This is a genomic window from Brevundimonas albigilva, from assembly GCF_023573565.1.
Lineage (GTDB): Bacteria > Pseudomonadota > Alphaproteobacteria > Caulobacterales > Caulobacteraceae > Brevundimonas > Brevundimonas albigilva.
The window spans coordinates 2,971,045-3,026,393 of sequence record NZ_CP097649.1 but is presented as its reverse complement, the minus strand read 5'-3'; the positions used below and the strand labels follow the sequence as shown (position 1 = coordinate 3,026,393).

Sequence of the window (55,349 nt, the reverse complement as noted above, 5' to 3'; positions counted from 1 at the left end):
GAAAGGCTGCCGTGATAGAGCGGCTCTCCGCGCCACTCGCCGATGGTCTCGCCCTGTTCGGACCCGCTGGTGAACACGAGCACGCCGCCGGGCCGCAGGTGACGTGCGAAAACCGCGAGCATCGCCGGCTGCGCTTCGGGCGGCAGATGGATCAGGCTATGCCAGGCGATCACCCCGTCGAACGTCCGGCCCAGATCGACCCCGCGCATATCGGCCGTGATCCACGTCTGATCAGGGAACCGGCCGCGACACAGATCGATGAGGTCCGGTGAGACATCGACGCCCACGATCTCGCGGCCCTGTTCGACCAGATAGCGGGCGATCGGCTCTCCCGAGCCGCAGCCGAGGTCGAGAATCCGTCCGCCTTGCGGGACGTGGGCCAGAAAGGCGTCCAGCCACGATCGTTCGAAGAGGGTCTTGGTCCGATCCGCGTCGAAGTCGCAGGCCCGCCGGGCATAGAGGTCGGCGATCGCCTCCGCCGGGGGCTTCACCTCAGCCGCGCATCAGGCGTCGGCACAGGTCGTCCAGCTGCTCCAGCGAGCCGTAGCGGATGCTCAGTTCGCCCTTGCCGCCCTTGTCCGCCAGCTGGACCTTCAGTCCCAGGGCGTCGGCCAGATCCTGCTGCAGGGCCGCGACGTCGGCCGCCCCCTCCCCGCCTGCGCCGCCGGCCGCCGGCCGCGCCCTTGCCGGTTTCGGTCCCTCGACCGCCCGGCGGGCCAGGGCTTCGGTCTCGCGCACGCTCAGGCCGTTGACGAAGGCGATGTCGGCCAGTTCGGCCGGATCGGGCGTGTTGATCAGCGCCCGCGCGTGGCCGGCCGACAGCTTGCCCTCGCGCACATAGAACAGCACCCGTTCGGGCAGCTGCAGCAAACGCATGGTGTTGGCCACGTGGCTGCGGCTCTTGCCGACCACGCCCGCAACGGCGTCCTGGGTGCGGCCGAACCGCTCCATCAGCACGCGATAGGCCTCGGCCTCTTCCAGCGGGTTCAGGTCGGCGCGCTGGACGTTCTCGACGATGGCGACCTCGAACACCTCGACATCGTCCATCTGGGTGACGATGATCGGCACCTCGGTCAGGCGCGCGGCCTGGGAGGCGCGCCAGCGGCGTTCGCCGGCGATGATCTGCCAGACCCCCTCCTCGCCCGGCTGGGCCCGCACCAGGATCGGCTGCAGCACGCCCTTGTCCCGGATCGAGGCGGTCAGTTCCTCCAGATCCTCCTGGCGGAAGGTCTTGCGCGGCTGGTCCGGGTTCGGCTTCAGGCTCTCGATCGGCGCGCGCTGGACGCCCGCCGGCGCCGGCGTTCCGGCCGCGACCGGCGCCTCGACGTTTTCCCCCATGAGGGCCGACAGTCCGCGCCCCAGGCCTCTTTGTCGTTCAGCCAAGATACTGTTTCCGTTTCTTCTCTTGAGATCAGGCGGCCAGCTGGATGCGCTGGCGCTCGCGCCGCACCACCTCGCGCGCCAGCCGCAGATAGGCCTGGCTGCCGGCGCATTTCAGGTCGTAGATCAGCGCCGGCTTGCCGAAGGACGGCGCCTCGGCCACCCGCACATTGCGCGGGATGACGCTGTCGTAGACCTTGTCGCCGAAGTGGGCGCGCACGTCGTTGGCGACCTGTCCCGAAAGCGCGCTGCGGCGGTCGAACATGGTCAGGACCAGGCCCTGGATCTCCAGCGCCGGATTCAGGCTGTGGCGGACCATGTCGATGGTGCGCATCAGCTGGCTGAGGCCTTCCAGGGCGAAGAACTCGCACTGCAGCGGCACCAGAACCGCATCGGCTGCCGCCATGGCGTTCAGGGTCAGCAGGTTCAGCGACGGCGGGCAGTCGATCAGGACATAGTCATACCCGGTAGGGCCGTCATCGTGGGCGCGAAGGGCGTCGCGAAGCCGATACGACCGCCGATCCGCCTGGCTCAGCTCGATCTCCACGCCTGACATGTCGGCGTCGGCGGGCACGATCCAGAGGCCGGGCACCGAGGTCTGCACGGCCGCATCATCGATGGACCGCTGATCCACCACCACGTCATAGATGGTCACCCGCCGTGTTTCACGTGGAACACCCAGGCCGGTCGAGGCGTTGCCCTGCGGGTCCATGTCGACGATCAGCACCCGCTCGCCGATGGCGGCCAGCGCCGTGCCCAGGTTGATCGCCGTGGTCGTCTTGCCCACGCCGCCCTTCTGGTTCGACACGGCCAGGACGCGGGCGGGTTGTTTCTTACGGCCTAGGGCGGACACGTCGGACCCTCCGGATGCTCACGATACGCCCACGGGGGTCGCTCTGCGACGGGGCCAGTTCAGCTTCGAATTGCCAGGATTTCCGAGCCTCGATCAACTCGGATTCGGCCTTCTCCCCTTTCAGGAACAGACCTTGTGCACCCCTTTCAAAGTAGGGCTGTGCATAACCGAGCAGCTTGTCCAGCGGCGCCACGGCCCGGGCGGTGACGATGTCGCACGTCACGCTCTGCGCCTCCGCCCGCCCGTTCAGGACCGTGGCCGGAAGGTGCAGCTCGTCGACCACGGACTGAAGGAAGCGGCACCGCTTGCCCAGGCTGTCGACCAGCCAGACGTGGGCGCCCGGCCGCCCCTTCAGCAGGATGGTCAGGACCACGCCGGGAAACCCCGCCCCTGCCCCCAGGTCGGCCCAGGTCAAGGCGGTCGGCGCGTGGGCCAGCAGCTGGGCACTGTCCCAGGCGTGGCGGTTCCAGAAGTCGGGCAGGCTGTCAGGCCCCACCAGATTCATCACAGCGTTGGCCTCGACCAACCGCTCGCGGAAAATCTCCAGGTCGGCCATCTGGGCGGCCGTGGCCCCGGTCTTCTCTTGGAAGAGCCGCTTCTGCGTCTCCGGCATCAGGCGGCGACCGAGGGACGCGCGCCGCGCTTCACATGGGCCAGCAAGGCCGTCAGGGCGCCGGGCGTCATGCCTTCGATCCGGCCCGCCTGCCCCAGGGTCTGGGGCTGGATCCGCGTCAGCTTCTCGCGGACCTCGCTGGACAGGCCGCCGATGGCTCCATAGTCCAGATCGGCCGGAAGGCGCAGCGCCTCCTCGGTCCGCAACGCCTCGGCATCGATCGCCTGGCGGTCCAGATAGGCCGCATAGCCGGCGTCGATCTCGACCTGTTCGCGCACCGCGGCGGGCCAGTCCGCGATCGCCGGCAGGGCCGAACCGAAATGATCCAGCGTCACGCCGGGAAAGGCCAGAAGCTCGCGCATTGTGCGGCGCTTGCCGTCGGCGTTGACCGCAATGCCCAGAGCGACCGCCTCTCCGGGCGTGAACCGTGTTTCACGTGAAACGGCGGCGGCCTCGGCCAGAACCGCCGCCTTGGCCTGGAAGCGCTCGCGGCGGGCCGCCGACACGATGTCCAGGTCGATCGCCAGAGGGGTCAGCCGCTGGTCGGCGTTGTCCGCCCGCAGCGCCAGTCGATACTCGGCCCGGCTGGTGAACATCCGATAGGGCTCGGTCACCCCGCGCGTGACCAGGTCATCGATCATCACGCCGATATAGGCCTGGTCGCGGCCCAGAACGACGGGCGTCGACCCCGCCGCCGACCGCGCCGCATTGAGGCCGGCCATCAGCCCCTGCGCCGCCGCCTCCTCATAGCCGGTCGTGCCGTTGATCTGGCCGGCCAGATAGAGGCCCGGCCGCTTCTTGACCTCCAGCGCCGGGGTCAGTTCGCGCGGATCCACATAGTCGTATTCGATGGCGTAGCCGTAGCGAAACACCTCCACCGCCTCCAGGCCGGGGATGGTCCGCAGGAAGGCCAGCTGCGTCGCCTCGCCGACCGAGGTCGAGATGCCATTCGGATAGACGGTCGGATCGTCCAGCCCCTCCGGCTCCAGGAAGATTTGGTGGCTGGTCTTGTCCGCGAAGCGCACCACCTTGTCCTCGATAGAGGGACAATAGCGCGGCCCCCGCCCCGACAGCCGCCCGCCATAGACCGCGCTCTCGCCCAGGTTCTCGGCGATGATGCGATGGGTCTCTTCGGTCGTGTGGGTCACGCCGCAGGCGATCTGAGGAACCGCGATCCGGTCGGTCAAGAAGGAGAAGGCCGACGGCGTCTCGTCGGCCTGCTGCATCTCCAGCCGCTCCCAGGCGATGGTACGGCCATCCAGACGCGCCGGCGTGCCCGTCTTCAGCCGACCCATGCTCAGCTGCGCGCCGTGAAGGTCGGCGGCCAGGCCCGTCGACGGCGCCTCGCCGTGTCGCCCGGCGGGAATGCGCTCGTCGCCCCGATGGATCACCCCGTTCAGGAAGGTGCCGGTCGTCAGGACGACCGCACCCGCCCGCAGGGTCTCGCCGTCGCCGGTCGTCACGCCGATCACGCGCTCGCCGTCCAGGACCAAGCCCTCGGCGGTTCCGGCCATCAGGGTCAGGTTCGGCGTCGCGGCCAGTTCGGCCTGCATGGCCTCGCGATAGAGTCGCCGGTCGATCTGGCTGCGCGGCCCGCGTACGGCGGCGCCCTTGGAGCGGTTCAGCAGACGGAACTGGATGCCCGACACATCGGCCAGCCGTCCCATGATCCCGTCCAGGGCGTCGATCTCGCGCACCAGATGGCCCTTGCCCAAGCCGCCGATGGCCGGGTTGCACGACATCTCGCCGATGGTTTCCAGCTTCTGGGTCAACAGGACGGTGCGCGCCCCGGCCCGCGCGGAAGCGGCCGCGGCTTCGCAGCCGGCGTGGCCGCCGCCTATGACGATCACATCGAAGGCGGTTTCAGTGTCGACGAAAGAGCGGGAGGAAGACATGGCGCGCACATAGGGCAATTCCGCCCGTTTCGCCACCTTGTCGGCGCCGGCCACGCCGCGAGACATCCTGATGTTTCACGTGGAACATCGGTATGGCCAAGTCTCACTTGCCGATGCAGAAGGTGGCGAAAACTTCGCCCAGAACGTCTTCCACGCCGATTTCGCCGGTCACGCGCGACAGGGCCGACGCCGCACGCCGCAGATCCTCGCCCGCCATTTCCGGCGCCTGATCCAGGGCGACGCGCGCGGTCGCGACCGCCGCCAACGCCTCGGTCAGGCGAAGCCGATGCCGTTCCCGCGTCACGGCGGGGAAGTCCGCGCCCGCCAGGTCCTCCGCCAGGCGCCGCGCCAGCCAATCGTGGAGCGCCTCCAGGCCCTGACCCGTCGTCGTGCTGACAGCCAACCAGTCCAGCCCCGCGGCCTCGTCTTCCCGTCGACCCTCGGCGAGATCAGCCTTGGTCGCCACGATCAGGTCGCCGGGCCGGACATAGGCCGCAGCGACGCCGGCCGGATCGCCGGGCGCGCGCACCCACAGCCGCAGGTCCGCCGCCTCCGCCCGCGCGCGAGCCCGCCGCACGCCCTCGGCCTCGACCGGGTCGTCGCTGTCGCGCAGGCCCGCGGTGTCGGACAGGGTGACGGCGTAGCCGCCGATGACCAGGTCGGCGTCCAGCACGTCGCGGGTCGTGCCGGCGATCGGCGTGACGATGGCCGCCTCTCGCGCCGTGAGGGCGTTGAACAGCGAGGACTTGCCGGCGTTGGTCTCGCCGATCAGCACGATCCGATAGCCCTGGCGCACCCGCTCGCCCCGACGGCCGGTGTCGACGGCGCGGCGCAGATCGTTCGCCAGCCGGTCCAGCACCGGCCCGGCGGTCCGGGCCAGGTTGTCGGGCACCTCTTCGTCCGGAAAGTCGATCTCGGCCTCGACCAGGGCCAGGGCCTTCAGCAGATCGCGGCGGAAGCCGGCGTAGGTCTGGCTGAGTCGTCCATCCAGCTGTCCCAAAGCTTGTCGGGCCTGCGCCGTGGTCTCGGCGTCGATCAGGTCGGCGACGGCCTCGGCCTGGGCCAGGTCCATGCGGCCGTTCTGGAAGGCGCGGCGGGTGAACTCCCCCGGTTCCGCCGGGCGCAGCCCCAAGGCGATCAGGGCCCGGCTCGCCGCCTCGACCACCGCGCGGCCGCCATGCAGATGAAGCTCGGCGGCGTCCTCGCCGGTGTAGCTGTTGGGGGAGACGAAGCGCAGGACCAACGCGTGGTCGATATGTTCGCCGGCGCGCGACAGGCTGCGCACGGACGCTAGGCGCGGCTTGGGTCGCCCGGCGCCCAAGCCGTCCAGGGCCTGATCCACCCCCGGCCCGGACAGGCGGATGACCGCGATGGCGCCGCGACCGGGCGGCGTGGCGAGGGCGAAGATGGTGTCGGTCATCATGTCCGGCGGAGAAGACGCACGGTCTTACTTCACCGCCGCGTCCATCATACGGCGGAACTGGTCCTGGGCCTGCAGGCCGAAGCTGGTCCAGGCCTTCATCAGCTCTTCCGGCTGCATGGCGGCGACATTGGCCTTCATGCGCGCCTGCATCTCGGCGACCAAGGCGTCGTTCAGCGGCGTGACGTCAGGCAGGCCCAGGAAGGCGCGCGCCTCCGCCGGGCTGCAATCGATCTCGACATTGATCTTCATCGGCTCGCTCCGTTTCACGTGAAACAGACAACGCCTGGAGGCGAATGTCGCCTCAGGTGTTCATCGACTGGAAGAAGTCCGCGTTGTTCTTGGACTGGCGCAGCTTGTCGAGCAGGAATTCGATCGCGTCCTGCGGACCCATGGGATTCAGGATGCGGCGCAGGACATAGGTCTTGGCCAGCTGGTCCTTCGGCGTGATCAGGTCTTCCTTGCGGGTGCCGGACTTCAGCACGTCTATGGCCGGGAAGATGCGCTTGTCGGCGACCTTGCGGTCCAGCACGATTTCCGAGTTGCCGGTGCCCTTGAACTCTTCGAAGATCACCTCGTCCATGCGGCTGCCGGTGTCGATCAGGGCCGTGGCGATGATGGTCAGCGACCCGCCCTGCTCCACATTGCGCGCGGCGCCGAAGAAGCGCTTGGGCCGTTGCAGGGCGTTGGCGTCGACGCCGCCGGTCAGGACCTTGCCCGACGACGGGACGGTGGCGTTGTAGGCGCGGCCCAGGCGGGTGATGGAGTCCAGCAGGATCACCACGTCCTTCTTGTGCTCGACCAGGCGCTTGGCCTTTTCGATCACCATCTCGGCGACGGCGACGTGGCGGGTGGCCGGCTCGTCGAAGGTCGAGGCGACGACCTCGCCCTTCACCGTGCGCTGCATGTCGGTGACTTCCTCGGGGCGTTCGTCGATCAGCAGGACGATCAGCGACACCTCGGGATGGTTGGCCTCGATCGACTTGGCGATGTTCTGCAGCATCACCGTCTTGCCGACGCGCGGCGGGGCCACGATCAGGCAGCGCTGTCCCTTGCCCAGGGGGGCGACGATGTCGATGACCCGGCCGGACCGGTCCTTCAGGGTCGGATCCTGGATTTCCATGTGCAGCCGCTCCTCGGGATAGAGGGGCGTCAGGTTGTCGAACAGCACCTTGGTGCGGACCGCCTCGGGGTCCTCGAAGTTGATCGTGTCGACCTTGAGCAGGGCGAAGTAGCGCTCGCCCTCGCGCGGCGCGCGCACGGCGCCGTGGACCGTGTCGCCCGAGCGCAGGCCGAAGCGGCGGATCTGCGAGGGCGAGACATAGATATCGTCCGGCCCCGGAAGATAATTCGCGTCCGGGCTGCGCAGGAAGCCGAAGCCGTCGGGCAGGATTTCCAGCACGCCGTCGGCGATGATCTCGACCTCCTCCTCGGCCAGGGCCTTGAGGATGGCGAACAGCAGGTCCTGCTTGCGCAGGTTCGAGGCGTTCTCGACCTCCAGCTGTTCGGCGAAGGCGACCAGGTCGGCCGGCGTCTTCTCGTTCAGTTCCGCCAAGGTGATGCGGCCGGACGGGACGACGGGATCGCCCTCTTCCTCGTCATCGGCCGTGGTGTCCACGGCGTCGACGTCGCCGGCCTGGTCGGAGGTCAGGTCCAGGGCGGTCTCGTCGGACTCGGCCTCGGGGGAATCGGGAGTGGTGTCGCGGACGTCGGTCATGATGCAGGCTCGCGGTCGCGCGCGCACGAAGGGCCGTGCGGCGGCGGTCGTTCGGGAATGTCTGGCCGGAAGGCCGAAGGGGAGTGCGACGGGCTCCCAGGGCCTGTGGGCCGAGGGCGTCGCCGAAAGAGAGGGACCGCCCGGCGTCCGGACGGCTCGCCGCCAGCGGAACCACAGGCGGCGGCCAAGGTCAAGCGGGGCCTTGTCGTGCGGCGCGGGCGATCAGCCGAAGCGCCACTCGGTCGTGACCGACAGGACCATGACGATGGCCAGCAGGAACGGAATCTCGTTGGTCATGCGCCAGAACCTGCCGGAATATTTCGACGTCCCGGCCGCGATCTTGCGGCGCTGGCCGGCCAGGAAGCCGTGCCAGCCGCTGAGCAGGACCACGCCCGCCAGCTTGGTGATCATCCAAGGCTCGGCCAGGAAGCTCCAGCCGCGCGCCGTGACGTCGATGTGGATCAGCCACAGGCCGAAACCCCAGGCCAGGATCATCGCCGGATTGACGATGATGCGCAGCAGGCGGGTCTGCCAGACGCGCAGCAGGCCCTGCATCTCGCTGCGCAACGGCTCGGGCTTGGCGTTCTGCTCGGCGTCGTAGGCGTATAGGCGCGGCAGGAACAGCATCCCCGCCATCCAGGCGATGACGGCCAGGATATGCAGGCCTCGGGCGAGATCGTAGGCGGTCATGCGGCCCTCTGACGTCGGTGGGGACAGGCTTTCCAGTCGGCCTTGCAGCCGGGGCCGAACGGGGCAACGCCGGTGCGGTCCAGGGCGTCGACCACGGCCTGCGCCAGCGCCTGGATGAAAGGCGGGCGGGCGCCGACGGCCGGCGCCCGCAGATAGGGCGAGACCCCCTCGGCGTGGGCCAGTTCGGCGTATTCGATGTCCAGCTCCACCAGGGTCTCGACGTGTTCGGACACGAAGGCGATGGGGACCACCACCACGCCCCGGCCGTCGCGGCCCGCCTGGCTTATGGCCTCGGGCGTCGACGGCCCCAGCCACTTCATCGGCCCGACGCGGCTCTGATAGCAGACGGCGTGGTCGATCGGCCCGCGCTCGGCCTCGACGGCGGCGACCACGGCGGCGACGGTCGTCTCGACCTGTTCCTGATAGGGATCGCCCTTGGCGCTGACCAGCGTCTCGGGGATGCCGTGGGCCGAGAACAGGACGCGCACGGGCCGGTCCCCCGCCTGGTCCAGCGTCTCGGCCACCCCGCGGGCCTGGGCGGCGATCCAGCCGCCGGCCTGGGGATAGCAGCACACGGCCCGGCTGACGCCCGGCCCGACGTAGGTCTCGTTCCACAGCTTCAGAGACGACTGGGTCGTGGTCGTCGAATACTGCGGATAGAGCGGCAGCAGCACGATCTCGTCCGGGGCGAAGGCCGCGACCTGGGCCGCCGTCTCGGCCGTCATCGGGTTCCAATAGCGCATGGCGATGAAGACGCGCGCCTGGTCGCCCGCCAGCCGGTCGGACAGCACGGCCTGAAGCGCCTCGGCCTGGGCCCGGGTCTCGGGCAGCAGGGGCGAGCCGCCGCCCATCAGCCGATAGTTGGCCTGGGCCGTCGCCTCGCGCCGGCTGGAGATCAGCCGCGCCAGCGGCGTGCGCAGGAGGCCGGGCAGGCCGATGATCGCCGGATCGTTGAACAGGTTGAACAGAAAGGGTTTCACCGCGGCCTGATCGTCCGGCCCGCCCAGATTGAACAGCACCACCGCGACGCGGCGGCCCGGGTCCGCTTCCGTCATTGGGCGCCGATCCGCTTCAGCACCCGCTCGACGTGGTCGATCGGCACGTCCGGCAGGATGCCGTGGCCCAGGTTGAACACCCAGGGCCCCTGCCCCCAGGCCTCCATCAGCTGGTCCACGCGCCGGTCCAGCGCCTCCCCGCCGGCGCGCAGCAGCAGGGGGTCCAGCGCGCCCTGGATGGGCTTGATCGCCTGGACGCGCTTGCCGACCTCCAGCGGACAGGCGGTGTCCAAGGCGACGGCGTCCACCGCCACCTCGGCGGCGTAGCGTTCGGCCAGGGCCGCCGACCCGCGCGGAAAGCCGATCAGCGGAACCGTCACGCCCAGGTCGCGCACGCGCCGCACCAGGGCCTGGTGCGGCCTCAGCACCAGGCGTTCGAACAGGTCGTCGGGCAGGCCCTCGGCCCAGCTCTCGAAGATCTTCAGGACCTGGGCGCCGCTGTCGGCCTGCATCTTCAGGTACCGGGCGCTGGCCTCGACCAGGACCTCCAGCACCGCATCGACCTTTTGCGGCTCCGCATAGGCGTAGGTGCGGGCCTGGGCGCGTTCTCCCTTGCCGATGGTGCGGTGCTCGCCGTCCAGCATATAGGTCGCCACCGTCCAGGGCGCGCCGCAGAAGCCGATCAGGGCGCGTTCGGGCTCCAGCGCGTTGCGCACCAGGGCCAGGGTCTGGCCGACCGGGTGCAGATGCTCGCCCGCCTCGGGCGCCAGTTCGCGCATCCGCCCCACCACCGGCAGCTCGCCCAGACGCGGCCCCTCGCCCGTCTCGAACCAGACGTCCTGGCCCAGCGCGCGCGGGATCAGCAGGATGTCCGCGAAGACGATGGCCGCGTCGAAGCCGAACCGGCGCATCGGCTGCAGCGTCGCCTCGGCGGCCATCTCGGGGTTCAGGCAGAAGGCGATGAAGTCCGGCGCCTGGGCCCGAAGGCGGCGATACTCGGGCAGATACCGGCCCGCCTGGCGCATGAACCAGACCGGAGGCCGGTCCGACGTCTCTCCTCGGAGAGCCTTGATGAGGGCGGGCGTGGTCATGCCGGACGATTAAGGTCACAGCCCCCCGCTCTCAATCCCTAATCAGATTAAGAATTAAAAGATTCGTAGAGGCAGGTAGGGCGGTGGAAAGGCGGGGATGACCGGACCGTCGTCCCCGGAACAAAACCGGATATCCACGCCGCCGGGCGGCGGGCGCCGCAATCTTCCCGACGGGTGTCGATGCGGTGGACAATCCCTAACGAGACCTTAACGGACAAGGGTTCGCGGCCCTTTGCGCCTGTGAACGGGGTTAAGGGCGGTTAACCTCTCGTTAGGATTTTCCACAAGACGGGATGGATCGGTTTTCCGGCGCTGGACGACTCCGCGCCCGGCGCCGGGCGTCGCCCACCGTCATCCCCGCTCGCCCGCGCATCCGTCAGACGCTATGGAGAAGCGTCCCGCCGCGCCCACCGCCTGTCCACAGGGAGTGAACCGACCGCATGAGCCCCTCGCGCGCCCACCGTCTGGCGACCTATTTCCACGTCCACCTGGTGTCGGATTCGACCGGCGAGACGCTGAACGCCATGGCCAAGGCGGTTACGGCCCGCTTCGACGGGGTGATCCCGATCGAGCACATCTACGCCCTGGTCCGCTCGCCCAAACAGATGGACCGGGTGCTGGAAGAGATCGAGGCGGCGCCCGGCGTGGTCCTGCACACCCTGGTCGACCGCGACCTGCGCGAGCAGCTGGAAGAGGGCTGCCGGCGTCTGGACATGCCGCAGATCGGCGCGCTGGATCCGCTGGTGGGCGCCCTGTCGCGCTATCTGGGGGCCGCGCTGTCGACCCGCGTGGGCGCCCAGCACGCGCTGGACCACGACTATTTCAACCGCATCGCGGCGCTGGACTTCGCCATGGCCTATGACGACGGCCAGGGCACGCTGGACCAGCTGGAAGGCGCCGACGTGGTGCTGTGCGGGGTCAGCCGCACGTCCAAGACGCCGACCTGCATCTATCTGGCGCACCGGGGCATCCGCGCGGCCAATGTGCCCCTGGTGCCCGGCCAGGAGGACGGCGAGCGCCTGACGAAGCTGAAGAACCCGCTGGTGATCGGCCTGACCGTCTCGCCCGACCGGCTGGTGCAGATCCGGCGCAACCGCATCGACAGCCTGAACGCCAACCAGTCCTCCACCTACACCGACCAGGACGCCGTCCGCGACGAGACGATCAAGGCGCGACGCGCCTTCGAGCGGCGCGGCTGGCCGACCATCGACGTGACCCGCCGCTCGGTCGAGGAGACGGCGGCCGCCATCGTCAACCTGTTGAGCGAACGCCGGACTAGCCGCGTGGGAGCGGCCTGGTGAGCGGCGAACGCCTGATCCTGGCGTCCAGGAGCGCGGCGCGCCGGGCCATGCTGGAGAACGCCGGCGTGGCGTTCGAGGCGCGCGCGGCCGATGTGGACGAGGCCGCGATCAAGGCGGTCTCGACCGACCTGGACCCCGTCGCCCTGGCGGTTCGGCTGGCCGAGGCCAAGGCCCTGGCGGTGTCGCGCGACGATCCGGACGCCTGGGTGCTGGGCTCGGACCAGACGCTGGCCTTCGACGGCGGCCTGGTGTCCAAGGCGGCCTCTCTGGAGGCGGCGCGGGACCGGCTGAGGGCGATGCGCGGCCGGACCCATACGCTGCATTCGGGCGCGGCCCTGGCGACGAAGGGCCAGGTCGTCTGGTCCGGCGCCGACACCGCACGAATGAAGATGCGCGATGTCTCCGACGCCTTCCTGGAAACCTATCTGGCGGCCGAGGGCGCGGCCCTGCTGTCCTGCGTCGGCGCCTATCGGCTGGAGGGGATGGGATCGCAGCTGTTCGAGGCGGTGGAGGGCGACTTCTTCACCGTCCTGGGCCTGCCGCTGTGGCCGGTGCTGGCCGAGCTGCGTCGGGCCGGGGTGATCGCCTCGTGAGGGCGGGCCGCATCACCGGCGCGGCGGTGACGGGCGGGATCGCCGGCAATCCGGTGGCCCATTCGCTGAGCCCGATCATCCACAACGCCTGGCTGGAGGCCGGCGGGATCGACGCCGCCTATCTGCCGTTCGCGCCGCGCGACGCGGCCGGGTTCGAGGCCCTGGTCGCGGCCGGCCGGGCGGGGATGCTGGCCGGGCTGAACGTCACCGCCCCGTTCAAGGAGCAGGCCTTCGCCCTGGCCGATCAGGCGACGGCGGCGGCGCGGCTGACGCGCTCGGCCAACATCCTGCGCTTCGTCGAGGGGCAAGTGCTGGCCGACAGTTCGGATGGGATCGGCCTGATGCGGGGCCTGGCCGAGCAGGCGCCGGGTCTGGATGTCGCCGGCCGGCCGGTGGTGCTGCTGGGCGCGGGCGGCGCGGCGCGGGCCGGGGCGGGCGCCCTGGTCGAGGCGGGCGCCGAGGTCCGCATCGTCAATCGCTCGCCCGACCGGGCCGAGGCGCTGGCGGCCGACCTGGGACCGTCGGTGCGGGTCATGTCGGGCCAGGCCGCGGCCGACGGCGCGGCGCTGGTGGTCAATGCGCTGAGCGTCCCCCCGGACTTCGACCTGACGCGCCTGCCGGCCGAGGCGGCGGTCATGGACATGACCTACAAGCCCCTGGACACGGCCTTCCTGAAGGCGGCGCGGGCGCGGGGACTGGCCACGGTGGACGGGCTGTCGATGCTGATCGGCCAGGCCGCGCCGTCGTTCGAGGCCATCTTCGGCCGGGCGCCGCCGCCGCTGGATCTGCGCGCCCTGCTGACCGCGCATCTGGAGGCGCGGGCGTGATTCTGCTGGGCCTGACCGGCTCGATCGGCATGGGCAAGTCGACGACGACGGCCATGTTCGCGGATCTGGGCGCGGTGGTGTGGAACGCCGACGACGCCGTGCATCGTCTCTACGCCCCGGGCGGCGCCGCCGTCGGCCCGGTGGGCGAGGCCTTTCCCGGCGCGGTCGTGGACGGAACGGTCGACCGCGTCCGCCTGGCCGAGATCCTGGGTCGCGACGACCAGGCCTTTCGCCGGCTGGAGGCCATCGTCCATCCCCTGGTCGCCCGGGGGCGGATGGCGGACCTAGAGGCCGCACGCGCGGCCGGCGTCCGCCTGGCGGTGCTGGACATCCCCCTGCTGTTCGAGACCGGCGGCGACCGGGCCGTGGACGCGGTGGTGGTCGTGACCGCCGATCCGCAGGTCCAGGCCGAGCGCGTCCTGGCCCGGCCCGGCATGACCCGCGAGCGGTTCGAGGCCATCCTGGCGCGCCAGACGCCGGATGCCGAAAAGCGGGCCCGCGCGGACTTCGTCGTCGACACCGGCCGGGGGCTGGAGGCCGCGCGCGCCGAGGTCGCGGCCATCGTCGAAACCGTGCTGGATCCGGCGTGGATATCTCCGAGGCGCGGCGGCGGCGCCCTTTCGGAAGCGGGCGAAACGCCCCATTAAGGGCGCATGGCCCGCGAGATCGTTCTGGATACGGAAACCACCGGCTTCGACCCGAGGACCGGCGACCGGCTGATCGAGGTCGGCTGCATCGAACTGGTCGATCTGCTGCCGACCGGCCGGACCTTCCACCGCTTCGTCAATCCCGAACGGCTGATCCCGCCCGACGCGATCCGCGTCCACGGCATCACCGACGAGAAGGTCAGGGACGCCCCCAAGTTCCACGAGGTCGTCGACGACCTGATGGACTTCATCGGCGACGCCCAGATGATCGCCCACAATGCGGCCTTCGACCGGAACTTCATCGACTTCGAATACGATCGCTGCGGCCGGGCGATCACCGGCGAGGCGCGCTGGATCGACACGCTGCAGCTGGCCCAGAAGCGGTTTCCGGGGATGCCCAACTCGCTGGACGCCCTGTGCAAGCGCTTCAAGATCTCGCTGGTCGAACGCACCCTGCACGGCGCCCTGATCGACGCCCGTCTGCTGGCCGAGGTCTATCTGGAGCTGAAGGGCGGCAAGGAGCGGGTGCTGGACCTGACCTCGGCGCGGCCGGGATCGGTCGGTGCGGCGGTCGCGGCGGCGACCCATGCGCCGCGCCCCCGTCCGCTGGCGCCGCGCTCCACGCCCGAGGAACGCGCCGCGCACCTGGCCTTCCTGCAGGCCAATCTGAAGGACCACACGCTGTGGGCCGCCCAGGGCGTGACCGTGCCCCAGGACGAAGCGGCCTGAGGGTTGCGATCCTCTCCCTCCCCCGAAGGGGAGGGAGATTCTTTGCGGAGCCCGTCTTACGCCTGGCCGGTCTCGACCGGCTGCTGGGCGATCTGCTGCTGGCGGGCGACGTAGATGGCGGCGAAGTCGATCGGGTCCAGCATGAAGGGCGGATAGAAGCCGCCGTCGGCCGTGGCGCGGCTGATGATCTCGCGCGCATAGGGGAACAGGTAGCGCGGGCATTCGATCAGCAGCAGCGGCTCGATGTCGCGCTCCTGGACGTTGGCCAGCTGGAACAGGCCGCCATAGACCAGTTCGACGTGGAAGACCGGCTTGTCCTCGTGCGCGGCCTTGACCGACAGCTTCAGCTCCAGCTCGAACAGGCCGTCCGGGCGGCCCTGGGCGGCCATTTCGACGCCCAGGTCGATGCCCGGCTTGCCGTCGACGCGCAGGGACTCCGGCGCGCGCGGGTTCTCGAACGACAGGTCCTTGACGTATTGCGCCAGGATGCGGAAGCCGGGGCCGGCGGCCTGGCCCTGTTGCGGTTGCCCGTCCTGGGGCGCGGCGCCGGAGGAGGTGTCGGCGGGCGGAGCGGCGTCGGTCATGAAACGAAATCTTGGCAGGGGCGCCCGATTGGGCCGGGAATGAGGCGGGGCCGATACCACGCCGGGACGCTTGGCCGCAACGTCGGTCGGTCGCGAAGGGGCGCGCTTCGCCTTGCTTCGCCCTATATCACCCCGTAATCGTCACGGGCGCCCGTCGCCCGCCTACAGGAATCCCGCCTTGAACTTTCCGGTCCAGTTCCAGATCGTGGTCTTCGCCGTCATCGCGGCCATCGTCCTGTTCCAGCTCTACAACGTGCTGGGCAAGCGCGTCGGCCGCCAGCCGCAGGAGGACGCGCGCGCCAATCCCCCGGCCGGGCCGACGCCCGAACCGGCCAAGCTGTCGCCGGTCGACGCCGCCGTCATGGCCTCGATCGCCGGGCTGAAGGCGCGTGATCCGGGCTTCGACCCGACCCGCTTCGTCGAAGGCGCCCGCCAGGCCTATGAAACCATCGTCCAGGGCTACGCCTCGGGCGACCGCGCGGCGCTGAAGCCCCTGCTGACGCCCACGGTGATGCGCTCGTTCGAGGCCGGCATCGCGGCGCGCGAGCAGCGCGGCGAGACCGAGGCGGTGGAGTTCCTGTTCCCGCCCCGCGCCGACCTGGAAGGCGCCACCGCCGAGGGCGACAAGGCCGTGGCCAAGGTCCGCTTCCTGGCCGAGCTGCGCAGCCGCGTGACAAAGGCGGACGGCTCCACCGCCGATTCCGCCACCGGCGAGCCGCTGGTGGAGGAGCGCCGCACCGCCGAACACTGGACGTTCGAGCGCAGCCTGGGCGCCTCGGACCCGAACTGGGTCCTGGCGCGGGTCGAGCCGGCCACGGCCTGAGCCGATGACGGCCGCGACCGTCGCCCCGCCCGTCGCCTTGCCTGTCGCCCTGCCTCGCCTGGCCGTCGTCCTGGCCCTGGCCGGGCTGACCCTGGCGGCGTGCGCTACCCGGCCCGCGGCCGTTCCGACGCCGGGGACGTCGCCCGCGACGCCGGTGCGCCCCGGCCCGCCGACGCCGCCCGGCCCGCCCCTGCCGGTCGGCGCCAGCCCCGCCTCCCTGCCCGGCTGGGGCGACGAGGATCATCTGGCGGCGTTTCAGGCCTATGTCGCCGGCTGCGGCGCGGCGCGCGATCCCGCCGGCCGGTCGGTCTGCGCCGAGGCCCGCCGTATGGCCGAGCGCCGGGTCAGCCCATCGGACGCCCGGACCTTCTTCGAGACCCGCTTCTTCGTCTCTCCGGCCGAGACCTCGGACGGCGGGCCGGGGCTGCTGACCTCCTATTTCGCGCCGGAGTACGCCGCGCGCCACAGGCCCGACGGCGAGTTCGACGCCCCCGTCCTGGCCGCCCCGGCCCAGCCGCGATCCGCCGGAAGCCGCACGGCCATCGAGGCCGGCGCCCGGCCGGAGGAGGCCCTGGCGTGGATGCGGGCCGAGGACCTGTTCTTCCTGCAGATCCAGGGCTCGGGCTATCTGACGTTCGAGGACGGGACCAAGGCGCGCGCCGCCTACGCCGCCGACAACGGCCAGACCTTCGTCGGCATCGCCCGGCCGATGGCCGAGCGCGGCCTCCTGCCCCGCAACGGAACCTCGGGCGACGCCATCCGCGCCTGGCTGGCCGAACATCGCGGCGCCGAGGCGCGGGCGGTGATGGCGCTGAACCCGCGCTACATCTTCTTCCGGCTGGACCCCGACGACGGCGGCGACCCGGCCGGGGCGGCGGGCGTGCCGCTGACGGCGCGGCGCGCCATCGCCGTCGATCCGGCCAATTGGCGCTATGGAGAACTGGCCTGGGTCGAGGCCGACGGCGGAAACCTGCGCGGGGCCAGCGCCAGCTATCGCGGCCTGGTGATGGCCCTGGACACCGGATCGGCCATCAAGGGGCCGGTCAGGGCCGACCTCTACATGGGCCGGGGCGACGTCGCCGGCGCCGAGGCGGGCACGGTGCGCCATCCCTTGCGGATGTGGCGGCTGGTGCCGAGGGGCTGAGCCTCAGGCCAGGTCCTCGATCTCGGCTTCGGTCAGCTCGCCCGGAACGATGGTGACGGGCAGTTTGCGGCCGCCCAGCTGGGCGCCGTGCTTGATGATGGCCTGAACCAGCGGCCCCGGCCCGCGTGAACCGTTTCCGGCCGCCAGGACCAGGATCTTGATCTCGGGGTCGTCGCCGACGACCTTCTTGATGGCGGCCGGCGCCTCGCCGAATTCGATCAGGAAGACGGGCGCGGCGCCCGACCGTTCGGCCGCCTCCGCCGCGACGCGGTTCAGGAGGGCCTCCGCCTCCTCGCGCTGCTGACGCTCGATCTCCTCGCGCGCGCCGGACCAGTGGGCGTCGGTGTTGGGCGGGATGACGCGCAACAGGACCACGCGTCCGCCGGTCGAGCGGGCCCGGCGGCTGGCGAAGCGCAGGGCGGCGTCGAACTCGGGGCTGTCGTCGACGACGACCAGGAATTTTCTCGGCATCGGGGCCTCCCCTGCCCTTCTCAAGCCCACAAGAGCGACCGGACGCGGGCGCCGTCAAGACGCCCGCGCCCGCAGGCGCCGTCAGCGCGTCGCGACGGCGGCGCCGGCCAGGTCGCGGATGGTGGCGTTGGCGATGGTCAGCTTGGCGAAGGTCCAGCCCGAGCCGGACTGTTCGATCTCGTCCACCGAGGCGCGAACGCCCTCGACCACCGACAGGCGCGGCCCGATCCAGGCGTCGACGGCGGCCTCGGCCGTCTCCTCGCTGGCGCCGACCGAGGGGTCGGAGGCCCTGGCCACCGCGCGGGTCAGCACGGACTGCTCGTTCATCAGGTCCTCGATCAGGCGGCGCACCGCCAGGCGATCGAAATGGTCGGCCGACGGGATGGAGCCCGCCGCCGCGCGCAGCCGGTCGAAGTCGAAGGCGGCGCCGACCTGGTGATACAGGCGCGCCATCGCCGCCACGGGCCAGTTCGCCTCCGCCGCCAGGTCGCCGATGTCGGCGGCGGCCACCAGCGGGCGCATGATCGAGATGGAGCGGGTCAGCTCCTCCGGCGCGCCGTGGTCGGCGAAGCGGCGCACGCGGTCCTCCAGCCGGCCCTGTTCGAAGCGCGACAGCACGCCCTGGCCCTCGGTCTGCAGCGCGTCGGCCACGGGGCGATAGCGGTCGATCAGGGCCTGGACCGACTGGCCCGCCTTGGCCCGGCGCGCCAGCCAGAAGGTCTGGCGGCGCAGGACGACGGCGATCTCCTGATACAGGGCGGTCTGGGCCTCGGCCGAAATCTTCAGGTCCAGGGCCGAGACGGCGTCCCAGGCCTGGTCTAGGCGGAACACGCGCCGCGCCGCCTCGAAGGCGATGATCAGGGCGGTGGTGTCGCATTCCGCCGAGCCGCGCAGACGGTCGGGAAAGGTCGGGCCGCACATGTTGACGACCTCGTTCGACAGGACGGTGGCGATGATCTCGCGCCGCAGCCTGTGGCTCTTCATCTCCGGCTCGAACCGGGCCAGCGGCTCGGGGAAGTAGCGGACCAGGATCTGTTCGAAGAAGGGATCCTCGGGCGCGGCCGAGGCGACGATGTCGTCCGACAGCTCCAGCTTGGCGTAGGCGGTCAGCACCGCCAGCTCCGGCCGGGCCAGCGGAACGCCGGCCGTCATCATTTCCTTGACGCGGGCGTCGCCCGGCAGGCCCTCGACCTTGCGGTCCAGCTTTCCCTTGGCCGACAGGGCCTGCATGAAGCGCTGCTGGGAATCCAGCGCCTTGACCCCCTCGGCCTGCTGCAGCGTCAGGGCCAGGGTCTGGTCGTAGTTGTGGGCCAGGACCTTGCGTCCGACCTCTTCGGTCATGGAGGCCAGAAGCGGCGCGCGGTCGTCGGCGGGCAGGACGCCGTTGGTCACGGCCGAGCCGACCAGGATCTTGATGTTGACCTCGTGGTCGGAAGTGTCGACCCCGGCGGAGTTGTCGATGGCGTCGGTGTTGATGCGTCCGCCGTTCTGGCCGAACAGGATGCGGCCGGCCTGGGTGAAGCCCAGGTTGGCCCCCTCGCCCACCACCTGGACCCGCAGCTCGTCGGCGTTGATGCGGACGGCGTCGTTGGCCTTGTCGCCGACCTGGACGTCGGTTTCGGCCGGCGCCTTCACATAGGTGCCGATGCCGCCGAGATAGAGCAGTTCGGCCGGCGCCTTCAGGATGGCGCGGATCAGGCTGATCGGGTCCAGCACGTCGTCGGTGATGTCCAGCGCCGCCTTGATCTGGGGCGTCAGCTGGATCGACTTGGTCGCGCGCGAGAAGACGCCGCCGCCTTCCGAGATCAGGCTCTTGTCGTAGTCCTGCCAGGACGAGCGCGGCAGGTCGAACAGCCGCTTGCGCTCGGCCCAGCTGGTCGCCGGATCCGGGGCGGGGTCGATGAAGATGTCGCGGTGGTCGAAGGCGGCGACCAGCCGGGTGGCCTGGGACAGCAGGGCGCCGTTGCCGAAGACGTCGCCGGACATGTCGCCGACGCCGACCATGGTGAAGGGCTGGGTCTGGATGTCCTTGCCCATCTCGCGGAAGTGGCGCTTGACCGCTTCCCAGGCGCCGCGGGCGGTGATGCCCATGCCCTTGTGGTCGTAGCCGATCGAGCCGCCCGAGGCGAAGGCGTCGCCCAGCCAGAAGCCGTAAGACGCCGAGACGCCGTTGGCGATGTCCGAGAAGGTGGCCGTGCCCTTGTCGGCGGCGACGACCAGATAGGGATCGTCGTCCTCCCAGGCGATCACGTGCGGCGGCCGGACCACCGAACCGTCGGCGACGATGTTGTCGGTCAGGTCCAGGAGGCCCGACAGGAAGGTCTTGTAGGCGCGGATGGCCTCGGCCTGCACGGCCTCGCGGTCGCCCGTGCGCGGCAGGCATTTCGGATAGAAGCCGCCCTTGGAGCCGACGGGCACGATGACGGCGTTCTTGACCTGCTGGGCCTTGACCAGGCCCAGGACCTCGGTGCGGAAGTCGTCGCGCCGGTCGGACCAGCGCAGGCCCCCGCGCGCCACGGGTCCGAAGCGCAGGTGCACCCCCTCGACGTGCGGCGCCCAGACGAAGATCTCGCGATAGGGCTTGGGCAGGGGCAGGTCCTCAAGCTCGCGCGAGGCGATCTTGATGGAGATGTAGCTCTTGGGATCGCCGTCGGCGTCGACCTGGAAATAGTTGGTGCGCTTGATCGCACCGATCAGGGCGGCCAGGCGGCGCAGCGCCCGGTCGTGGTCCAGGCTCTTCACGTCCTGCAGCAGGGCGTTGATCCGGTCGTTCAGTTCGGCGACCGGGGCCTGGCGCGTGTCGGCGGCCGCCTCGCCCTCGAACTTGGCGCGGAACAGGGCGACCAGGGCGCGCGAGATGTCGGGATATTCGCGCAGCGCCTCTTCCTGTACCGCCTGGGACGGGTCGAGGCCCGTCTGCTGGCGATAGCGGGCCAAAGTGCGGACCAGGGCGGCCTCGCGCCAGGTCACGCCCAGCTCGACCACCAGGCGGTTGAAGCCGTCGCTCTCGGTCCGGCCGGTCCAGACGGCGGCGAAGGCGGCCTCGAACGGCGCCTTGACGTCGGCGAAATCCAGGGCCTCGCCGCGCGGGTCCTCCAGCAGGAATTCATGGACGTGGATCTCGGCCTCGCCCAGCGGACGGATCGGATAGCCGTATTCCTCCAGCGTCTTCAGCCCCATGTCGGCCAGGATCGGCAGGACGTCGGACAGGGGCACGGTCGGGCCGCGGCGGTACAGTTTGAAGCGGAACTGCAGCGGGCTGTCGTTCGGGTCGCGGAAGGCGCGCACCGCCACCGCCTCGCCCGCGCCGGGCCGGCCGTCGGCGTTCAGCCGGTCGATCTCGTCGAGGTCGCGCACCGCCTCGTCGGCGTCGTAGCGGTCGCGATAGGCGGCGCCGAAGGCGCGGGCCCAGCGGGCGCTGAGCGGGCCCACGGCGACATCGTCCACGTCGGCGCGGCGGAGCGCGCTCTCGAACCGCTCCATCCAGCCGCGCCCGGCCTCGGCCACGTCGGCCTCAAGCTGGGCCAGGTCGGGCGTCGGGTGTTCGCCCGGCTCGACGCCGATGATGAAGTGCACGCGCGTCAGGGGCGCGTCGGACAGCTGCGGATACCAGGCCGAGATGCGGCCGCCCCAGGCGCGGGCCAGGATCTGGCCGATCCGCTCGCGCACCGAGACGTCGTAGCGTTCGCGCGGCACGAACAGCAGCACCGAGACGAAGCGGTCGAACGGGTCCTGTCGGGTGAAGATGCGGATGCGCGGCCGGTCGTAGAGGTGCAGCACGCCCAGGGCGATCGACAGCAGCTCGTCTTCGGAGATCTGGAAGAGCTCGTCGCGGGGATAGTTCTCCAGGATGTTCTTCAGCCGCTTTTCGTTGTGGCTGCCGGGCGCCTTGTCGGCGCGGGCCAGGGCGTTGGCGACCTTGCGCCGGACCAGCGGCACGTCCGAGGCGACGCGGTCGTAGGCCTCGGCGGTGAACAGGCCCACGAAGCGGGTCTCGCCCGCCGCCTTGCCGTCCGGCCCGTACCGCTTGACCCCGATGTAGTCCATGTAGGCGCGGCGGTGGACGCGCGAGCGCAGATTGGCCTTGGCCACGGTGACCGGCTCGGACAGGTCCAGCTGGCGGCGCATCTGCTTGGTCAGGACCGCCGGCTCCGACGCGCGGCGCAGCACCCGCTGCTCGGGGTCGCGCAGCACGCCCAGGCCTTCGCCCGCCTGGCTCAGCGGGGCCTCGGCCTCGTAGTCGCCGTCAGCCGAGCGCGGATAGTCGTAGTCGCGCGCGCCCAGGAAGACGAAATGATCGCTCTTGAGCCAGCGCAGGAACTCCAGGGTCTCGGTCTGGACCTGGGGGTCGACGCCGGCGGGAGGCGTGGCCTCCAGCTGCTCGACCGAGCGGCGCATCAGGGCCAGCATCTCGGCGTGATCGGCGACGGCGGCGTGGACGTCGGCCAGGGTGGCCGCCAGGTTCTCGCCCAGGGCGTCGCGCCGCTCCTGCGGCACGCCGTCGATGACCAGGATGATGACCGACAGCCGCCGCGCGTCGCAGTCGACGACGGGGTGATAGAGGGCGCGAACCGACACCCCGGCCTCGGCCAGGGCGCCCATGACGCTGTCGACCAGGAAGGGCGCGTCGGGCTGGACGATGCGCACCAGGTCGTAGCCCAGCGGCTGGCCGTCGGCCCCCTGCAGCGGGCCGACCGTGATCACGGGGGCGGCGCCGGACGCGTAATCCTGGGCGGCGCGCCACGAGGCGACTAGCAGGGCGGCCAGATCGTCGCCGCCCAGTTCGGGCGTCTCGTCGGCGGCGTAGTCCTCGTGCGCCTGGGCGATGAACGACCGCTCGGCGGCGCCGGGGCCGGTTCCTGAAATCCGCGCGAAGGCCGCCTCCAGCGCGGCCGGGGTGATCGGCTGAACCGGGACGGGGCGCGGATCGGGGGCGGTCATGGAGATTCGGTCTCTGACGACGCGGCGCGGAGGGGGCCGCATCCGATTGACTAGGCCAGGTCCGGTCGCGCGGGAAGCCCCTGAAGGTCGATCATTGTCATGATCGCCGTTCAGCTTGGAAGGATTGTGCGGCGCCGCATACGAGTAGGCCGCCGGGTGGGGGAACCCGGCGGCCTGCGCGGGCCGACGCTTGGGGAGGGGAGGGCGCGCCGGTCTCGCTTGCGCCGCGGTTCGGAGGGGGGAGTGTCCCGCGGCGTTGATGCGGAGATGGGGAGCCGGCGACGGCGTTCAAGGCCCCGCGCCGCATGGAATCGCGACAAGGCGCCGCAGCGGCCGTTCAGCCTTCCTCCCCGGCGTCGCGGGTCTTTCGCGACCGTCCCGGACCGTCCCGGGCGTCCGGTTCGGAGGCGTAGGGCTGGCCGTCGCCGGACAGCAGCACCGCCATCCAGCGCGAGCCCCGGAATTCGGCCAGGATCGCCATGGCCATGACGGCCAGGGGGGTGGACAGGAACATGCCCACCACGCCCCACAGCTTGCCCCAGAAGGCCAGGGCCAGCAGCACCACCACCGGGTCGATGTTCTGGTTGTCGCCCTGCATCCGCGGCTGGACCATGTTGCCGACCACGAACAGGATGGCCTGCAGTCCGCCCAGCAGGATCAGGGCCGGCCAGTAGCTGTCGAACTGGACCAGGGCGAACAGCGGCGGCGCCAGGCCCGCGATCGCCCCGCCCAGCACGGGGATGAAGCCGACGATGAAGATGACGAAGGTCCAGAACTCGGCGTTCTGCAGCCCCACGGCCCGCATCAGGATCCACGCCGCCACGCAGATCATGGCCCCGGTCACGGCCTGGACCCACAGATAGCCCTCGACCCCGCCGCGCACGCGCTGGAACACGGCCAGGGCCTCGGTGCGCTGATGCCGGTCGGGGAACATGTGCACGATCTTGCGCTGGAAGCCGGCGCGCGAGGCCAGGAGGAAGCCCAGATAGACCAGGACGAAGAAGGCGCCGGACGCCACGCCCTGGGCCTGGAACGCCAGGCTGGTCAGATAACCCCGCAGGTCGACCCCGCGCAGCAGGTCCTGGGCCGTCGGCGGGTCGTTCTGGCCGAACAGGCTCCAGACGTCGCGGATGATCTGGTCGATGCGCGGGCCCAGGTTCTGGGACACGCCCGACGCCTCGCCGAAGAAGCCGGCCGCGCCGTTCACGATGATGGCGATGGAGGCGAAGAAGCCCAGGACCACCAGGGCCAGGGCGGCGACGCCGGCCCAGCGCGCCGTCAGCGCCGTGCGGGTCTCGACCCAGCGCTTCAGCCCGTCGATCATGATCATCAGGAAGATGGCCATGGCCAGGGGCGTCAGGATGTCCCGGAGCCAATAGACCGCCGCGCCCGCCGCCACCGTGGCGATCAGGGCCAGGGCGTTTCGGGCCACGACGGAACTGGGCACGGCGACGGGCGACTTCATGGGTCCGTTGTCGGCGGCCCCGACGGCGGCGTCAACTCGGGCACGCAGGCGGTTCCGGCCGGCCGGCGACTGCGCTAGAGCTTGGGGGCGAGTCGCGCGGAGACCCTTCATGACCGACGCCGTTCCCGGCCTTTTCCTGGGCCAGTCCGATCAGGGCCAGGCCGAGCGCCTGCTGTTCCACCGGGCCAATCGCCACGGCGTCGTCGCCGGCGCCACGGGCACGGGCAAGACGGTGACGCTGCAGATCATGGCCCAGGGCTTTTCCGATGCGGGCGTGCCGGTCTTCTGCGCCGATGTGAAGGGCGACCTGTCCGGCGTGTCCCAGGCCGGCGCGCCCAACGAGAAGCTGACCGCGCGGGCGGCGGACATGGGCCTGACCCTGACGCCGCGCGCCGCGCCGACGGTGTTCTGGGACCTGTACGGCGAAAAGGGCCATCCGATCCGCACCACCATCAGCGAGATCGGCCCGGTGCTGATGGCGCGGATGCTGAACCTGAACGACGTCCAGGAGGGCGTGCTGACGGTGGCCTTCCACGTCGCCGACAAGGAAGGCCTGCTGCTGCTGGACCTGGAGGACCTGCGCAGCCTCCTGGCCTATGTCGGAGAGAACGCCGATCGGATCGGACGCGAGGTCGGCAACGTCGCCCCGGCCTCCGTCGCCGCCATCCAGCGCGCCCTGCTGCAGCTGGAGCAGCAGGGCGGGGCCGCCTTCTTCGGCGAACCGGCGCTGCGGCTGGAGGACATGATGCGGACCGGCCTGGACGGGCGCGGCCAGGTCAATGTGCTGGATTCCACGCGGCTGATGAACAGCCCGCGGCTGTATGCGGCCTTCCTGCTGTGGCTGCTGTCTGAACTGTTCGAGCAGCTGCCCGAGGTGGGCGACCCCGACAAGCCGCGCCTGGTCTTCTTCTTCGACGAGGCGCACCTGCTGTTCAACGACGCGCCCAAGGCCCTTCTGGAAAAGGTCGAGCAGGTCGTGCGGCTGATCCGCTCCAAGGGCGTCGGCGTCTATTTCGTCACCCAGAACCCGGCCGACATTCCCGACAGCGTCCTGGCTCAGCTGGGCAACCGCATCCAGCACGCGCTCAGGGCCTACACCCCCTCGGAGCAGAAGGGGCTGAAGGCGGCCTCGCAGAGCTTCCGCGTCAATCCGGCCTTCGACACCGCCGAGGCCATCCAGGGACTGGGCGTGGGCGAGGCCCTGGTGTCGGTGCTGGACGACAAGGGCGCCCCGACCGTGGTGGCCCGCACCAGGATCCGCCCGCCGGACTCCCGCCTGGGTCCCGCCACCGACGCCGAACGCGCCGCCGTCATGGCCGCCAGCCCCGTGCGCGGCCTCTACGACCAGGTGGTCAACCGCGAATCCGCCGAGGAGATCCTGGCCGCCCGCCACGCCGCCGCCGACCAGGCCGAGGCCCAGGTCCGGGCCCAGGCCGAGCAGGCCAAGGCCGCCGAGGCGCGCGCCAAGGCCGACGAGAAGGCGGCCAGGGAGGCGGCGCGGGAGCAGGCCCGGGCGGCGCCGCGCGCGCCGGCCCGCCGCAGCGCCAGTCGCCAGACGCCGATGGAGGCCCTGACCAAGTCGGTGCTGCGCACGGCCGGATCGACCCTGACGCGCGAACTGCTGCGCGGCGTGCTGGGCGGGCTGAAGCGGCGCTGAACGCCCCTTGAATCCGGGGCGGGCGGGGCGCATCTGCGCACCATGTTCATCCAGACCGAACCCACGCCCAACCCGAACGTGCTGAAGTTCCTGCCCGGCCGCGATGTCTCGCCGGACGCGGCGCTGGAGTATCGCACCATCGACGCGGCGACCGCCTCGCCCCTGGCCGAGGCCCTGTTCCAGCTGGAAGGCGTCGACGGCGTCTTCTTCGGCGCGGACTATGTGTCGGTCACGCGCCAGGCCCAGGGGCCGGACTGGACCGAGATGAAGCCGGCGATCCTGGCGGCCGTCATGGACCATTTCGTCTCGGGCCAGCCGCTGACCCGCGACGGGGCGGGGGCCGAGACCCACGCCGAGGACGACAGCGAGATCGTGGCCGAGATCAAGGCGCTGCTGGACAGCCGCATCCGTCCGGCCGTGGCCCAGGACGGCGGCGACATCCTGTTCGATTCCTTCGACGAAGAGACCGGCGTCCTGTCCCTGCGGATGCGGGGCGCCTGCTCGGGCTGTCCGTCGTCGTCGGCGACGCTGAAGGCGGGGGTGGAGCAGATGATGCGCCACTATGTTCCTGAAGTGACGCGGGTGGAACAGACGCTCTGACCAACCTTTACGGGTGAGGTGAAACGATTTCGTCTCGCCTTGGCGGGCAAGCGGCGCCATCCTTGCGCCATGTCGCGCTTCCAGCCCGATCCCGACGCGCTTCGCCTGGGCGAAGCCCTGGCCGCCCTGCGCCGCGATCGCGGCCTGTCGCAGGCCGAAGCCGGCGCGCGCCTGGGCATGACCAGCCAGGGTTGGGGCCTGTATGAGGCCGGCCGTCGCCCGGGCCTGTTCCGCCCCGACGTGCAGCGGCGGCTGACTGCGGCGCTGGACGCCTCGCCCGAGGATCTGGCCCTTGCGCGCGAAGGCCTGGGCGCCCCGCCGGACAGCGGGGCCGCGGACGCCCCGGCCCCCGACGGTCTGGAGGCGCGGGGACGCGGCTTCGACACCCCATCGCCCCGCGTCAGGCGGCTGCAGATTTCTGACGACAGCCTGGCGCCCTGGGCCGAGTCCGGCGTGGTGGTGGAATACCGGCCCGGTCAGTGGCCCCGCCAGGGGCAGGGATGCGTCTTGGAGATGATCGACGGCTCGGTGCGGGTGCGGCTGTATCGCGGCGCCGACGCCGAGGCCCTGCATCTGGCCGGCGCGGGCGCCCTGGACGCGGTGGAGACCGTTCCCCGCCGCCAGACGGCCCTGGTCTCGGCGGTGGTCGCGCGTCTGGACGGGTGAAACCTTACGGTTGCAAATCATTTCGTTTCATGAAACGGTCTGGTTGTTCTGAACGGAGACCGCCAGATCGCATGACCGCCCGATCCGCCAAGGCCGTGGACGCCGTCGTCGGCGCCCGGATCGCCGTTCGGCGGCGCGCCCTGGGTCTGTCGCAGACGGCGCTGGCGGGCCTGGTCGGCGTCAGCTGCCAGCAGATTCAGAAGTATGAGAACGGGCAGAACCGCATCTCGGTGTCGCGTCTGCACGCCCTGTCGCTGGCCCTGGGCCTGCCGGTCGAAGCCTTCTTCCCGGATCGGCCCGACGGAGAGGACGCCGCCGAACTGACCACCCTGCGCGCCCTGACGACCACGCCCGAGGGCCAGGCCCTGGCCGACGGCTTCGCCCGCATCCACGACCCGGCCGTGCGCCGGGCCCTGACGCGGCTGGTCGAGGTTCTCGCGGCGGCCTAGGCTCGCGGGCGATCCGGTTCTAGAACGCCGGCATGACTGTTCTGGTGATCGACACGGCGCTGGGCGCCTGCACGGCGGCGGTGTTCGACGGCGAGCGGCCGCTGGCCGTCCGGTTCGAGCCGATGGCCAAGGGGCACCAGGAGCGTCTGGGCGGTCTGGTCCGCGACGTCGTAACGGAAGCCGGAGGCCAGGCGAAGACCGGCTTCGACGCCGTCGAGCGGATCGGCGTCACGGTGGGGCCGGGCTCCTTCACCGGACTGCGCGTCGGCCTGGCCTTCGCCCTGGGATTGGGGGCGGCGCTGGACCGGCCCGTGCTGGGCCTGTCGACGCTGGAAGCCCTGGCCGCGTCCGTCGCCGATGACGGCGGTCCCGTCGCGGCCCTGGTCGACGCGCGGCGAGGGCAGGTCTATGCGCGCCTGTTCGACGCCGGCGGTCCGCTGGGGCCGGATGCGGCCTTGACGCTGGAGGACGCGGCGCGCGCCGTCCAGGCCCTGGGCCGCCCGGCGCGATGGGTCGGAAGCGGCGCCCCCGTCCTGGCCGAGGCCTTTCCCGATCTGGCCAGGCTGGACCTGGATCCGCGCGTCGCCCCGTCGCCGCAGGCCCTGGCGCGCCTGACCCGGGCGGGCGATCCGGCCACGCGCCCGCCCCGACCCCTCTATCTGCGCGCGCCCGACGCCACCCCGCCCAGCCGCCTGCCGGGCCAGCCGCGCCCGGGCCCGGCGGATCGGGCGTCGCGATGAGCGATCCGACGGCCCTGGCCGCCCTGCACGCCAGCGCCTTTCCCGCGCCGTGGAGCGCGGCGGTCTTCGCCGATCTGCTGGCCCAGCCCGGCGTCTTCGCCGTGGCCGAGGCGGACGGCTTCATCCTGATGCGCGTGGTGCTGGACGAAGCCGAGATCCTGACCCTGGCGGTGCGGCCTGCGGCGCGCGGCGCGGGCCTGGGCGGGCGGCTGGCGGGGCAGGGCGCGGTCCGGGCGGCGCAGGCCGGCGCGACCCGGATCTTCCTGGAGGTGGCCGAGGACAACGCCGCCGCCCGCGCCCTCTACGACCGCGCCGGTTTCCGACAGATCGGGCGGCGCCGGGGCTATTACGACGGCGGCCGGACCGACGCCCTGGTGCTGGAACGCGACCTGGTCGACCGGCCGGACACGGCGGCGCTTCCCTGACGCGACGACAGCCCCTATTCTAGGGGCATGGACCGGATCGAAAAACTCTGCGCCGAGCGCGGCATGCGCATGACCGAGCAGCGTCGGGTGATCGCCCGCGTGCTCTCCAACGCCGAAGACCACCCCGACGTGGAGGAGCTGTACCGCCGCGCCTCGGCCATCGACCCGCACATCTCGATCGCCACCGTCTATCGCACGGTGCGGCTGTTCGAGGAGGCCGGGGTGGTCGAGAAGCACGACTTCGGCGATGGCCGCAGCCGCTATGAAGAGGCTGGCGACGACCATCACGATCACCTGATCGACACCCGCTCGGGCGAGGTGATCGAATTCTTCGACGCCGAGATCGAGCGGCTGAAGACCGAGATCGCCGAACGGCTGGGCTTCGAACTGATCGGCCACAAGCTGGAACTGTACGGCGTGCCGGTCGAGGGGGCCGAGCCGTCCAAGCGCGAGGGGCTGATCTTCAAGCGTCACGCCGCGCGCGTCGATCCCGAGACGGCGTCCTGACGTCGAAAGGCCGGATTCGACGCGCTCAAGTAGCGCAAAGCGCGATAGCGCTCTAAAGAGCCGCGATGACCGACACCCTGGTTCCGCAAGCGGCCGAGGCCGAGGCCGAACACGCGCCGACCAAGCGCCTGTTCATCAAGACCTACGGCTGCCAGATGAACGTCTATGATTCCGAGCGCATGGCCGATGTGCTGCGCCCGCTGGGCTATGCGCCGACCGAGACGCCGGACGACGCCGACTTCGTCATCCTCAACACCTGCCACATCCGCGAGAAGGCCGCCGAGAAGGTCTATTCCGAGCTAGGCAAGCTGAGAGAATTGAAGGACGCGAAAGCGGCGACTTCGAACACGACGATGACGATCGCCGTCGCAGGCTGCGTCGCCCAGGCCGAGGGCGAGGAGATCATGCGCCGCCAGCCGGCGGTGGACCTGGTGGTCGGCCCCCAGGCCTATCACCAGCTGCCCGAGCTGCTGACCCGCACGGCGCGGGCGCGGGGCGAACGGATCGGCGCCGACTTCGCCCCCAACGACAAGTTCGACGCCCTGCCTGCGACGCGCGGCGGCGACGGGGTGACCGCCTTCCTGACGGTGCAGGAGGGGTGCGACAAGTTCTGCACCTTCTGCGTGGTGCCCTATACGCGCGGGGCCGAATGGTCGCGGCCGCTGGCGGCCGTGCTGGACGAGGCTCGCGCCCTGGCCGATCGGGGCGTGCGCGAGGTCACCCTGCTGGGCCAGAACGTCAACGCCTATGACGGAGAGCGGGCGGACGGAAAGAAGGCGACCCTGGCCGAGCTGGCCCATGCCCTGGCCGAAATCCCCGGCCTGGACCGCATCCGCTATACGACCAGCCACCCCAACGACATGTCCGACGACCTGATCGCGGCGCACGGCGATCTGGACGCCCTGATGCCCTATCTGCACCTGCCGGTTCAGTCGGGTTCGGACCGCATCCTGCGGCTGATGAACAGGAAGCACGGGCGTCAGAAGTATTTCGACCTGATCGAGCGCATCCGCGCCGCGCGGCCGGACATGGCGCTGTCGGGCGACTTCATCGTCGGCTTCCCCGGCGAGACCGAGCGGGACTTCGAGGACACGATGGACCTGGTGCGGCGCGTGAACTACGCCAGCGCCTTCTCCTTCATGTATTCGCCGCGCCCCGGCACGCCGGCCGCCGGCATGGGCGCCCAGGTCCCGCCCGAGGTCGCCAAGGACCGGCTGCACCGGCTGCAGGCCCTGTTGCTGGAACAGCAGGTGGCCTTCAACGCCGCCCAGGCGGGGCGCACCCTTGACGTCCTGTTCGAGAAGAAGGGCCGCCACGGCCGCCAGGCCATCGGCCGCTCGCCCTATCTTCAGTCTGTCCATGTCGACGACGCGGATCATCTGATCGGGAAGATCGTTCCCGTCGAGATCGTCAGCGGTCAGCAGAACAGCCTGACCGGAAAACCGATCGCCCCCGTCCCGTCTTCGCGGGACCTTGGAGTCTCCGTGCTTGGCGCGTGAAAGCGAATTCATTCCCCTGAACGACGCCGAGCTGCGCGCGGTGGTCGGACCCAACAGCCGGCACGTCGCCCTGATCGAGGACGCCTTCAAGGTGCTGGTCGAGGCGCCGGGCGGCGGCGTGTCGGTCAACGGCGGCGCCCGCGACCGCGGCGACGCCCGCCGCGTCATCGAGGACCTGGCCAAGCGGGCGGCCCTGGGCGCCGAGGTGACGGAAGCCGACGTGCGCGCCGCCCTGGGCCAGGCCCGCGGCGGCAAGGGCACGCCGGGCATGGCGGCGGCGGGCGTGTCCCTGCCCGGCGGCAAGCGCGGCGCCATCGTGCCCAAGACCAAGGCCCAGGCCGCCTATCTGGACATGCTGGGGCGGTGCGAACTGAGCTTCGGCGTCGGGCCGGCCGGCACGGGCAAGACCTTCCTGGCGGCGGCCTACGGCGCCAGCCTGCTGAGGCGGGGACAGGTGGACCGGCTGGTCATCACCCGTCCGGCGGTCGAGGCGGGCGAGAAGCTGGGCTTCCTGCCGGGCGACCTGAACGAGAAGGTCGATCCCTATCTGGCCCCCATCTGGGAGGCGCTGAACGACATCCTGGGGCCCGAGGACGTCCAGCGCCGCCGCGACAAGGGCGAGATCGAGGCCGCGCCCATCGCCTTCATGCGCGGCCGCACCCTGAGCCACGCCTTCGTCATCGTCGACGAGGCCCAGAACACCAGCCGCCTGCAGATGAAGATGGTCCTGACCCGGCTGGGCGAGGGGGCGCGCATGGTGGTGACGGGCGACCCGTCGCAGATCGACCTGCTGAATCCGCGTGATTCCGGCCTGGCCCATGCGCTGCGCATCCTGGACGGCGTTCAGGGCGTCGGCATCCTGAAGTTCGCGGCCGAGGACGTGGTGCGCCACGCCATGGTCGAGCGGATCGTGCGCGCCTATGACGCCGACGCGGCGCGCCGCCTGCCCGCGCCCGACCTCGAAGACGACGCATGATCGAGGTCGAGGTCGAGGCGGGCGCCTGGACGGCCGCCCTGCCGGACGCCGAGGCCGTCGCCGCCCGCGCGGCCAAGGCGGCGCTGGGGACGGTCGAGGGCGACGTGGTCGTGCTGCTAAGCGACGACGCGGCGGTGCGCGCGCTGAACGCGCGCTTCCGCGACAAGGACCGGCCGACCAATGTGCTGTCCTTTCCCGCGCCGGAGAACGCCTTTCCGCACCTGGGCGACATCGTCCTGGCCCACGGCGTCTGCGCCGAGGAGGCGCAAGTCCAGGGCAAGACCCTGGCCGACCACTTGAGCCATCTGGTCGTCCACGGCGTGCTTCACCTGCTGGGCCGCGACCACGAGGACGACGCCGAGGCGGAAGAGATGGAAGCCGAGGAGCGGGATATCCTGGCCGGGCTGGGCGTGGCCGACCCTTACGCCGCCGAACGCGAGGGGCGGGCATGACGCCCGACGCCGTGCTGAACCGGATGGCCGCGCCGATCCGCGCCCTGCCCGAACCGCGTCGCCGGCGGGCCTGGCGGACGATCCGCATCGTGCTGGCGCTGCTGGCGGGGGCCGGGGCGGCGCTGGCGCATCCGCCGTTCGGGGTCCTGATCGGCCTCCTGGGCTATCCGCTGCTGATGATCCTGGCCGAGCGGTCCGACCGTCCGCGCGGGGCCTTCTGGATGGGGTGGCTGGCGGGGTTCGCCTATTTCTTCATCGGCTGCTGGTGGGTGGCCGAGGCCTTCTTCGTCAATCCCGAACAGGCGTGGATGGCGCCGTTCGCGGCCAGCCTGCTGCCCGCCGGGCTGGGCCTGTTCTGGGGCGGGGCCTGCGCCCTGTATCGCCGGTTCGCGCCCCTGGGGGCCGTGCGCGTGCTGCTGTTCGCGGCCCTGTTCTGCGCCTTCGAATGGCTGAGGGGCCATGTGCTGACCGGCTTTCCGTGGAACCCGGCCGGCGCCAGCTGGCGCGCGGGCGGGGCCCTGTCGCAGTTCGCCTCGGTCGCCGGCGTCTATGGGCTGAGCCTGGTCACGGTGGCCGGCGTCACGGCGCTGGGTCCCCTGGTCGGGCCGGGTCCGTGGCGGGGCCGCTGGATGTCGGCCGGGCTTGGGCTGGCCGCCCTGATCGGGGTCGCCGGCTTCGGCGCGGCGCGGCTGGGCGGGGCCGAGCTGCGCTTCACCGACACGGTGGTGCGGATCGTCCAGGCGAACGTGGACCAGGAATCGAAATGGACGCCCGAGGCCTACCGCTCGATCGTCGAGCGCTACCTGCGGCTGACCGCGCAGCCGGCCGCGCGCAGACCGGACGTGGTGGTCTGGCCCGAAGGATCCCTGCCCGCCGCCGACTATCAGGTGTTCGCGCCCGGCGCCTGGGAAGGCGAGGGGATCGCCCGGGCCCTGCAACCCGGCCAGACCCTGCTGATGGGCCTGGCGCGGGGCGAGGCGGACCCGGCGGCGCCCGACGGCGCGCGCTATCACAACAGCCTGTTCGCCCTGCATGACGAGGGCGGGGCGGGCCTGCGGGTCGCGGCCGTCTATGACAAGCACCGGCTGGTGCCGTTCGGCGAATATCTGCCGCTGGGGTCGGTGATGACGGCGGTCGGCCTGCGCAGCCTGGTGCATATGCCCAGCGACTTCTCGGCCGGGCCGACGCCGGCGCCGATCAGCCTGCCCGGCGCGCCGCCGGTCCAGCCGCTGATCTGCTACGAGAGCCTGTATCCCGGCTTCACGCCCGGAGCGGCGGGGCGGCCGGCGTGGATCGTGAATGCGTCCAACGACGCCTGGTTCGGCAAGACCTCCGGGCCGCGCCAGCATCTGAACCTGGCCAGCTATCGCGCCATCGAGACGGGCCTGCCCATCGCCCGGGCCACGCCGACGGGGATTTCGGCCATGATCGATCCCTGGGGACGGATCGTCGACGGCGATCGGCTGGACCCCGGCGTCATGGGGGTGATCGACGCGCGCCTGCCCCAGGCGGCGGGCGTGACGCCCTATGGCCGGTGGGGCGACGGGCCGTTCGGCCTGGCGCTCCTTCTAAGCGTGGCCTTAAGCTTGTGGCCTCTGGCGGCGCGCATTAAGGTTCGTCCCGATTCGGTACAGTCAAGCAGGGTGTGAGATGGCGCGCGGCGAGGACACTCAGGATCCGCACCCCGTCGATCGCCACGTCGGACGTCGCGTCCAGGAAAAACGCCTCGGGCTGGGGCTCAGCCAGACGGCGCTGGGCAAGGCGGTCGGCGTCAGCTTCCAGCAGATGCAGAAGTACGAGAAGGGCCAGAACCGCATCTCGGCGTCCAAGCTGTTCGAGATCGCGGATTTCCTGAACGTCGGCATTCCCTACTTCTTCGACGGCTACAGCAGCCGGCCCGGCCTGGCCGAGGAAACCGCGCCGGCCTTCGATCACGACCATCCGGCCACGCGCCAGTCGCTGGAGATCGCGCGCCTGGCCCCCCAGCTGCCGCTGCGCAAGCAGAAGCTGATCCTGGAGATGATGCGCGAGATGCTGGAGGACGGCGCCGGGGAGTAGGCGCTGCGGCGGCCTGTCGGTGGATGCGCGGGCTCGCGCGGGCTAGGGTGGCGCCGCCTCTTGCCCGACGGATGCCCCATTTGCGCCTGCTCCTGATGATCCTCGGCCTTCTGCTGGCGCCCGTCGCGGCCCAGGCCCAGGCCGTGCAATCGCCCGCGGCCGCCGCCCTGGTCGGGCTGGGACCGCAAAGGACCGAGCGGATCGAGGCCGAGCTGGTCGCGATGTCGCAATGGGCCACGCCCGGATCGACCCTGATCGTGGCGGTGCGCCAGGACATCCAGCCGGGCTGGCATACCTATTGGCGCAATCCGGGCGATTCCGGCGGGCCGACGACGCTGGACTGGACCCTGCCGGCGGGGGTCAGGGCCGGCGAGATCGTCTGGCCCCTGCCCGAGCGCCAGCGGCTGCAGAGCCTGGTCAACTACGGCTATTCCGGGTCGGTGCTGCTGCCCGTGCCGATCGAGGTTCCGGCCTCGGCCCGGCCGGGCCAGGTGCTGGCGCTGCGGACCCAGGCGCTGTTCATGGTGTGCAGCGACCAGATGTGCGTGCCCGACGAGCTGCCGCTGGCCCTCGACATCGAGGTCCGGGACGGCGCCGCGCCGCTGGACCCCGCATACGGCGCGGCCATCCAGGCGGTGCTGGTCCAGGCGCCGCGGCCGGCGCCGATCCAGGCGCGGATCGCGCTGGAGAACGGGCGGCTGACGCTGAGCGCGGCGGGCGGACCGCTGGCGGGGGCGGACATCGGCCGGGCGCACTTCTTTGCCTTCCAGGGCGGGATCGTCGACCATGCGGCGGACCAGACGGCGATGCGGGGCGATGCGGGGCTGACCCTGACGCTGGCGCCGGGACGCGGGGCGCGCGGCGGCCTGACCGGGCCGGTCGCGGGCGTGCTGGCCACTGACGCGGGCGCGTGGGAGATCACGGCCGAACCCGGCGCGGCGCTGGGCGGGACGACGGGACGCGCCATTTCGGGCGAGGCGGGCGAGCGGCAGGCCGCGGCGGGCGGCGGCGCGACGACGGCGGCCGGGCTGTTGCAGGCGGCGCTGCTGGCGCTGCTGGGCGGGCTGATCCTGAACCTGATGCCCTGCGTCTTTCCCATATTGGCGATGAAGGCGGCGGCGCTGTCGGCCTCGGCGCACGAGACGCGGGTCGCGCGGCGCGACGGCCTGCTGTTCCTGGCGGGGGTTCTGGCGACCTTCCTGGTGCTGGCCGGGGCCTTGCTGGCGCTGCGGGCGGGGGGACAGGCCGTCGGCTGGGGCTTCCAGCTGCAGTCGCCGGCGGTGATCGCGGTCCTGGGTCTGCTGATGCTGGCGGTGGCGCTGAACCTGTCGGGGGTGTTCGACATCGGCGGGTCGCTGCAGGGCGGGGCGGGGCGGCTGTCGCACGTCTCGGGCGGGGCGGGCGCCTTCCTGACCGGGGTGCTGGCGGTGGTGGTGGCGGCGCCCTGCACCGCGCCCTTCATGGCCGTGGCCCTGGGCGCGGCCCTGGTCATGCCGTGGCCCGCGGCGCTGGGGGTCTTCCTGATGCTGGGGCTGGGGCTGGCCCTGCCCTATGTGGTCGTCAGCCTGTCGCCGGGCCTGCTGCGGCGCTTCCCCCGGCCGGGGCCGTGGATGGAGCGGCTGCGACGGCTGCTGGCGTTTCCGATGTACGGCGCGGCCCTGTGGCTGGCCTGGGTGTTCGCGCGCCAGACCGGCGGCGCGGCCCTGGCCCTGCTGTTCGGGGCGGGCCTCATGCTGGCCCTGGCCCTGTGGCTGTTCGGCCTGATGCAGGGCGAGCGGGCTGCCGATCGAAGGGGATGGCTCAGCGGGGCGGCGGCCCTGATCGCCTTGGCGCTGGCCGCGGTCGCCGGCGTGGCGGCGGCGCGGGCGCCGGCGGTCGAGCCCGGCGAGGCGTCGGCCGAAACCGTGCTGGCGTCGCAGCCCTGGTCGCCCGAGGCGGTGCGCGCGGCTCAGGGTCAGGGCCGGCCTGTCCTGGTCAACTTCACCGCCGACTGGTGCGTGACCTGCAAGATCAACGAGGGCGCGGCCCTGTCCTCGGCCCGCGTGGGCCAGGCGATCACGGCGACGAACGCGGTCTATCTGGTCGGCGACTGGACCCGGCGAGACGACGCCATCGCCCGCGAGCTGGAGCGTCATGGGCGCTCGGGCGTGCCGCTGTATCTGCTGTATCCGGCGGGCGGGGGCGAGCCGCGCATTCTGCCGCAGCTGCTGACCGAGGGGCTCGTGATAGAGTCGCTTCAGGAGGCCGCGCGCTGACCGCGGCCCGTATCAGGGAAACGCCGTCATGATCCGCCGCCTGACCCTCGCCGCCTTCGCCACGCTGACGCTCGTCGCGTGCCAACAGCAGGAGGCCGCCGCGCCCGTTGAGACCGCATCGACCGAAGCGAACCCGGCCGCCGCGACGCAGGCGGGGATGGCCCCGGCCTTCACCCTGGTCGACGCCGAGGGGACGCAGCGCTCGCTGGCCGACTTCCGGGGCAAGACCGTGGTGCTGGAGTGGACGAACGAGGGCTGTCCCTACGTCCAGAAACACTATGGCGCCGGGGCCATGCAGGCCTTGCAGCGCGAGGCGACCGGCGACGGCGTGGTCTGGCTGACCATCGTGTCCTCGGCGCCCGGCGCGCAAGGCTTCGTCGAGGGCGAGGCGGCGCGCGCGTTCAAGGCCAAGCACGACGGCGCCTGGACCCACCTGCTGCTGGATCCGACCGGCGAGGTCGGCAAGCTGTACGACGCCAAGACCACGCCGGACATGCGGGTCATCGATCCCCAGGGCCGCATCGTCTTCGAGGGCGGCATCGACGACCGGCCGACCAACAGGCCCGAGGACCTGGACGGCGCGACCAACTTCGTCCGCGCGGCCCTGACCGACATGGAGGCCGGCCGGCCGGTCCAGACCCGCTTCGCCCAGCCCTACGGCTGTTCCATCAAATATCCGGAGACGGTGGAGGGGTAGGGATCAGTCGGCGGGCGCGATCTCGATGACGATGCGCCGCTGATCGCCGCCGATCACCATCTTGGCCTGTCCGCCCTTTGCCATCGCCAGGCTCGGCTCGGCCAGTTTGTCGTTGCCGCGCCACAGCGACGTCGTCAGCACCAGTCCCTCATCGGTCGTATAGAGTGTGGCGTTGAAGGCGTGTCCGCCGTCCCGATCGGACCCCTGCACGCTGACGTCCCCGTCCTCGGCGATCAGCGCCTCGCCCCGCATCTGGGTGACGCCATGATCACTGACGGAATAGGAGATGACATAGCGCGGCGGCGCTTCGGCGAAGCCAGACAGCCCGAACAGGGCGACTGTCGCCGCTATCAGGGTCCGTCGCATCGCCAGGGTCTCTCCGTCAGGTGATGGAACGACGATAAGTGAGTCGCGCCGCGCGGGAAAGGACGCTACCTCTGGTTGTATAAGAAATCTCCCTCTCCGCAGGGGGGTGGGCGAAAGTCTGCGCCGCCCCTACACCTCCGGCTGCGGCGGGGCGGTGATGACCTCGACGTTGTCGTTCAGCAGATAGGACAGTTCCGACAGGGCCACGGCGCGTTCGGCCGGGGTCGGGGCGGCCTGGACGGCGGCGACCTTCTTGGGGATGTCCTCGGAGATGCCGCGCAGGATGCACTTCAGGTCGCCGTCCGTGCCGCGCTCCTTCAGGATCAGGTGACCCTGCATGTCCAGTTGGGACAGGGCCTCGGCGCGGGTCTTGAAGCCGGTGAAGACCGGGCCGGCGAAGAAGCCGTCGGCGTCGGCGGCGCGGGACGCGGCCCAGCCGTCGACCAGGGCCTTCAGCTCGGTCGACCGGGCGATGATGTCGGCGAACAGCGGCTCGCCCGCCACCGACGTCGGCGCGCCCGGCGCGGCGGGCGGCTGGGCCGCGGCCTGGGCCACCGCGGGATTGGAGACCATCAGGGCGATGGAAAGGGCGACGCCGCAGGACATGGGGACCTCGAGGGGCTGACTTCCTGTTTCAACGTCCGCTAGGACGTTGGACCAGGATACGCCCGACCCGTAAACGAGTGTTTACCCTATCGCCTCCCCCGACCGCTTCTGAGGACCGATCATGAGCCGCGACGCCGCCTGGACCGCCTTCGACCGCACCGCCGCCGAGGCCGGCAAGACCCGCATCGTCGACCAGTTCGCCGCCGATCCCGACCGTTTGGCGCGAATGTCGGTCCAGGCGGCGGGCCTTTATCTGGACCTGTCGAAGCAGAGCTGGACGAAGGCCGCCTTCGACGCCTGCCTGGACCTGGCGCGCGCCTGCGACGTGGAGGGCAGGCGGAACGCCCTGTTCGCCGGCGAGGCGGTGAACCTGACCGAGGGCCGGGCCGTGCTGCACCCGGCGCTGCGCGCGACGGCGGGCGCGGACTTCCAGGCGCTGGGCGAACCCGTCTCGGCCGAGGTGGACGCCGTGCGCGCGGAGATGAAGGCCTACGCCGAGGCCGTCCGGTCCGGCGCCGAGGCCGGGGCGACGGGCAAGTCGTTCAAGGCCATCGTCCACGTCGGCATCGGAGGATCGGACCTGGGGCCGCGCGTGGTGTGGGACGCGCTGCGTCCGCTGGAGCCGACCATCGACCTGCGCTTCGTCGCCAACATCGACCCGCGCGACATGGCCGAGGCCCTGACCGGGCTGGACCCGGAAACGACCCTGGTCGTGGTGGTGTCCAAGACCTTCACCACCCAGGAAACCCTGGCCAACGCCGAGGCGGCCAAGGCCTGGCTGGCGGCGTCGCTTCCGGCCGAGGGCATGACGAAGCATTTCATCGGGGTGACGGCGGCGCCGGAGCGGGCCGCCGCCTTCGGCTGCGGCCGCACCTTCGCCTTCCGGGACTGGGTCGGCGGGCGCTATTCGCTGTGGTCGGCGGTCAGCCTGTCATGCGCCATCGCCCTGGGATGGGAGGTGTTCGAGGCCATGCTGGCCGGGGCGGCGCAGATGGACGATCATTTCGTCGAGGCCCCGCTGGAGACGAACGCGCCGGTGCTGCTGGCGCTGGCCCAGGTGTTCAACGTCGACGGCCTGAACCGCCCGGCGCGAACGGTGGCGCCCTACGCCCATGCGCTTCGCCGCCTGCCGTCGTTCCTGCAGCAGCTGGAGATGGAGTCGAACGGCAAGCGGGTGCATCGCGACGGAACGCCGGTGACGCGCCAGACCTGCCCGGTGGTGTTCGGCGAGCCCGGCACCAACGGCCAGCACGCCTTCTTCCAGCAGATCCACCAGGGGCCGCAGGTGGTCCCGGCCGAGTTCGTGATCGTGGCCCGCACGCATGAGGACGCGCCGGAGTCGCCCCTCTGGTCCAACGCCCTGGCCCAGGGCCAGGCCCTGATGCTGGGCAAGACGACCGAGGCCGCCAGGGCCGAGGGCCTGGCGCAGGGCCTGTCGGAGGAAGAGGCGACGCGCCTGGCCCCTCACCGCACCTTTACCGGCGACCGCCCGTCCACCGCCATCGTCATGGAGCGCGTGACGCCCGGCGCCCTGGGCGCCCTGATCGCCCTCTACGAGCACAAGACCTTCGTGGAAGGCGTGATCTGGGACATCAACAGCTTCGACCAGTGGGGCGTCGAACTGGGCAAGGTGCTGGCCAAGGCGATCCTGCAGGATGTCCAGGCGGGCGGCCCCAGCCCGGACCTGGACCCGTCCACCGCGGCCCTGATGACGCGGCTGATGGGCTGAGGCCGCGAAAAAGGGCGCCCCGAACGGAGCGCCCTTCCTCATTTCAAGGCTCTAGGCCTTACCAGCGACGATCGTAGCGATAGTCCCGGTCGCGGCGATAGTCGTGGCGCGAATTGTAACGCCGGTTGTCGTACCGGTAGTCGTAGCCCGACCGGCTGCGGTCGATGCCGTGTTCGCGCTCCCAGTGGCCCTGGTTCCGGTAGCAGCGGCCGCCGCGGTAGTATTCGCAGCCCGAGCCGCGATTGGTGGCCACCGCGCCCAGGGCCGCGCCGGCCAGGGCGCCGCCGGCGATATAAGTGCCGTCGCCATTGCCCAGGAGGGCGCCGGCCAGGCCGCCCACGGCGGCGCCGATCAGGGCGTTCTCGGCGCTGTTGTCGTCGCGGTCGCGATCGTGGCGGTAGGACTGGGCCGAGGCCGGGGCCGCCATCATCGTCAGGGCGACGACCGGGGCGGCCGCCAGAGCCACGGCCTTGGGGGCGGTGATCTTCAGCATCTTCGTCATGGTTCGTCTCCTTGTCTCTGGGCGCCGAGGCGTTCCGGAAGGGAAATGCCTGGAGCGTTGGGTCGGTTCTAACGTCCCGCCCTTGAACGCCCCCGGAGCCGGACGTTCATCTTCAGTTCATGCGTCACCGAAGTTTCGCGACAGATTCCGGGCCGCGCCGCTTGACCCGGCCGGCGGGCCTGCCTAACTCCCGGCCGCGTTAGCACTCTCGCCGGTCGGCTGCCAAAACGGCGATCGGGGGAGGGCCGACCGACTGTTCACAATCGCCCCATCCGGGGGATCAAGGGAGACAACCGATGGCGTTTCGTCCGCTCGGCGACCGCGTGCTGGTCAAGCGCGTTGAAGAAGAATCCAAGACCAAGGGCGGGATCATCATCCCCGACACGGCCAAGGAAAAGCCCCAGGAAGGCGAAGTCGTCGCCGTGGGCCCCGGCGCCCGTGACGATTCCGGCAAGGTCAACGCCCTGGAGCTGAAGGCCGGCGACCGCATCCTGTTCGGCAAGTGGTCGGGCACGGAAGTGAAGATCGACGGCGACGACCTGATCATCATGAAGGAATCGGACGTCCTGGGCGTCCTGTCCTGAACGTGACTCGTGATGCGTGACTCGTGAGCGGCGCGCCTGCGCGCGCTCCGCGATCCGCATCAATCACGACTCACGATTCACCAATCACCCTATTCAGAGGAGCAGCCACGCATGGCCGCCAAGATCGTACAGTTCAACACCGACGCCCGCGACAAGATGCTCAAGGGCGTCAATGTCCTGGCCAACGCCGTCAAGGTGACCCTGGGTCCCAAGGGCCGCAACGTCGTGATCCAGAAGTCCTTCGGCGCCCCGCGCTCGACCAAGGACGGCGTCTCGGTCGCCAAGGAAATCGAGCTGGAAGACGCCTTCGAGAACATGGGCGCCCAGATGATCCGCGAAGTCGCGTCCAAGACGAACGACAAGGCGGGCGACGGCACCACCACCGCCACGGTTCTCGCTCAAGCCATCGTGCAGGAAGGCCTCAAGGCCGTCGCCGCCGGCATGAACCCGATGGACCTGAAGCGCGGCATCGACAAGGCCGTCGGCCTGGTGCTGGAAGAGATCAAGACCAACTCCAAGCCCGTCTCGAACAACTCGGAAATCGCCCAGGTCGGCACCATCTCGGCCAACGGCGATAGCGAAATCGGCGAGCTGATCGCCCAGGCGATGGCCAAGGTCGGCAACGAAGGCGTCATCACCGTCGAGGAAGCCAAGACCGCCGACACCACCGTCGACGTCGTCGAAGGCATGCAGTTCGACCGCGGCTATCTGTCGCCCTACTTCATCACCAACGCCGACAAGATGGAGGCCGTTCTCGAAGAGCCGCTGATCCTGCTGTTCGAGAAGAAGCTGACCAGCCTGCAAGCCATGCTGCCGATCCTGGAAGCCGTGGTCCAGTCGGGCCGTCCGCTGCTGATCATCGCCGAGGACATCGAGGGCGAGGCCCTGGCCACCTTGGTGGTCAACAAGCTGCGCGGCGGCCTGCGCGTCGCCGCCGTCAAGGCCCCGGGCTTCGGCGATCGCCGCAAGGCCATGCTGGAAGACATCGCCATCCTGACGGGCGGCCAAGTCATCTCGGAAGACCTGGGCATCAAGCTGGAGAGCGTCACGCTCGACATGCTGGGCAAGGCCAAGAAGGTCTCGATCACCAAGGACGACACCACCATCGTGGAAGGCGTCGGCGGCAAGGAAGAGATCGAAGCCCGCGTGGCCCAGATCAAGCGCCAGATCGAGGACACCACCTCGGACTACGACAAGGAGAAGCTGCAGGAACGTCTGGCCAAGCTGGCCGGCGGCGTCGCGGTCCTCCGCGTCGGCGGCTCGACCGAAGTCGAAGTGAAGGAAAAGAAGGACCGCGTCGACGACGCCCTGAACGCCACGCGCGCCGCGGCTGACGAAGGCATCGTTCCCGGCGGCGGCATCGCGCTGCTGAAGGCCTCCAAGATCCTGGCCGACGTCAAGGGCGACAACGCCGACCAGAACGCCGGCGTGGCCATCGTCCGCCGCGCCCTGCAGGCGCCGATCCGTCAGATCTCGGAAAACGCCGGGGTCGAAGGCTCGATCGTGGTCGGCAAGGTGCTGGAGAACGACCAGGCGTCCTACGGCTTCAACGCCCAGACCGAAGAGTACGGCGACCTGGTGCAGATGGGCGTCATCGACCCGGCCAAGGTCGTGCGCACCGCCCTGCAAGACGCCGCTTCGGTGGCCGGCATCCTGATCACCACGGAAGCCGCGGTCGCCGATGCGCCGAAGAAGGCCTCGGCCGGCGGCGCCCCCGACATGGGCGGCGGCATGGGCGGCATGGGCGGCATGGACTTCTAAGTCCACGTCACCTGACGTTGAATGCGGAAGGGCGGGCCAAGCGATGGCCCGCCCTTTTTCGTTTGGGACTATCCAGTGTTGGTGGGTTGGGGTTCTATTTCTGAATGCAAGACGTCCCCTATTCCAATCTCATCGGCGCGGTCATCAGCGGCATAAATGCCCTCCAAGGGAAGTCCCGCATCGAGATGCGGAAGTTGTTGGATGGTTATCTCATGCCGCCAAATTTGCCGGCTGGCGAAGACCGAGTGGTTTGGATCACGCCGGAGGGTCTTCGAGCCGTAAATCAGATCGCGGTTAAATGGAGACGCAGCTCCGAAGCTGGATCGAAGGTATCTGTCGCAGAAGCAAAGAAGGCTGCTTCGAAAGCAATTGGGCGTCTCATAACCTCCCCTCAATACGCATCATTAGAAGATGCCCTAACAGCGGATCAAATTCGGCGCGAGATCGACAGCGAAGTATCAGACTGGATCGGAGAGTCTGAGCACTTCTTCAAAGTTCATCTGTTTCGACATCACGATACGCAGCGGATGTTTCTCGGCCCTGTTTGCTTGGAAACAGGCAATGCGTGGAGGGATCGCGTGTTGACCGTCGGGTCTGACGATCACGTAGAAGCGAAGCATCTGTCAGATTTTGCCTCTGCTCCGTGGATCGGCAGCGTGTCCATCAAGGAACGCTCCTATGAGCGTTCGATTGAGCATGCCTCAATATGCATTCGCGTTGCATTGGACGCACTGGCCCTTCCGCTGTCGTTGTCACAATCGCGAGAAATTCGAGGTCCTTCAGACTCCTACGAAGCTCGGCGGGTAGAGACGACCACGCGATTTCAGAATGGCTTTGTGGGATGGAGTGGATCGCGAGAGGTTTTTGGCCTGCGATCGTCAAAGGACGAGATCGAACGATTTCTCGGAGAGGCCAAAACGTATTTTCAGATGGTCGGCGATATCGTCGAAATCCTCACCCGACGTGACGAAGCTGGTGCTTACCAAGGCCTCAAGAGACGGTGGATTGAGTCGATGTATTGGTTCGGCGAATCACGGAGGAGTCAAGATGACTTTATAGGGATCGTCAAAATCGGTATTTCACTCGATATACTATCTGGAGGGGGCCAATACGCCGGCATAGTCCAACTGTGTCAAAAATTATGGGATGTAGAGAAAGGCGAGATTATCTCATCAGATGGCAGAACTCTTGAGAAGATTGTTGATCAAATTTACCAAAAAGGCAGATCACAAATCTCTCACGGCGGACGTTTTGGACTTTTAGAAGACCTGCCAATCCTCAGATTAGACGCGGATAAATTTGCCTCTAAAACCCTGATGATGTTTGCAGAAAACCTGCATTCTTACAGTGGGCCAGACGACCCCAGAGCGTTCAGGGCGGAGTAGCTTCTTCTTCCTACAGTATAAACCGACTCAAATCCGCGTTCTTCGCCAAGTCGCTGACTTTGTCGCGCACGGCGTCGCCGTCGAAGGCGATGGTCTGGCCCGACAGGTCGGAGGCGCGGAAGCTGGTGTCCTCCAGCACCCGCTCCAGCACGGTCTGGAGCCGCCGCGCGCCGATGTTCTCGATGGCGGAATTGGCGGCGACCGCCGCGTCGGCCAGGGCCTCCACCGCGTCGTCGGTGAAGGTGAGGGTCACGTCCTCGGTGGCCAGCAGGGCCTGGTTCTGGCGGATCAGATTGGCCTCGGGCTCGGTCAGGATGCGCTTGAAGTCGTCGCGGGTCAGGGCCTTCAGCTCGACCCGGATCGGCAGGCGGCCCTGAAGCTCGGGCAGCAGGTCCGACGGCTTGGCCACGTGGAAGGCGCCCGAGGCGATGAACAGCACATGGTCGGTCTTCACAGGCCCGTATTTGGTCGAGACGGTGGTGCCCTCGATCAGCGGCAGCAGGTCGCGCTGGACGCCCTCGCGCGACACGTCGGCGCCGCGCGCCTCGGACCGGGCGGCGACCTTGTCGATCTCGTCCAGGAAGACGATGCCCTCGTTCTCGGCCAGCAGCAGGGCCTCCTTGGTCAGGCTCTCCTGATCCAGCAGCTTGTCGCCCTCCTCGGCGATCAGGGGGGCCGTGGCGTCGCGCACGGCCAGCTTGACCGTCTTGGTGCGGCCGCCGCCCATCTTGCCCAGCATCTCCGACAGGTTCAGCAGGCCGACGTTGCCGCCGCCCGGCAGGTCCAGCCCCTGGATGGGCGATGTGGTGTCGGCCAGGGCGACCTCGATCTCCTTGTCGTCCAGTTCGCCGGCGCGCAGCTTCTTGCGGAAACTGTCGCGCGTCGCCGGCCCGGCGCCGGGACCGACCAGGGCGTCCAGGATGCGGTCCTCGGCGGCGCCCTCCGCCCGCGCGCGCACCTCGCCGCGCCGGCGATCGCGCACCATGACCAGGGCGCTCTCGACCAGGTCGCGCATGATCTGGTCGACGTCGCGGCCGACATAGCCGACCTCGGTGAACTTGGTCGCCTCGACCTTCAGGAAGGGCGAGCCGGCCAGCCTGGCCAGGCGCCGCGCGATCTCGGTCTTGCCGACGCCCGTGGGGCCGATCATCAGGATGTTCTTGGGCGTCACCTCGTCGCGCAGGTCTTCAGGGACGCGCTTTCGGCGCCAGCGGTTCCTCAGCGCCACGGCCACGGCGCGCTTGGCCTCCTGCTGGCCGACGATGAAGCGGTCGAGTTCGGAGACGATTTCGCGGGGGGACAGATCGGTCATGCCGCTGAGATAGGGCGTCCCGCCGCCGAGCGGGAGAGGGGCCGCGCGGACACGGCGTCGCGCAGCAAAAAGGCGCCGCTCCGGCCGGAGGGCGCCTCGATGCGGCTCGGCGATGTCGCCCGATCAGGCGGCGTTGGCGGCCTTGTTCTTGGCCAGCTTGTCCTGGTGGGCCTTCATGCCCAGGGCGATCAGGTCGGCGGCCTCGCCGGCGTCGCCCCAGCCCTTGACGGTGACCGACTTGCCCTTCTCCAGGTCCTTGTAGCGGGTGAAGAAGTGCTCGATCTGCTCGATCAGGATGGCCGGCAGCTGACGATAGCTGGCGATCTCGGTGTAATAGGGGTTCAGCTTGTCGACCGGCACGGCCAGGATCTTCTCGTCGCCGCCGGCCTCGTCCACCATCTTCAGCACGCCGATCGGGCGCGAGCGGATGACGCAGCCCGGCACCACCGGCGTCGGATTCAGCACGATCACGTCGCAGGGGTCGCCGTCGTCCGACAGGGTGTGCGGCACGAAGCCGTAGTTGCCGGGATAATACATCGCCGTGTGCAGGAAGCGGTCGACGAACAGGGCGCCGGACGCCTTGTCCATCTCGTACTTCACCGGCAGGCCGCCCTGCGGGATCTCGACGATGACGTTGATGTCCCAAGGCGCGTTGGGACCGACGGGGATGGCGTCCAGGTTCATGGCGTCTGTTCTTGTTGCGATGCAAAAATCGAAAGGCGAAGGGTGATAGGCCCCTGACGGCCCCACGGCAAGCGCGACCTCAGTCCCGCCCGCGCCCGCGCGGGCTCTTGTCGCCGAGGATGGCGGGCGTCAGGGTGGGGCCATGACATGGTTCGACTGGGCCGCCCTGGCCCTCTTCTTCATCTGCTGGCTGGGCTATGCGCCCCTGCTGAAGGCGATCAGCCGGCGCGGCGGCTCGCTGAACGCCGACATGGTCCATGTGCGGGCGGTGTGGATGGAGTCTATGACCCACCGCGAGCTGAAGCTCGTCGACAGCCAGCTGATGGGCCATTCGATCAACTCGGCCTCCTTCTTCGCCTCCACCAACCTGCTGCTGATCGCGGCGGTGGCCGGCATCTTGTTCGGAGGAGAGAGCGCGCTGCGCGGTTTCGCCGCCGTCGGGGCCGAGAACGTGCCGCTGAAGCTGCTGGAGGCCAAGCTGGCCCTGGTGTTGGTCTGCCTGACGCGGGGCTTTCTCGACTTCATCTGGGCCCTGCGCCAGATGAACTACGCCCTGGCCCTGATCGGCGCCGCGCCCGAGGTGCACCACAAGACCGACCGCAAGGCCTTCGCCGAAGCGGCGGGGCAGTTGCTGAATCCGGCGCTGGGCGCGTTCAGCCAGGGGGTGCGCGGCTATTACTTCGCTCTGGCGGCGGCGGCGTGGCTGTTCGGGCCGGCCTGGCTGGCTCTGGGCGTGGCGTCGTCGTTCGGCCTGTTGATCTATCGGCAGGAGGCGTCTCCCGCGGCCCGGGCGATCCGCAATGCGCGGCGGCTGCTGGGCGAGTGATCGGTGATCATTTTGCAGGTGCGAGGAGCGCGCCGGCGGAAATTGACCGCCAGCAGGGCCTGGTATCGTTCCCACTGGCGCATTTCTGTTACACGGCGTGACCCTGCGCCCGCATATCGCCCTTGACCCATTGTGCATCGCAACCTAGATTGCCTGTCGACGCCTCCGGGCGTCTTGCCCTTCCTGGGCGTTTCCTCCCTATAGACTTTTCATGCCGCGCCTTCGGGCGCGGCTTTTTTTATCCGCGATCGACGACGGCGTGGCGGGGCCTCAGCCGGCCCAGCTTTCGGCGCACAGGCCGGCGACGACCCGACCCAAGGCCCGCCGGGTGCGGCCCCAGCCGGCGCCGGGACTCAGGGTCGTCTCGTCCAGATAGAGCCGCCGATTGATCTCGATCTGGATCGCCTCGACCCCGTCGTCGGGGCGTCCCCATTGCTGGGTCGACCATCCGCCGGCGTAGGGGTGGTTCAGCGCCACCCGCCAGCCCAGCCCTTCGAACAGCGCCCGAAGCCGCCGGGTCAGCCGCGTCGCGCAGGCCGATCCATGCCGGTCGCCCAGCACCACCTCGACGTCGGCCGCCCGCGCGGGCATCGAATGCCAGTCGATCAGCACCGCCCGCCCGTGCTCCGCCCGCGTCTCGCGCATCAGTTCGCCCAGCGCCCGGTGATAGGGGGCGTGCACCTCGGCGATCCGGGCCTGGACCTCGGCCAGCGTCAGACGACGGTCGTAAAGCGGCGCCCCGTCCCCGGCCAGGCGCGGGGCCACGCCGTACCCCGCCGCCGCCTTGGGGCCGGCCGGGATGGGCGCGCCGTCCACCAGGGCGGGGTCCAGATCGTGCGGGTCACGGTTCAGATCCAGATAGGCGCGGCCGATCCGGCCCTCGATCAGGGGCGCGCCGTGCGCCGGCCCGTCCTCGATCAGGCGCGCGACCAGGGCGTCCTCGGCGCTTCGGAGGCTCTGGGACGACAGGCCGGGGGCGGGGGCCATGTCCGCCGGATACCGGTCGCCGGAATGGGGCGAGGCGAAGACCAGGGCGGTCCGCGGCGCCGAGGCCGGGGGGCGGGTGATCAGAAAGGGCGCGTCGCCGCCGGTCATGTCTCCGCCATAACCCGTTTCGCTGTGGACGGAAGCGGCCGGACCCCTGAATTTCATCGGCGGTTTACCGTTGGCCGCCTAGGGTCCTGTCAGTTTCACAGGGCTTACCTCCGCATGGCGCGCATCCTTCTGGCCGAAGACGACAGTTCCCTGCGGGGCTTCCTGACCCGGGCGCTGGAGCGGGCGGGCCATCAGGTGATCGACTGCGAGAACGGCGACGACGCCATCGACGCCCTGGAGCACGGCCCCTACGACCTGCTGCTGACCGACATCGTCATGCCCGGCGCCGACGGCATCGAGGTGGCCCGCGTGGCCGCCGCGCGCCAGCCGGGCCTGCGCATCATGTTCATCACCGGCTTCGCCGCCGTCGCCCTGACCGCCGCCCAGGCCTCGCCCCAGGCCAAGGTCCTGTCCAAGCCGGTGCACCTTCGCGACCTGGTCAACGAGGTCGAGCGGATGGTCGCCGCCTGACGCCGACCCGCCCGTAGGCGCGTCGGAAACAATCGCGCGGCGGACGTCAGATGGGGCTTGAAGCCGCCCCTGTCCGCCGCTATACGACCGCCCTTCCCGTCCGGGCGATCGCCCCGGACCGCACCGGCGGACGCGTAGCTCAGCGGGAGAGCACTACGTTGACATCGTAGGGGTCACAGGTTCAATCCCTGTCGCGTCCACCATCTCTTTCGAAGACTTAGCTGATGTTTGGGCCTGCTGCGCATGAGCCTGCCCATGATTGGCCCATGAAACGCTAATCTGCCCGATCGATAAGATTTCATGCGTGGTGAGGCAGGGGGCAGGGTTTATCTTCCCGATCGGTAAGAATGGCCTTGACTAAGGTCGAAATCTGCTGCGATCTTCCCGATCGGGAAGAGCGCGCATGATCGTCACTGCGGAAGATTTCGGCCGGCAGGTCGCCGAGGCGCGCCGCGCTCTTGGCCTGACCCAGCGCGACCTCGCCCTGGCGATCGGAACCGGCGAGCGGTTTATTGTCGAGCTGGAGGCGGGCAAGGCCACCGCCCAACTCGGCAAGGCGCTTGCGGCCGCCAAGGCGGTCGGCGTTCGCTTGGAGAACACGGCGGGGCGTCGCTGATGCCTGTGCTGTTCCATCGCGACAGCCCGGTCGCCAAGGTGACGCCGTCGCCGGCGGGGCTGAACCTGATCTATGACGAGACCTGGCGCGCCTCGCCGGAAGCCTTTCCGGTCTCGCTGTCCATGCCGATGGCGGAGGCCGCATGGCCGCCCGAGGTGGTCGTCCCTTGGGTGATGAACCTGCTGCCCGAAGGCGAGCCCATGCGCGCCATGCAGCGCGCGCTCGGCGTCGCTCAAGAGGATGTGCTCGGCCTCCTCTCGGCCGCTGGCGGCGACGTCGCAGGCGCCCTGCGCGTCGGCGGCCCCCGCGCGGAGCAGGGCGACTACCGCCCCCTACCGACGCCGGATGATCTGGAACGGATCATCGGCGAGTTGCCTCGCAAGCCTTTCCTGGCAGGGGACAAGGGCGTGACCATGAGTCTGGCCGGCGCTCAGGACAAGTTGCCGGTGGCGCTGCTGAATGGTCAGATCGTCATCCCGCTGGATGGTGCGCCTTCGACCCACATTCTGAAGCCCGACAACCCCCGCCTGCCCGGCAGCGTCCAGAACGAAGCGTTGTGCATGCTGCTCGCCGCGCGGTGCCGACTGCCGACGGCTTCAGTCACGACCGGTCGGGCTGGCGACCGTTCCTATCTGCTGGTCGATCGCTATGACCGCGCGGGCCATGCGCCTGCCGCCACGCGGCTGCACCAGGAGGACTTCTGTCAGGCGCTCCGCTTGCCGCCGGGCGCCAAATACGAGCGCAACCAAACCGGCGTGCGTGGCCCCTCGTTGGCCGACATGTTCGCTCTCGTGCGTCGGCACATGACGGCCGTCGACATCACCCGCCTGCTGGACGCGGTGATCTTCAACATCGCCATTGGCAACGTCGATTCCCACGCCAAAAACTACTCGATCCTGCTGACCGCAGACGGCGCGGCCCTGGCTCCGCTCTACGACTTGATGAGCGGCCTGCCGTGGCCGGGCATCACCCAGAACCACGCCCAGGCCGTCGGCGGTCAGGTCCGCGGCCGCCATATCCAGGCCCGGCACTGGCGCCGGATGGCTGAGGCCTGCGGCCTGGCGCCGGCCGCCACTGTGCGGCGGGTCATCGCCCTGACCGACCGCATCCAGCGCGAGATCGGCGCGGCGGCCGAGGCGGTCGCCGCGATGCCGGCCGGCGGCGGCGCCTTCCTGGACGGTCTCATGCGTAACATCACCGAGCGCGCCGCCCTTGTCGGCCGCAACGCTGCTCGTGATGACGGTGGAGATGACGCTGACGGCGAGGGACCGGCCGTCCGCGGCGAGGCCTTCCCGTCTTCGTCGAACTAAGCGCTGCGCCGGCGGCTCAGGGCCTTGCGGGCGTTCTCCATGTGATCCGGGCAGTGGTGACCGTAGCGCTGGCGGATCAGGTTCTCGCTGGTCGAGCTAAAGCCGGCGACCTCCCACGTCGGCACCCCTGCCTGCAGCATCCAGGTGATGCAGGTGTGCTTGAGCGTGTGGGGCGTCACGTCTGTGTCGAGCTTCGCCAGCCGCCGTGCGGCTTCAAACCCGGTCTTTTGCCGCTGGATGGTTTCTCCCGCGTATTCGGCCGGACCAGTGACTGTGAGCCGCCGCCAACGCCGCAGGTGCGGGAGCAGGCGATCGGGAATCGGGCAGGGGCGGCGCCGCTTGCGGGTCTCGCGCTCTTCCGTCCCGCGTCGGTGGATGCGCCTTTCCTTCAGGTCGATCGAGCCCGAGTGGGCGTTCCGTTCCCACCGCAATCCGAGCACCGCCGCGTGCCGGGTGGCGGTGTAGAGCGCAATCAGGATGAACCGCGCCACATGGTAGTTCGGCTTGGCCACCCGCGTGTAGCCGGTCACCCGACCCTCGGCGTCGAAGCCCTTCGGCGTGAAGCCCAGGGCGCCGCGGATCAGCCGGGCCGCCTCGTCGCGCGTCAGCCACCGGGCTTCCTGCGGGTTTGAGCTCGGTTTCCACACGGCGATCGGGCGATCCATCTTGCCCGCCTTCCACGCACGGTTCAGGGCCGCCGATAGCGTCTCCAGTTCCCGCTTTGCCGTCGCCTCCTTGACCGGCTTATGGCCGATGGCGCCGCTGGTGCGGGCGACCACATAGGCCTTGCACGTCTCGATGTTCACCTGGCTGCACGTCATGTCGCCGAATTGCTCGATCAGCCACGGAACGTGGGTGGGCTCGGGGCCCCGATGATCGTCCTCCAGACCCTGGAGATAGTAGATCAAGCAGTCGGCGGCGAGGATGCGGCGAGGGTCGCCCTCGCCGAAGGCGGGTTCATGTTTGGCGGCTAGGTAGCGCGCGAGCGCTTCTTCAGCCTCTCGGCCGCGATCAGGGCCGCAGCCCGTGCCGACCTCTCGACCTCCGTCGAGGATGACGTATACGGGCGCGCGGCCTGCGCGCTCTCGGAGCCAGAGTCGGGGCGGTTCACGACGACGCGGCACTTCTTCCTCATTTCTTGAATGTCCCGGAGCGTGACGAACCAGCGGCCGCCGACCTTCTCCAGTTCGAGATTGCCCCGTCGGTGCTCGGTCATCAGGGTACTGGGCTTCAGCGACCCGTCGGGAAAGGCGATCGCCAACGCCTTGGACAAACGCAGCGGCGTATCGAGACCGATGCCCGGCGGGCAGGGGAAGGTAAGGACTTCAGGAGGCGGCGGGTCGCTGTTGTCGGGCCGCCTATTGTCGCCGTTCATGCGCTTGGCAGCCATGCTGTCTACTCCGGTGTGGTGCTTGCACGATGTCCAGGCGCGGGGCATAACGTGTCAGGTATTCGTAACCGTGTGGCCAACACGGTTGATGCTTGGGTCACACGGAAGGTGATGGATGTCAAGTGCTCAGATCTCGCTGCGTTCTCGCGAAGGCCAGTTCACGCCTTCAGAGACGGCGGCCATCACCGGCACGCCGCTTCACCTGCAGCGGCTCTGGCGCGCGCAAGGCCTGCTGCGCGCTCGACAGGGCGGGCGCGCCAGCTTCACGCCGCGCGAGTTGGCTGAAATGCGCCTGATGATGCGTATGCGGGGACTGGGCGTGTCGCTTCCGGCCTCCAGGCGAGCGGCCGTTGAAGCCGCGCCTGGAGTGGTGTTCGCCGCCTTATCCGAATATCAGCGTCGGACCTTGGCTGTTGAAGGTGCGGGGGATGAAGCTGCTGCATACATCCGAGCTTTGGAGCAGACCGGCGACCACGCCCATCTGCTGATCCTGGCCGAGCTCGAGAGCATGAGCCAGGTCTACCGGCACGCTGTTATCGAAAACGGAGAATGCAGGTTGCTTCACGCCCTGAGTGAAGACGCCGCTGACGAAACGGTGGAAGCGGCGGGCTTGATCAATCTTTGGGCCGTGGCGGCGGCGATTGCCCACGCAACGCCTCGGCCGCTGTTCACACTCGTGCCGCCGAAGCGCTGGACCATGAAGTGCTCGTAGCTCATGACGGCTTTGGACCTCGCGGCGAAGCCAGAAGGGCTGGGGCGCTAGGCTCCCATGGTGACACAGGATGGAAGCGATCCGAGCCCGCCGCCGCATCCACATCAAGACTCAGTCTCGCCTGGGGAGGTCAAGGTCCAATGATCGCCAGTCTGGCTGATCTTCCCGCAAACGCACCCGCCCCGGCGCAGATCAGCGTGACGACCTACCAGGTGGATGGGCGAACGCCCCGTGATGTTCGCAGGTCGCTCAATCAGCGTCGACCGGCGGACGCCTCCGGTGCGCGCCATGATGCAGTGACGTCATGGCGCTTCCAAATCGACTGGTCGACAGATGCAAGTGGCGATTGCGTGCCGGCGACAGTGACTGTCTTGCCGGTGATTTTGGTCACTCTGCCGTCTTTGAAGGACGAACACCGTCGCACCGGCCGCCTCCGACAGGCTTGGACGCGGTACTTGCAGCGTCTCGAAGTTCATGAGCGTCATCACGCCCACCTGATCGCCATGGGCGCAGCGCAGATGCAGACGGAGATGCGCTCCGCTTCTTCATGCGGTGACATGGTGCGGGCGTCGGATCGCTGGCGGTCCGAGATCCTGAAGGCCAACAGCGACTATGATGAGCGCACCGATCACGGTCGGTCAGAAGGAGTTGTCTTTCCATGATGTCAGGCGCGGGCATACTCCTGACCGAACCATCCTGCCGGCACGCTGAGCGCACTTGCAGACGCCGCCGCCAAAGGGATTAGGGCAGAGGCACTGCCGGGGACGTGTTTAATCTTCCGCGCGGCTCATGAGCTAGCCCAGCCCACCATCCGTCGCGCTCGCCGAACCTAAGTGCAAGTCCTGTTAAGTGGCGCAAAGCCGGCGCCCACGATCGCAAGATGGGCAGCCAAGCTGAGGGAAGTCGGACCACGCCGGCCGCTCCGCAGCTCTGGCGCTTCATCGCCATGATGATCCCTTGCATGGGCAGGCTGGGTGATTCCGACGATCATCGTCCTGCGCGAGCAGCAGGCGGAAGCCCGATGGCCGAGGTTCGCCGGCGGCACGGCATCAGCGGACAAACCTTCCACCGGTGCAAGGTAAATCAACCGCATCCCAGAGCGCGATCAGCATTAGGTAAGGCGTTTGGGGCGGACCTGCGTGGATAGTCTTTGACTTGACGGAAGCGCGGCTATTTCGAACGGTGATCAGGTGATAGGGGAAAGCGTGTTCCCTTCCGTCCGTGCATTGCGTTTGAGCGGCGGACGTTGTGCCCTGGTAAAGGACATTCTGTGGCTCTGACGCTGACGCTACGACCTTCCGAAAAGGTCATGATCAATGGGCTCGTCCTGGAGAACATCCACGACGGCAAGGCGCGGCTCTTGATCAAGGAGCGCGCACATATTCTGCGCTCCCGGGATATGATGGATGAAGCGGAGGCCATAAGTCCGGCGACCCGCGTCTATTATCAGGCGATGAAACTCAGCGGTGGCGACGCCACCGGCGATCTGCGCAGCCTTTGCTCAGCAGTCACGGTGTTTGAGCGCTCCAATGCCGGGTGTCCGGACTTGCTCGCCGTGTGCGTCCACATCATTGAGCAAGCGCAAGCCGGCGACTTTTACGCAGCTATGGTGGCCTCGCGGAAACTCATCGCAGCCGAAGTTCCCGACCACCCTATTCTGCGGCCCCAGGAGCGGCAAAAAGCGCCTAGTGAGGCGGCAGAAACTGCCGGGTAGTCGGCAATAAATGCCGAGCGGCCGGCCGACGTAATCGGTAAGCCCGGCCTATAATATTGATTCTACATAGTTTCTTTTGGAGGGCGATGTGGCGCGGATCATGCGAGCTCAAGGCTGAGCATAATGCTCGTGGCGGCAAAACGACGCCAAAGTTCCAGAAGGACCAGCCAGATGGCGAACAGCATCAATACGAACTACGGCGCCCAAATTGCGCTGCAAAACCTCAACGCCACCAACGCGGCGTTGAACACCGCCCAGAACCGCGTCAACACCGGCATGAAGGTGTCGTCGGCAAAGGACAACGGGGCGATTTTCGCAATCGCCACTAACCAGCGCGCCGACATGGCGGCGATGGACGCGGTAAAGACGTCCATTCAACGCGGTCAATCGATCGTCGACGTCGCCTTGGCGGCCGGCGAGACCGTCGTCGCGGCTATGACCGAGATGAAAGCCATCGCTGTGGCGCTGGAAGGTTTCGGCGACACGCCCCCTACCGACAATGCATCATATGACGCCTATAAGGCGGATTTCAAAGCCCTCAAAGACGAAATCACGAAAGCTCTGGCAGGGGCCAAGTTTGACGGCGTCAATCTGTTCACCGCAGCGGATTCAGGCACTGCCCAGCCCAAAGTTCGGACGGGTTTGGATTCGACCAGCACATACGCAATCGGCTTTTCAACCACGTGGGCGAACCCTGCTTTTGCCGACGAGAAGGCTTCTACCGTTCAGACACAGATCGAAGCTTTTACGACGAACCTGGCCACGCTGGGTACGCAGTCGAAGTCGATGGAACGTCAACTCAACTTCGCCAGCAAGCTGCAGGACGCGTTCGAAACGGGTATCGGCAACCTGGTTGACGCCGATCTCGCCAAGGAAAGCGCACGGTTGACCGCTCTGCAGACCAAGCAACAGCTTGGCGTGCAGGCTTTGTCGATCGCGAACTCGTCCAGCCAAATGCTGCTAGGCCTGTTCCGCTGAGCCTGATGGTTCGAGGCGGCGGCCGCCGCCTCGAACCACATTCATCTACATCATTCCGCTTCAGCTCGGTGCGAGGAGGTGGTCGTGACAGTAGTTTCTTTTAACGCCCAGGCCGCCGTGCCCGAGACGCCTCCAGACCCAAATCGTG

56 protein-coding genes and 1 tRNA gene (1 of these 57 running past the window's edge) are annotated in these 55,349 nt (G+C 69.4%); 34 read left to right on the top strand and 23 right to left on the bottom strand.

Annotation, left to right across the window (positions count from 1 at the left end; translation table 11 throughout):
* The 11 genes from M8231_RS15110 to hemE all read right to left on the bottom strand — a co-directional run.
* Positions 1–491, bottom strand: partial view of a class I SAM-dependent DNA methyltransferase gene (locus M8231_RS15110; protein WP_250201862.1) — the 5' portion only. 130 nt of this gene lie to the left of the window's left edge; only the first 491 of its 621 coding nucleotides appear in the window; the start codon lies at positions 489–491; the stop codon falls past the left edge of the window.
* A gap of 1 nt (position 492) precedes the next feature.
* A complete protein-coding gene (locus M8231_RS15105; protein ID WP_249749351.1) occupies positions 493–1,383 on the bottom strand; it encodes a ParB/RepB/Spo0J family partition protein in 891 nt (296 codons plus the stop codon).
* Between the two features lie 28 nt (positions 1,384–1,411).
* Positions 1,412–2,233 (bottom strand): ParA family protein, encoded by an 822-nt coding sequence (locus M8231_RS15100; protein WP_249749352.1) that lies wholly within the window; start codon positions 2,231–2,233, stop codon positions 1,412–1,414.
* A complete protein-coding gene (gene rsmG / locus M8231_RS15095; protein ID WP_249749353.1) occupies positions 2,214–2,846 on the bottom strand; it encodes a 16S rRNA (guanine(527)-N(7))-methyltransferase RsmG in 633 nt (210 codons plus the stop codon). The genes M8231_RS15100 and rsmG overlap by 20 nt, the downstream gene beginning before the upstream one ends.
* On the bottom strand, positions 2,846–4,741 hold the full coding sequence (gene mnmG, locus M8231_RS15090; RefSeq protein ID WP_249751906.1) for a tRNA uridine-5-carboxymethylaminomethyl(34) synthesis enzyme MnmG: 1,896 nt from the start codon (positions 4,739–4,741) through the stop codon (positions 2,846–2,848). The genes rsmG and mnmG overlap by 1 nt, the downstream gene beginning before the upstream one ends.
* A gap of 103 nt (positions 4,742–4,844) precedes the next feature.
* On the bottom strand, positions 4,845–6,161 hold the full coding sequence (gene mnmE / locus M8231_RS15085) for a tRNA uridine-5-carboxymethylaminomethyl(34) synthesis GTPase MnmE (RefSeq protein WP_250201861.1): 1,317 nt from the start codon (positions 6,159–6,161) through the stop codon (positions 4,845–4,847).
* Positions 6,162–6,188: 27 nt separating this feature from the next.
* Positions 6,189–6,413, bottom strand: coding sequence for a DUF6489 family protein (locus M8231_RS15080; protein WP_249749356.1), 225 nt, complete (start codon positions 6,411–6,413; stop codon positions 6,189–6,191).
* A 52-nt stretch (positions 6,414–6,465) separates the two neighbouring features.
* A complete protein-coding gene (gene rho, locus M8231_RS15075) occupies positions 6,466–7,878 on the bottom strand; it encodes a transcription termination factor Rho (RefSeq protein ID WP_249749357.1) in 1,413 nt (470 codons plus the stop codon).
* 222 nt (positions 7,879–8,100) lie between these two features.
* On the bottom strand, positions 8,101–8,568 hold the full coding sequence (locus tag M8231_RS15070) for a CopD family protein (protein ID WP_250201860.1): 468 nt from the start codon (positions 8,566–8,568) through the stop codon (positions 8,101–8,103).
* The gene (gene hemH / locus M8231_RS15065; protein ID WP_250201859.1) at positions 8,565–9,623 is read right to left on the bottom strand and encodes a ferrochelatase; all 1,059 of its coding nucleotides are present in this window, start codon (positions 9,621–9,623) and stop codon (positions 8,565–8,567) included. The genes M8231_RS15070 and hemH overlap by 4 nt, the downstream gene beginning before the upstream one ends.
* Positions 9,620–10,654, bottom strand: a complete 1,035-nt coding sequence (gene hemE, locus M8231_RS15060; RefSeq protein ID WP_250201858.1) for a uroporphyrinogen decarboxylase — start codon at positions 10,652–10,654, stop codon at positions 9,620–9,622. The genes hemH and hemE overlap by 4 nt, the downstream gene beginning before the upstream one ends.
* A 440-nt stretch (positions 10,655–11,094) precedes the next feature.
* On the opposite strand from hemE, the gene M8231_RS15055 reads away from it, so the two are divergent.
* From M8231_RS15055 to dnaQ, 5 genes are read left to right on the top strand one after another with little or no spacing between them, the layout of a single operon-like run.
* On the top strand, positions 11,095–11,955 hold the full coding sequence (locus tag M8231_RS15055) for a pyruvate, water dikinase regulatory protein (protein ID WP_249749359.1): 861 nt from the start codon (positions 11,095–11,097) through the stop codon (positions 11,953–11,955).
* Positions 11,952–12,548 carry a Maf family protein gene (locus M8231_RS15050; protein WP_287899357.1) on the top strand — a complete coding sequence of 199 codons (597 nt, stop codon included), beginning with the start codon at positions 11,952–11,954 and terminating at the stop codon, positions 12,546–12,548. Before M8231_RS15055 ends, M8231_RS15050 begins: the two co-directional genes overlap by 4 nt.
* Entirely contained in the window at positions 12,545–13,375 is an 831-nt protein-coding gene (locus tag M8231_RS15045) for a shikimate dehydrogenase family protein (RefSeq protein WP_250201857.1), read from the top strand. Before M8231_RS15050 ends, M8231_RS15045 begins: the two co-directional genes overlap by 4 nt.
* A complete protein-coding gene (gene coaE / locus M8231_RS15040) occupies positions 13,372–14,022 on the top strand; it encodes a dephospho-CoA kinase (protein WP_250201856.1) in 651 nt (216 codons plus the stop codon). Before M8231_RS15045 ends, coaE begins: the two co-directional genes overlap by 4 nt.
* 6 nt (positions 14,023–14,028) lie before the next feature.
* Positions 14,029–14,751, top strand: coding sequence for a DNA polymerase III subunit epsilon (dnaQ, locus tag M8231_RS15035; RefSeq protein WP_249749361.1), 723 nt, complete (start codon positions 14,029–14,031; stop codon positions 14,749–14,751).
* A 56-nt stretch (positions 14,752–14,807) separates the two neighbouring features.
* On the opposite strand, the gene secB is transcribed toward dnaQ, so the two are convergent.
* Complete coding sequence (gene secB / locus M8231_RS15030) at positions 14,808–15,335, bottom strand: protein-export chaperone SecB (protein WP_250201855.1); 528 nt, start codon at positions 15,333–15,335, stop codon at positions 14,808–14,810.
* A 178-nt stretch (positions 15,336–15,513) separates the two neighbouring features.
* Here secB and timA point away from each other — a divergent pair, with 178 nt between their 5' ends.
* On the top strand, positions 15,514–16,158 hold the full coding sequence (gene timA, locus M8231_RS15025) for a TIM44-related membrane protein TimA (protein ID WP_250201854.1): 645 nt from the start codon (positions 15,514–15,516) through the stop codon (positions 16,156–16,158).
* Between the two features lie 4 nt (positions 16,159–16,162).
* On the top strand, positions 16,163–17,302 hold the full coding sequence (locus M8231_RS15020) for an MltA domain-containing protein (RefSeq protein WP_250201853.1): 1,140 nt from the start codon (positions 16,163–16,165) through the stop codon (positions 17,300–17,302).
* A 3-nt stretch (positions 17,303–17,305) separates the two neighbouring features.
* Here the strand turns inward: M8231_RS15020 and M8231_RS15015 are convergent, their stop codons facing one another.
* The 3 genes from M8231_RS15015 to M8231_RS15005 form a co-directional block, all read right to left on the bottom strand.
* Positions 17,306–17,773, bottom strand: a complete 468-nt coding sequence (locus tag M8231_RS15015) for a universal stress protein (protein ID WP_249749363.1) — start codon at positions 17,771–17,773, stop codon at positions 17,306–17,308.
* A gap of 81 nt (positions 17,774–17,854) precedes the next feature.
* On the bottom strand, positions 17,855–22,714 hold the full coding sequence (locus M8231_RS15010; protein ID WP_250201852.1) for an NAD-glutamate dehydrogenase: 4,860 nt from the start codon (positions 22,712–22,714) through the stop codon (positions 17,855–17,857).
* Positions 22,715–23,051: 337 nt separating this feature from the next.
* The gene (locus tag M8231_RS15005) at positions 23,052–24,179 is read right to left on the bottom strand and encodes an AI-2E family transporter (RefSeq protein WP_249749365.1); all 1,128 of its coding nucleotides are present in this window, start codon (positions 24,177–24,179) and stop codon (positions 23,052–23,054) included.
* A gap of 109 nt (positions 24,180–24,288) precedes the next feature.
* On the opposite strand from M8231_RS15005, the gene M8231_RS15000 reads away from it, so the two are divergent.
* From M8231_RS15000 to M8231_RS14935, 14 genes are all read left to right on the top strand, one after another.
* Positions 24,289–25,836, top strand: coding sequence for a helicase HerA-like domain-containing protein (locus tag M8231_RS15000; RefSeq protein ID WP_249749366.1), 1,548 nt, complete (start codon positions 24,289–24,291; stop codon positions 25,834–25,836).
* 42 nt (positions 25,837–25,878) lie between these two features.
* Complete coding sequence (locus M8231_RS14995) at positions 25,879–26,436, top strand: NifU family protein (RefSeq protein ID WP_250201851.1); 558 nt, start codon at positions 25,879–25,881, stop codon at positions 26,434–26,436.
* Positions 26,437–26,505: 69 nt separating this feature from the next.
* Positions 26,506–27,102, top strand: coding sequence for a helix-turn-helix domain-containing protein (locus M8231_RS14990; protein WP_249749367.1), 597 nt, complete (start codon positions 26,506–26,508; stop codon positions 27,100–27,102).
* A 71-nt stretch (positions 27,103–27,173) separates the two neighbouring features.
* On the top strand, positions 27,174–27,551 hold the full coding sequence (locus M8231_RS14985; protein WP_249749368.1) for a helix-turn-helix domain-containing protein: 378 nt from the start codon (positions 27,174–27,176) through the stop codon (positions 27,549–27,551).
* A gap of 32 nt (positions 27,552–27,583) precedes the next feature.
* Positions 27,584–28,291, top strand: coding sequence for a tRNA (adenosine(37)-N6)-threonylcarbamoyltransferase complex dimerization subunit type 1 TsaB (gene tsaB, locus M8231_RS14980; protein WP_249749369.1), 708 nt, complete (start codon positions 27,584–27,586; stop codon positions 28,289–28,291).
* Positions 28,288–28,716 (top strand): ribosomal protein S18-alanine N-acetyltransferase, encoded by a 429-nt coding sequence (gene rimI / locus M8231_RS14975; protein WP_250201850.1) that lies wholly within the window; start codon positions 28,288–28,290, stop codon positions 28,714–28,716. Before tsaB ends, rimI begins: the two co-directional genes overlap by 4 nt.
* Positions 28,717–28,743: 27 nt before the next feature.
* The gene (locus M8231_RS14970) at positions 28,744–29,223 is read left to right on the top strand and encodes a Fur family transcriptional regulator (protein WP_249749371.1); all 480 of its coding nucleotides are present in this window, start codon (positions 28,744–28,746) and stop codon (positions 29,221–29,223) included.
* Between the two features lie 65 nt (positions 29,224–29,288).
* Complete coding sequence (gene miaB, locus M8231_RS14965; protein WP_249749372.1) at positions 29,289–30,722, top strand: tRNA (N6-isopentenyl adenosine(37)-C2)-methylthiotransferase MiaB; 1,434 nt, start codon at positions 29,289–29,291, stop codon at positions 30,720–30,722.
* The gene (locus M8231_RS14960) at positions 30,712–31,698 is read left to right on the top strand and encodes a PhoH family protein (protein WP_249749373.1); all 987 of its coding nucleotides are present in this window, start codon (positions 30,712–30,714) and stop codon (positions 31,696–31,698) included. Before miaB ends, M8231_RS14960 begins: the two co-directional genes overlap by 11 nt.
* Positions 31,695–32,150: an rRNA maturation RNase YbeY gene (ybeY, locus tag M8231_RS14955; protein ID WP_249749374.1), complete on the top strand. Its 456-nt coding sequence runs from the start codon at positions 31,695–31,697 to the stop codon at positions 32,148–32,150. The genes M8231_RS14960 and ybeY overlap by 4 nt, the downstream gene beginning before the upstream one ends.
* Before the next feature lie 23 nt (positions 32,151–32,173).
* Entirely contained in the window at positions 32,174–33,799 is a 1,626-nt protein-coding gene (gene lnt, locus M8231_RS14950) for an apolipoprotein N-acyltransferase (RefSeq protein WP_430641219.1), read from the top strand.
* A 1-nt stretch (position 33,800) separates the two neighbouring features.
* Positions 33,801–34,208: a helix-turn-helix domain-containing protein gene (locus M8231_RS14945; protein WP_249749376.1), complete on the top strand. Its 408-nt coding sequence runs from the start codon at positions 33,801–33,803 to the stop codon at positions 34,206–34,208.
* A gap of 71 nt (positions 34,209–34,279) precedes the next feature.
* A complete protein-coding gene (locus tag M8231_RS14940; protein WP_250201849.1) occupies positions 34,280–36,463 on the top strand; it encodes a protein-disulfide reductase DsbD family protein in 2,184 nt (727 codons plus the stop codon).
* A 28-nt stretch (positions 36,464–36,491) separates the two neighbouring features.
* Complete coding sequence (locus tag M8231_RS14935) at positions 36,492–37,160, top strand: redoxin domain-containing protein (RefSeq protein ID WP_250201848.1); 669 nt, start codon at positions 36,492–36,494, stop codon at positions 37,158–37,160.
* Between the two features lie 3 nt (positions 37,161–37,163).
* Here M8231_RS14935 and M8231_RS14930 read toward each other — a convergent pair whose 3' ends face one another.
* Positions 37,164–37,526 carry a hypothetical protein gene (locus M8231_RS14930; RefSeq protein ID WP_249749380.1) on the bottom strand — a complete coding sequence of 121 codons (363 nt, stop codon included), beginning with the start codon at positions 37,524–37,526 and terminating at the stop codon, positions 37,164–37,166.
* 129 nt (positions 37,527–37,655) lie between these two features.
* Entirely contained in the window at positions 37,656–38,132 is a 477-nt protein-coding gene (locus M8231_RS14925) for a hypothetical protein (RefSeq protein ID WP_249749381.1), read from the bottom strand.
* A 121-nt stretch (positions 38,133–38,253) separates the two neighbouring features.
* Here M8231_RS14925 and pgi point away from each other — a divergent pair, with 121 nt between their 5' ends.
* A complete protein-coding gene (gene pgi, locus M8231_RS14920; protein WP_430641128.1) occupies positions 38,254–39,861 on the top strand; it encodes a glucose-6-phosphate isomerase in 1,608 nt (535 codons plus the stop codon).
* Positions 39,862–39,919: 58 nt separating this feature from the next.
* On the opposite strand, the gene M8231_RS14915 is transcribed toward pgi, so the two are convergent.
* Positions 39,920–40,363 carry a hypothetical protein gene (locus M8231_RS14915; protein WP_249749382.1) on the bottom strand — a complete coding sequence of 148 codons (444 nt, stop codon included), beginning with the start codon at positions 40,361–40,363 and terminating at the stop codon, positions 39,920–39,922.
* A 296-nt stretch (positions 40,364–40,659) separates the two neighbouring features.
* Between M8231_RS14915 and groES the strand changes: the two genes are divergently transcribed.
* The 3 genes from groES to M8231_RS14900 all read left to right on the top strand — a co-directional run bounded on the left by groES (position 40,660) and on the right by M8231_RS14900 (position 44,093).
* A complete protein-coding gene (gene groES, locus M8231_RS14910; RefSeq protein ID WP_201215817.1) occupies positions 40,660–40,947 on the top strand; it encodes a co-chaperone GroES in 288 nt (95 codons plus the stop codon).
* 111 nt (positions 40,948–41,058) lie between these two features.
* Positions 41,059–42,708, top strand: a complete 1,650-nt coding sequence (groL, locus tag M8231_RS14905) for a chaperonin GroEL (protein WP_201215818.1) — start codon at positions 41,059–41,061, stop codon at positions 42,706–42,708.
* A gap of 104 nt (positions 42,709–42,812) precedes the next feature.
* On the top strand, positions 42,813–44,093 hold the full coding sequence (locus M8231_RS14900) for a hypothetical protein (protein ID WP_250201847.1): 1,281 nt from the start codon (positions 42,813–42,815) through the stop codon (positions 44,091–44,093).
* A 10-nt stretch (positions 44,094–44,103) separates the two neighbouring features.
* Here the strand turns inward: M8231_RS14900 and hslU are convergent, their stop codons facing one another.
* Both hslU and ppa read right to left on the bottom strand, forming a co-directional pair.
* Positions 44,104–45,405, bottom strand: coding sequence for an ATP-dependent protease ATPase subunit HslU (gene hslU, locus M8231_RS14895; RefSeq protein ID WP_250201846.1), 1,302 nt, complete (start codon positions 45,403–45,405; stop codon positions 44,104–44,106).
* A gap of 123 nt (positions 45,406–45,528) precedes the next feature.
* A complete protein-coding gene (gene ppa / locus M8231_RS14890) occupies positions 45,529–46,089 on the bottom strand; it encodes an inorganic diphosphatase (protein ID WP_250201845.1) in 561 nt (186 codons plus the stop codon).
* 142 nt (positions 46,090–46,231) lie between these two features.
* On the opposite strand from ppa, the gene M8231_RS14885 reads away from it, so the two are divergent.
* Positions 46,232–46,915, top strand: coding sequence for a DUF599 domain-containing protein (locus M8231_RS14885; protein ID WP_249749384.1), 684 nt, complete (start codon positions 46,232–46,234; stop codon positions 46,913–46,915).
* A 270-nt stretch (positions 46,916–47,185) separates the two neighbouring features.
* Here the strand turns inward: M8231_RS14885 and M8231_RS14880 are convergent, their stop codons facing one another.
* The gene (locus tag M8231_RS14880) at positions 47,186–48,010 is read right to left on the bottom strand and encodes an N-formylglutamate amidohydrolase (RefSeq protein WP_250201844.1); all 825 of its coding nucleotides are present in this window, start codon (positions 48,008–48,010) and stop codon (positions 47,186–47,188) included.
* Between the two features lie 114 nt (positions 48,011–48,124).
* Between M8231_RS14880 and cpdR the strand changes: the two genes are divergently transcribed.
* The 4 genes from cpdR (at position 48,125) to M8231_RS14860 (ending at position 50,407) form a co-directional block, all read left to right on the top strand.
* The gene (gene cpdR, locus M8231_RS14875; protein WP_054764657.1) at positions 48,125–48,481 is read left to right on the top strand and encodes a cell cycle two-component system response regulator CpdR; all 357 of its coding nucleotides are present in this window, start codon (positions 48,125–48,127) and stop codon (positions 48,479–48,481) included.
* A 128-nt stretch (positions 48,482–48,609) separates the two neighbouring features.
* Positions 48,610–48,684 (top strand) — tRNA-Val (locus tag M8231_RS14870).
* Between the two features lie 200 nt (positions 48,685–48,884).
* Positions 48,885–49,097, top strand: coding sequence for a helix-turn-helix domain-containing protein (locus M8231_RS14865; RefSeq protein WP_045811357.1), 213 nt, complete (start codon positions 48,885–48,887; stop codon positions 49,095–49,097).
* Positions 49,097–50,407: a type II toxin-antitoxin system HipA family toxin gene (locus M8231_RS14860; RefSeq protein WP_250201843.1), complete on the top strand. Its 1,311-nt coding sequence runs from the start codon at positions 49,097–49,099 to the stop codon at positions 50,405–50,407. Before M8231_RS14865 ends, M8231_RS14860 begins: the two co-directional genes overlap by 1 nt.
* Here the strand turns inward: M8231_RS14860 and M8231_RS14855 are convergent.
* Both M8231_RS14855 and M8231_RS14850 read right to left on the bottom strand, forming a co-directional pair.
* Positions 50,404–51,315: a site-specific integrase gene (locus M8231_RS14855; RefSeq protein ID WP_250201842.1), complete on the bottom strand. Its 912-nt coding sequence runs from the start codon at positions 51,313–51,315 to the stop codon at positions 50,404–50,406. The two genes, M8231_RS14860 and M8231_RS14855, sit on opposite strands and share 4 nt — an antisense overlap.
* 62 nt (positions 51,316–51,377) lie before the next feature.
* The gene (locus M8231_RS14850; RefSeq protein ID WP_250201841.1) at positions 51,378–51,797 is read right to left on the bottom strand and encodes a hypothetical protein; all 420 of its coding nucleotides are present in this window, start codon (positions 51,795–51,797) and stop codon (positions 51,378–51,380) included.
* A gap of 115 nt (positions 51,798–51,912) precedes the next feature.
* On the opposite strand from M8231_RS14850, the gene M8231_RS14845 reads away from it, so the two are divergent.
* From M8231_RS14845 to M8231_RS14830, 4 genes are all read left to right on the top strand, one after another.
* Positions 51,913–52,509 (top strand): MerR family transcriptional regulator, encoded by a 597-nt coding sequence (locus M8231_RS14845; protein ID WP_250201840.1) that lies wholly within the window; start codon positions 51,913–51,915, stop codon positions 52,507–52,509.
* A gap of 140 nt (positions 52,510–52,649) precedes the next feature.
* Entirely contained in the window at positions 52,650–53,171 is a 522-nt protein-coding gene (locus M8231_RS14840; RefSeq protein ID WP_250201839.1) for a DUF922 domain-containing protein, read from the top strand.
* A gap of 608 nt (positions 53,172–53,779) precedes the next feature.
* Positions 53,780–54,223: a flagellar biosynthesis repressor FlbT gene (locus M8231_RS14835; protein ID WP_250201838.1), complete on the top strand. Its 444-nt coding sequence runs from the start codon at positions 53,780–53,782 to the stop codon at positions 54,221–54,223.
* 171 nt (positions 54,224–54,394) lie between these two features.
* On the top strand, positions 54,395–55,201 hold the full coding sequence (locus M8231_RS14830) for a flagellin (protein ID WP_250201837.1): 807 nt from the start codon (positions 54,395–54,397) through the stop codon (positions 55,199–55,201).
* The last annotated feature ends 148 nt before the right edge of the window (positions 55,202–55,349 follow it).

Bases quoted from the DNA above. Each gene is read 5' to 3' on its own strand.
- M8231_RS15020 (WP_250201853.1), top strand. From the start codon at position 16,163: ATGACGGCCGCGACCGTCGCCCCGCCCGTCGCCTTGCCTGTCGCCCTG.
- M8231_RS14940 (WP_250201849.1), top strand. From the start codon at position 34,280: ATGCCCCATTTGCGCCTGCTCCTGATGATCCTCGGCCTTCTGCTGGCG.
- M8231_RS14995 (WP_250201851.1), top strand. From the start codon at position 25,879: ATGTTCATCCAGACCGAACCCACGCCCAACCCGAACGTGCTGAAGTTC.
- ybeY (WP_249749374.1), top strand. From the start codon at position 31,695: ATGATCGAGGTCGAGGTCGAGGCGGGCGCCTGGACGGCCGCCCTGCCG.
- M8231_RS15010 (WP_250201852.1), bottom strand. From the start codon at position 22,714: ATGACCGCCCCCGATCCGCGCCCCGTCCCGGTTCAGCCGATCACCCCG.
- M8231_RS15000 (WP_249749366.1), top strand. From the start codon at position 24,289: ATGACCGACGCCGTTCCCGGCCTTTTCCTGGGCCAGTCCGATCAGGGC.
- M8231_RS14865 (WP_045811357.1), top strand. From the start codon at position 48,885: ATGATCGTCACTGCGGAAGATTTCGGCCGGCAGGTCGCCGAGGCGCGC.
- M8231_RS15055 (WP_249749359.1), top strand. From the start codon at position 11,095: ATGAGCCCCTCGCGCGCCCACCGTCTGGCGACCTATTTCCACGTCCAC.
- groL (WP_201215818.1), top strand. From the start codon at position 41,059: ATGGCCGCCAAGATCGTACAGTTCAACACCGACGCCCGCGACAAGATG.
- M8231_RS14930 (WP_249749380.1), bottom strand. From the start codon at position 37,526: ATGCGACGGACCCTGATAGCGGCGACAGTCGCCCTGTTCGGGCTGTCT.
- M8231_RS14985 (WP_249749368.1), top strand. From the start codon at position 27,174: ATGACCGCCCGATCCGCCAAGGCCGTGGACGCCGTCGTCGGCGCCCGG.
- hslU (WP_250201846.1), bottom strand. From the start codon at position 45,405: ATGACCGATCTGTCCCCCCGCGAAATCGTCTCCGAACTCGACCGCTTC.
- mnmG (WP_249751906.1), bottom strand. From the start codon at position 4,741: ATGTCTTCCTCCCGCTCTTTCGTCGACACTGAAACCGCCTTCGATGTG.
- M8231_RS15015 (WP_249749363.1), bottom strand. From the start codon at position 17,773: ATGCCGAGAAAATTCCTGGTCGTCGTCGACGACAGCCCCGAGTTCGAC.
- M8231_RS14935 (WP_250201848.1), top strand. From the start codon at position 36,492: ATGATCCGCCGCCTGACCCTCGCCGCCTTCGCCACGCTGACGCTCGTC.
- M8231_RS14840 (WP_250201839.1), top strand. From the start codon at position 52,650: ATGATCGCCAGTCTGGCTGATCTTCCCGCAAACGCACCCGCCCCGGCG.
- secB (WP_250201855.1), bottom strand. From the start codon at position 15,335: ATGACCGACGCCGCTCCGCCCGCCGACACCTCCTCCGGCGCCGCGCCC.
- M8231_RS14915 (WP_249749382.1), bottom strand. From the start codon at position 40,363: ATGACGAAGATGCTGAAGATCACCGCCCCCAAGGCCGTGGCTCTGGCG.
- cpdR (WP_054764657.1), top strand. From the start codon at position 48,125: ATGGCGCGCATCCTTCTGGCCGAAGACGACAGTTCCCTGCGGGGCTTC.
- M8231_RS15080 (WP_249749356.1), bottom strand. From the start codon at position 6,413: ATGAAGATCAATGTCGAGATCGATTGCAGCCCGGCGGAGGCGCGCGCC.
- hemE (WP_250201858.1), bottom strand. From the start codon at position 10,654: ATGACCACGCCCGCCCTCATCAAGGCTCTCCGAGGAGAGACGTCGGAC.
- M8231_RS14845 (WP_250201840.1), top strand. From the start codon at position 51,913: ATGTCAAGTGCTCAGATCTCGCTGCGTTCTCGCGAAGGCCAGTTCACG.
- M8231_RS14830 (WP_250201837.1), top strand. From the start codon at position 54,395: ATGGCGAACAGCATCAATACGAACTACGGCGCCCAAATTGCGCTGCAA.
- tsaB (WP_249749369.1), top strand. From the start codon at position 27,584: ATGACTGTTCTGGTGATCGACACGGCGCTGGGCGCCTGCACGGCGGCG.
- ppa (WP_250201845.1), bottom strand. From the start codon at position 46,089: ATGAACCTGGACGCCATCCCCGTCGGTCCCAACGCGCCTTGGGACATC.
- M8231_RS14850 (WP_250201841.1), bottom strand. From the start codon at position 51,797: ATGGCTGCCAAGCGCATGAACGGCGACAATAGGCGGCCCGACAACAGC.
- rimI (WP_250201850.1), top strand. From the start codon at position 28,288: ATGAGCGATCCGACGGCCCTGGCCGCCCTGCACGCCAGCGCCTTTCCC.
- dnaQ (WP_249749361.1), top strand. From the start codon at position 14,029: ATGGCCCGCGAGATCGTTCTGGATACGGAAACCACCGGCTTCGACCCG.
- hemH (WP_250201859.1), bottom strand. From the start codon at position 9,623: ATGACGGAAGCGGACCCGGGCCGCCGCGTCGCGGTGGTGCTGTTCAAT.
- M8231_RS14885 (WP_249749384.1), top strand. From the start codon at position 46,232: ATGACATGGTTCGACTGGGCCGCCCTGGCCCTCTTCTTCATCTGCTGG.
- rho (WP_249749357.1), bottom strand. From the start codon at position 7,878: ATGACCGACGTCCGCGACACCACTCCCGATTCCCCCGAGGCCGAGTCC.
- M8231_RS14945 (WP_249749376.1), top strand. From the start codon at position 33,801: ATGGCGCGCGGCGAGGACACTCAGGATCCGCACCCCGTCGATCGCCAC.
- M8231_RS14925 (WP_249749381.1), bottom strand. From the start codon at position 38,132: ATGTCCTGCGGCGTCGCCCTTTCCATCGCCCTGATGGTCTCCAATCCC.
- groES (WP_201215817.1), top strand. From the start codon at position 40,660: ATGGCGTTTCGTCCGCTCGGCGACCGCGTGCTGGTCAAGCGCGTTGAA.
- miaB (WP_249749372.1), top strand. From the start codon at position 29,289: ATGACCGACACCCTGGTTCCGCAAGCGGCCGAGGCCGAGGCCGAACAC.
- M8231_RS15070 (WP_250201860.1), bottom strand. From the start codon at position 8,568: ATGACCGCCTACGATCTCGCCCGAGGCCTGCATATCCTGGCCGTCATC.
- mnmE (WP_250201861.1), bottom strand. From the start codon at position 6,161: ATGACCGACACCATCTTCGCCCTCGCCACGCCGCCCGGTCGCGGCGCC.
- M8231_RS15005 (WP_249749365.1), bottom strand. From the start codon at position 24,179: ATGAAGTCGCCCGTCGCCGTGCCCAGTTCCGTCGTGGCCCGAAACGCC.
- M8231_RS14900 (WP_250201847.1), top strand. From the start codon at position 42,813: ATGCAAGACGTCCCCTATTCCAATCTCATCGGCGCGGTCATCAGCGGC.
- M8231_RS14880 (WP_250201844.1), bottom strand. From the start codon at position 48,010: ATGACCGGCGGCGACGCGCCCTTTCTGATCACCCGCCCCCCGGCCTCG.
- lnt (WP_430641219.1), top strand. From the start codon at position 32,174: ATGGCCGCGCCGATCCGCGCCCTGCCCGAACCGCGTCGCCGGCGGGCC.
- M8231_RS14990 (WP_249749367.1), top strand. From the start codon at position 26,506: ATGTCGCGCTTCCAGCCCGATCCCGACGCGCTTCGCCTGGGCGAAGCC.
- pgi (WP_430641128.1), top strand. From the start codon at position 38,254: ATGAGCCGCGACGCCGCCTGGACCGCCTTCGACCGCACCGCCGCCGAG.
- M8231_RS14860 (WP_250201843.1), top strand. From the start codon at position 49,097: ATGCCTGTGCTGTTCCATCGCGACAGCCCGGTCGCCAAGGTGACGCCG.
- M8231_RS14970 (WP_249749371.1), top strand. From the start codon at position 28,744: ATGGACCGGATCGAAAAACTCTGCGCCGAGCGCGGCATGCGCATGACC.
- rsmG (WP_249749353.1), bottom strand. From the start codon at position 2,846: ATGCCGGAGACGCAGAAGCGGCTCTTCCAAGAGAAGACCGGGGCCACG.